Genomic DNA, 55,173 nt, shown 5'->3' with positions numbered 1-55,173 from the left:
GTTGCCAAGACGAACAGGGTTGTGATCGTCCAGGAAGCCGTCCGCCGGGGCGGCGTCGCTTCTGACATCGCCTCCATCATTCAGGCCGAAGCCTTCTACGATCTCGATGCGCCGATTGAAATCGTCGCCGGTCTCAACATTCCCGTTCCGTTCAACCTCGAGCTTGAGAAGGCCAGCGTTCCGCAGGTCGACGACATTGTCGTTGCTTCCCGTCGCACACTGCACGCCACGTCTTTCGCTCTTGCTGCTGAATGACCAAGGTTCTCCGAACGAGACAGGATAGTTCGATGTCTATGAACGTATTGGAAAAACTTGCCGCGACCAATCCAGACTGTGAGATCTGGTGGGACTCGTCTCCAATGATCTATTCGGGGTGGAAGGCTTCGGTCCTGAAGGATGCACCGGCGGAGAAACGCACCGACTGGGAGGCGCAACTCACGCGCCTTTTCGATGCGGAGCACGTGTCGGCAACCGGCGAGATGGGATTTCGCGGTGTCACCACCAACCCGCCGCTTTCATTGCAGGCAATTCAGGCCGACCCGGCTTTCTGGGCTGATGAAATCCGCAGTCTGGCGACTGCCAGCGGATCGGACGACATCGAAAGTATCTACTGGAATATCTATCTCGACGTGGTTCGTCGCGGGGCGGCAATGATCCGCAAGGTCTATGAGGTGTCCGGCGGAAAATACGGTCTCGTGTCGGGCCAGGTTGATCCGCGGTTCGTCACCAACCGGGCGCGCATGCTCGAACAGGGCCTGCAGCTTGCCGAGATCGCCCCGAACGTGATGGTGAAGATCCCGGGCTCCAAGGAAGGTTACGAAGTCATCGAGGAGCTTACGGCGCGCGGCATTTCGACCAACAACACGACCTCCTTCACCGTGCCTCAATATGTCGCCTGCATGGATGCCGTGTCACGCGGTCTGGAACGGGCGAAGGCCAATGGGGTCGATCTGTCGAAATGGCGTTCCGTCATCACGCACATGTCTGCCAGGCTTGGCAATGTCGGCGATCTGAAGGCGCAGGCCGATGCGCGAGGCATTGTGCTGTCTCCAGAAGACATTCTGCATGGCGAACTTGCCGTCCTCAAGCGCGCCTACCGGTATGGCAAGGAGCGCGGACACCCGAGCAAGATGCTGCAATGCTCCATGCGGGTCTCTGATGCGGGTCCAGGCGGAACGGCCTCCAGCTGGCACATATCCAAGCTGGCCGGCGGTGACTTCGTCTACACCTGCCCCCCCGGTTACATCGCCCAGTTGATGCAGGCCGAAGACAGGCTGCCCGAATTCGATCCGCGTGCCATCGACGAAGATGCGCCCGCTGAAACGATCGAGAAGCTGATGCGCATTCCATATTTCCGGCAGGCCTATGAATTCGACGGCATGCAGCCGGAGGAATTCGCGCAGTTCGGGGCGTTCGCCACGACGGCCGCCGAGTTCGCCGCAGCGACCCGAAAGACCGTGGACTTCGTCGCTCAGTCGGTTGAATCCGTCCGGCGCCGAGTCGCTTGAGAAAGAGAGCAATCTGATGGCACGTCCCATTCTTATGCCGCAGGTCGGGCAGGATCTGACCGAAGGCAAGATTACAGCACTGAACATCAAGCTCGGCGACAAGGTCAAGAAGGGCGATATCGTCGCCGAGGTGGAATCCGAGAAGGCCGTTTTCGAAGTGGAAGCCTTCGAGACCGGCACGGTTCTGGAAATCCGCTACAAGGTCGGCGATATGGCAACCGTCCTCGAACCGATCATCATGGTCGGCAGCGAGGGCGAGGTTCTGGAAACCGCCGCCGCCACGAGCACTGCCCGCGTAGACGCCCAGGAGGCCGCCAGCACGGCAGTTGAGAGCGCGTCAATCACGCCTGTCGAACGCGGTCGGGAACTGGAAACCGCTTTTCTGAAGACGGGGACCGGTGGATCGTCTCCGCTTGCGCGGCGGCTCGCCGGCAGCGCCGGGGTCGATATCGCGCAGATCCCGGGCACGGGGCCGCGGGGTGCTGTGGTCAAGCGCGACGTTGAAGCCTTCCAGCGCAGCAAGCCTGGTGTATCGTCCGTTCTGCCCTTCAGCGGCGGTACGGTTCGCGCCACGGGCGGCGCTTTGCCTCTGCGCACCCTTCAATCGGGAACCGGCGATCCGGTTGTGCTCATTCATGGTTTCGGTGGAGACGTCTCCGCCTGGCGGCCGTTTGTTGCCCATATCGGCCTCACCAATCCCATTCTTGCTCTTGATCTTCCCGGTCACGGCGCGGCTGCATCATCGTCTGTCACCGATTTCGACAGCCTGACCGCAGCCGTCCATGCCACGCTCGCTGCCAGCGGGATCGACCGGCTCCACCTCGTCGGCCATTCGCTCGGTGCCGCTGTTGCCGCAGGCATCGCCGGTGGCGGGAGTCTCCAGGTGCGCTCGCTATCGCTTCTGGCACCCGCCGGGCTCGGGCCGAGGATCAACGGCGACTACGTCGCCGGCTTCCTCTCCTCGACGAGCGAGGCGGCGCTGAAGGTCTGGCTCGAACTGCTGGTCCATGATCCGGCTTCACTGCCTGGGGTTCTGGTTCGTGCGACCTTGTCGGCGCGTGAGGATACGGCAATGGTCGATCACCAGGGGCGTCTTGCGGCCGGTGTCTTCGCCGGCAACACGCAGCTCTTCTCGATCCGCGATGCCCTTCACCGCTTTGGCGGACCTGTTCGGGCCATCGTCGGCCGCGAGGATCGGATCATCCCGTCCGAGCAGACCGATGCAGTGCCGTCGCATGTCGGCCTTTATCGTCTGCCGAATGTTGGGCACCTGCCACAGCTGGAAGCTGCCTCGCTTGTCGGCCGGCTCGTGGCGGAAAACGTTCGAAGCGCCGGTTGATCGCGCGCTTCACCTCCCGGCCGCACTGTGTGCTCCCAAGGGTACACAGTGCGGCTGACCGGAGCCCCGGACATACTTTGCCTTCTCTCCAGATTTTCTCGAAAGGACAGGCGGATGCCAGCCTATGATTTGATCGTCATCGGCGCGGGACCGGGCGGCTATGTCGCTGCAATCCGCGCCGCGCAACTCGGCCTCAAAACAGCCGTGGTGGAGCGTCGTCATCTCGGGGGTATTTGCCTGAACTGGGGCTGCATTCCCACTAAGTCATTGCTGCACTCGGCCGAGATCCTGCATGGTTTTCGTACCGCTTCCCGCTTTGGCATCGACGCCGCCGAGCCTTCGATCAGTCTGTCAAAGATGGTCGAGCGCTCGCGCAGCGTTGCCGGCCAGTTGAACGCGGGCGTGCAGTTTCTCTTGCGCAAGAACAAGATCGATACGATCTGGGGCGAAGCTGAAATCGCTGATCGCGGCCTGGTCCGGGTGAGGGAGGCGTCAGGCGACACGCCGAAGGGCGTGTTTCCGCCCGGGGACTATGAAGCCTCACATATTGTCGTCGCCACCGGTGCGCGCGAGCGCGTCTTGCCAGGCCTTAAGCCGGATGGTGGCGCCATCTGGTCGTATCATCATGCCATGACTGCGACGGCAATTCCGTCTTCGCTTGTCATCATCGGGGGTGGTGCCATCGGTGTCGAGTTCGCAGCCTTCTATGCAGAACTCGGGACGAAGGTGACGTTGGTTGAGCGCATGCCGCGCATTCTGCCGCTGGAGGATGCCGAGGTTGCGGATCTCATGGCCAAGGCATTGCACAAGAAGGGTATCGAGATCATCTGTGGCGCGAGTGTTTCCAATGCCGCAGTTGCCGGCGCCTGCTTGAGCGTCAGGATCACGCTTCCAGATGGCGAGACGCGCATCCTCGATACGGAAAAACTTCTGTCGGCAGCGGGTGTCGTGGCCAATATCGAAGGACTGGGGCTGGAGCGTCTTGGTGTCGAATTGTCGAATGGGGCCATTCGGACACTGTCCCAGGGGCGCACGACCGTACCGGGCATCTATGCGATAGGCGATGTCGCGGGGCCGCCAATGTTGGCGCACAAGGCTGAACATGAAGGCATCATTTGCGTAGAAGGGATCGCCGGACGTGCCGGTCATCAAGGTCTCGGACCTGTTCCGTCCTGCGTGTTTGCCAATCCCCAGTTGGCATCCATCGGCATGACGGAACAGTCAGCCATTGCCAGCGGCCGGGAGGTTGAGATCGGCCGTTTCAATTTGCGGGGCAACGGCAAGGCGGTGACGCTGGGTGAAGTCGACGGCATGGTCAAGGTCCTCTTCGATACAGCCACCAGTCAGGTGATCGGCGCGCATATGCTCGGGCCCAATGTCAGCGAACTCATCCCCGTCTTCTCCCTCGCCATGGCGATGGGGGCCACACGCGAACAGCTTGCGGCAACGATTTTCCCGCATCCAACCTTGTCGGAAGCCATGCACGAAGCTGTCCTCGCGTCCGAAACTCGCGCGATCCATGGCTAGGAAAACCGGGAAATGACCAACCGTTCTGGTGAACACAAGGGGACGATCGTCTTCGACCTGGACGGAACGCTGGTCGACAGCGTTCCGGATCTTGCCGGTGCCCTGGACCGGCTGATGCTGGAAATGCGTTTGCCAGCGATTGGCGTCCCCGCAACGCGCAAACTCATCGGTCACGGCATTTCCAATCTGGTTCGGGGGGCCTTGACCCTGCGCGCTGTCGATTGGCAGAACGATCCGGGTCTCCGTGCGATCACGCGCTTCACCGAATTGTATTCCGAGCACCTGTCGCGGGAAACGAGGCCCTATCCGGATGTCGAGCGGACGCTTGCCATGCTCGCCGAAGACGGTTGGCGGCTTGCGGTCTGTACCAACAAGATCGAGCTCTATGCCAAGGCGATCCTGAGCGACCTCGGGCTTGCACACTTTTTTCCCGTCATTGCAGGTCCGGATACGTTTGGCGTGGGCAAACCCGATCCACGGCATCTGCTGGAAACAGCGAGCCATGCCGGCGGTGGCGATCGGATCATCTTCATTGGCGATTCCGAAGTCGATGTCGCAACGGCCAAGGCTGCAGGCGTGCCGGTCATCGCTGTGAGCTACGGTTATGCCAAGACGCCGCTTGCAGCCCTGCTTCCAGAAGCGCTGGTCGATCGGTTCGCAGACATTCCGACGGCGATAGAGGGCATCGCGAGGGAATGCCCCGCCTAGGGCGAGCAGTTGAATTCAAGAGAACGAGACACGACACCAAGCCACGGAGCCGGCCATGTCGTGATATTGAGGAGGAATATCTTGGCACTGAGATTGTCGCTGAACACAAATCCGTTGGTCAATCGGTTCGCCGATGTCGATGACCTGATCGACACGCTGGCTGAGCGAATCCGGATCGGCCATATCCAGCTGACTCCCGAGTTTATCAACCCGTCCTGGCCCGCATCGGTCATCGCCAAGCGCCTTCGGCAATTCCAGAGCGCGATGGAGAGAACAGGCGTGAAGGTCACCTCGATGATGACCAGCACCTATGGCCGTCTCAACCATTTCGGTCATCCGGATGCCGATATCCGCCGCCACTATATCGACTGGTTTCGCACGCTGGCCGATATTTCCGCAGAGCTTGGGGCGAGTGCCATGGGTACCCAGTTCGCCGTCTTCACCCAGAAGGACTATGACGATCCGGTGCGTCGCGAAGCTTTGATCGAGATCGCGATCGAATGCTGGCACGCGGTGGCCGATCACGCGGAAGCCGCAGGCCTTTCCTATCTGTTCTGGGAGCCGATGTCGGTGGGGCGAGAATTTGGCCACACGATCGCCGAATGCCGATCCTTTGACAAACGTCTTGCGGCTGCGAAACTGCCCTTGCCGTTCAAGATGCTCGTCGACATCGACCATGGTGATGTCACGTCCAGCAATCCCGACGATTGCGATCCCTATGCCTGGGCCGCCGCCTTTCCGCACGAGTCGCCCATTATCCACGTCAAGCAATCGTCCACCAACAAGGGAGGCCACTGGCCTTTCACCGCTCAGCACAACCTGGACGGCCGCATCCAGCCGGAGAAGGTGATCCGCACGATCGAGGCTGCAGGCGGCATCGACAACGAAATCTGCATGGAGTTGTCTTTCCGCGAGCGCGAACCGACCGACAGCAATGTCGTCGCGATGATCCGGGAATCCGTCGCTTACTGGGAACCTCACATCGACACAGGTTTCAACCGCTGACCATGTCCGACAACATTACATTGCCCGTTGCCGGGAGGAGAATGAGATGAGCACCTCGACACTTTGGGTCGGAACAAGCTGGAAGATGAACAAGACCTTGGCCGAGGCGCTTGCTTTCGCCGATGGGCTGGCTGCCGCCGATGGGGACAGCCATCCGCGCGTCCAGCGCTTCATCGTGCCGCCGTTCACCACAATGCGCCAGGTCAAGGAGCGCCTTGCCTCTACAAGTGTGAAGGTCGGCGCCCAGAACATGCACTGGGACAATGGCGGGCCTTGGACGGGAGAAATATCGCCGGTCATGCTCAGGGACTGCAACCTCGACCTGGTCGAGATCGGTCACAGTGAACGGCGCGAGTTCTTCAATGAGACCGATGCGACCGTGGGCCTGAAAACGGCGGCGGCCGTCCGTCATGGCCTGATACCGCTGATCTGTATCGGCGAGACGCTGGCGCAGCGCGAGGCCGGAGAAGCCGACGCCGTCCTGCGTCGACAGGTCGAGGGTGCCCTTTCGCTTCTGGATGGGCCGGAGAAGGCGGCGACAATCCTGATCGCCTACGAACCCGTCTGGGCGATCGGCGTCAACGGGATCCCGGCGACGATAGACTATGCCAGTGCAAGACACGAAAAAATCGCGGCTGTCGCCAGCGCCTGTTTGGGTCGCGCTGTTCCCATTCTCTATGGCGGCAGCGTCAACGCACTGAACTGTGCTGAGCTTGCCAGCCAGCCGGCCATCGATGGCCTGTTCATCGGCCGCTCCGCCTGGACCGTGGAAGGCTATCTGGACATTTTTAAACGGGTCACCGCTGTCGTTTAGTCGATCCCTGAAACATCGGAAAAGTCATGATCTCTCGCGAAAAACACGACCGGATGGCAAACGCGATCCGCTTCCTTTCGATGGATGCCGTTGAAAAGGCCAACTCCGGCCACCCGGGCCTGCCCCTGGGGGCAGCCGATGTGGCAACGGTCCTGTTCTCCCGGTACCTGAAGTTCAATCCAAAGGCCCCGCTCTGGGCGGACCGCGACCGTTTCGTACTCTCGGCCGGCCACGGCTCGATGCTCATCTACTCGCTGCTCTACCTCACGGGCTATGAGGACATGACGATCGAGGATATCAGGTCCTTCCGTCAGCTGGGCTCGAAGACGGCGGGCCATCCGGAATATGGACATGCCTCGGGCATCGAGACGACGACCGGACCGCTTGGCCAGGGCATTGCCAATGCAGTCGGCATGGCGATTGCCGAACGCAAGCTCGCGGAAGAGTTCGGTTCCGACCTGCAGGATCATTTTACCTATGTGATATGCGGCGACGGTTGCCTGATGGAGGGCATCAGCCACGAAGCCATCGCGCTGGCCGGGCACCTGAAGCTCAACAAGCTGATCGTCTTCTGGGACGACAACAACATCACCATCGACGGTGCGGTTTCGCTGACGGACTCAACCGACCAGATTGCCCGCTTTCGGGCCGTTCACTGGAACACGATCCGCGTCGATGGCCACAATCCCGATGAGATCGCTGCCGCAATTGAGGCTGCCCAGAAATCCGATCTCCCGACGCTGGTAGCCTGCAAAACGGTGATCGGTTTTGGCGCACCGAACAAGCAGGGTACGCACAAGGTGCACGGCTCGCCGCTCGGCGCAGACGAAATCGCTGCTGCTCGCACGGCGCTGAACTGGGAATCGGAAGCCTTCAGCATTCCCGCCGACATGCTCGACGCCTGGCGTGCCGCTGGATTGCGCTCCGTTGAAGCAAACAAGGCCTGGGATGCGCGTCTTGCCGCAACTGAAACGGCCAGGAAGTCCGAGTTCACGCGCCGTTTTGCTGGCGAACTCCCGGCTGGCTTGGACAGCGCGATGGACACCTACAAGCGGAAACTGGCCGGCAGCCCACCCGCGATCGCCACCCGCAAGGCCTCGGAAGACGCGCTTGAGGTCATCAATGGCCTTCTGCCGGAAACCTTTGGCGGTTCGGCCGACCTGACGCCGTCGAACAACACCAAGACCAGCCAAATGAAATCGATCACACCGGCTGATTTTTCCGGGCGCTACATGCACTGGGGCATCCGAGAGCACGGCATGGCGGCGGCTATGAACGGGATTGCGCTGCATGGCGGCCTCATCCCCTATGCCGGTGGCTTCATGATCTTCTCGGACTATTGCCGTCCGTCGATCCGTCTTGCTGCGCTGATGGGCATCCGCGTCATCCACGTCCTGACCCATGACTCCATCGGCGTTGGAGAAGACGGTCCGACCCATGAGCCGGTTGAACAGATGGCAGCGTTGCGTGCGATCCCGAACCTCCTGATGTTCCGCCCGGCTGACGCCGTTGAGACGGCGGAATGCTGGCAACTGGCACTGAAAGAACAGCATCGCCCGTCCGGCCTCGCGCTCACCCGCCAGACCCTTGCCCCGTCGCGCCTCGACTATGTGGGAGAAAACCTATGCGCCAGAGGGGCCTACGAATTGCGATCGGCCGACAATGCCAAGGTCACGATCTTCGTGTCCGGTTCGGAAGTCGAACTCGCGGTCAAGGCTGCGGAAGTCTTGAATGGCAAGGGTATCGCCGCCCGCATTGTCTCCGTTCCCTGCTTCGAACTGTTTGCCGAACAGCCGGACGACTACCGCAAGTCCGTCATTGGTGAAGCGCCCGTCAAGATCGCGACCGAAGCCGCGATCCGTCAGGGTTGGGACTATTTCATCGGTAATGACGGCACTTTCATAGGCATGCAGTCCTTTGGAGCCTCAGGTCCGGCAAAGGACCTGTATCGGCACTTCGGAATCACCGTTGAGGCGATCGTTGCAGCAGCGGAAAAAAGGCTGGCATGTTGACAAAGCCGCCAATCCTTGCGGTCTGCTCGAGCGGAGCATTCAATTTTTGTACCTCCGCCAAGGGTTGGTCCTGTCGTTGTGACAAGCAGGTCCGAACAGGTTCAAGGCAACGAAATTACACGTCACTGTGCAATCAGGCCCCCGCAACTAGCGCTTGGGCATCGCCAAATGCCGATTGTTGGCCAATATCATCTGGCACGGCTTTGATAAGCTCTCTACCTGGTCTCGATCGCTAACGTCAGACCAATCCAGTCAGCATACTTATCACCTGTTTCACGGATGTGTGTATAGCGTTTGAGGTTGATCCATGAACGGTGCCCGCTGACCGCAGCCACATGGGGGATATTCCAGCCCATCTCAAACAGCCGTGAAATGCCCTCGTGCCGTAGGTCGTGAAAGTGGAGATCGTCGATATCAAGCAGTTTGCAGGCACGCGTGAAGTTCGCCGAGATGGCGTCGGTGGAGTAGGGGAAGATCTGCCGTTTGCTCTTTGGCATGGTGTCGACGATCTGGATTGCCTGCTCCGGAAGGTCCGCCCAGGCGTCATTGCCGATTTTCTTTCCAGGATGTTTCATGTCCCGCACGAGGACATGTCTGTGCTCCCGCTGAAAATCTCTCCATTCGATCCGCGTGATGTCCTCCTGGCGACGTGTGGAGAAAAGAGCGAAGACGATGTTTTTTGTGGATCGGCATTGCCAGGGGAGCTTTCATCCGCCGTTCCATAAAATGGCCGATCAGTCGATCGACTTCATCCAATGTGGGTCTTCGATCGCGTTGCGCGGAGCGGGAGATAGTGCCCATGCGTCGAGCGACTTTGATCGCGTCCTTCATCTCCTGTTCTTCGCGCCGGTAGTCCCACATCAGTCGCGTAATGGCGAAGATCGCCGCGAGATGACTGGCGTAGTTGCCGACGGTCTGTGGTTTGGCCGTCAGCGACAGCCGAATTTCAACGATGTCTTTCGATTTGATCGAAGAACAAGGCATGTTGGCGATGTCGTGGTTCTTGATCGCCTTTAAGACTTGCGCTTTTGTGCGACCAATCTCCGTGACGGGTTCCTCGGTATAGCGGTCGATGACCTTGGCAAGGTCGTCGAATCAGCGTTTTTAATTTGGCGATTGCCCCTGGTTTCGAGAGCGCCCGCTCGCGCGGTTTGAGCCATGCCGCCGCCGCAGGGCGTCTGTCAAATCCAGCTACAAACGAGCGGAGTTGGGACAAAACGAGCTTAAACAAGACGGAAGAGACAGTGCTGCAAGAGCCTGAAAAAAAGGAAACACAGAGATATTTCAAGGCTCCCGTCTTCGCCGTCGCGCCGATGATCGAGAGGGGCGGCGGTTCGGATCGTTTCAAGGCGAAGACAAGTCTGCTTTTCTCGGTGCGGGACGCAACTGGCCTGCGCTTTCTGTCGGTGGTCACTACGTCTTGCGGGCGTTGAAGGAGGGGATGAAGCCGGTCCATCAAAAGTTCGTCTGCCCCCATCGGGGGAGTGCTCGTGTTACGGAAGAAGGCAGTTCAAACCGACCCCGACAGTCCGGGGTGCGGTGCAGTCATTCTGAAGTACCGGGCACGCTTATGGACCTGTTGAAAATCAAAACTTTGATCGATTTTGTCGGACGATCAAATGTTACCGAGTTGGCGGTGACCGAGAAAGACGTAACGGTTCGAATTTTCCGGAGCGACAGGCCCGGTTCGGAGCCGGCGTCGGATTCTGGGCACTCGCAGGCCCTGGGGCCAAGCGATGCTGGGGTCGCCACGCCGGCTGCTGTCTTTCCAGTCACGGCCCCTGTCTCTGGCGTGTTGCACCGCTCGCCAGCACCTGGGCAGGCGCCGTTCGTCAGGCTTGGCGACCCGGTGGAGGAAGGCCAAACGCTGTTCGTCATTGAAGCAATGAAGGTGTTCAATGCAATCGCGGCACCGTGCTCCGGGCGCATCGCCCGCCTGACCGATATCGATGGCGGCGAGGTCGAGACCGGCGACGTGCTGGCGGAGATCGCGTGATGGGGTCACCGCTCGACGAGGCCTCTGTATCCAGCATGCGCTTCGATACGGTCCTGATTGCCAACCGAGGCGAGATCGCCACGCGCATCCAGCGCGCGGGCCGCGATCTCGGTCTCAAGACGGTCTGCATATGTTCCGAGGTTGATCGTGAGGCCCCCTACGGCAAGACCGCCGACAGTTTTGTTTGCATCGGTCCTTCGAGCGCGGCGAAAAGCTATTTGAACCAGGATGCAATTCTTCTGGCCGCGCGCCTCACAGGTGCCGGGGCCATCCATCCGGGCTACGGCTTCCTGTCGGAGAATGCAGCCTTCGCCGAGGCGGTGGAAAGGGCGGGGCTGGTTTTTATCGGACCTTCCTCCAGTGCGATTGCAATTATGGGTGACAAGATCTCGGCTAAGCGGGCGATGATCGCGGCCGGAGTGCCTTGCGTCCCCGGTCCCGACACGGCGCTTCCCGAAGATCCTTCAGCGGTGGAACAGATTGCGCTTGAAATCGGCTATCCGGTAATCATCAAGGCGGCCGGTGGCGGCGGCGGGCGCGGCATGCGTGTCGTTCCGCAACCTGGACTGCTGCACGATGCCGTTGCGCTGACGCGAGAGGAGGCGCGGCAAGCGTTTGGCTCGCCAGCCCTCTACATAGAGAAGTTCCTCCAGCATCCACGCCATATCGAAATTCAGGTTCTGTGCGACAGCCACGGCAATGCGGTCTGGCTCGGCCATCGCGATTGCTCGATGCAGCGGCGCCATCAGAAGGTTGTCGAAGAAGCGCCGGCACCCGGCATTGCGCCCGAGATCATCGGACCGGTCGGTACGGCCTGCGTGAAAGCCTGCCAGCAGATCGGCTACCGGGGTGTCGGGACCTTCGAATTTCTCTACGAGGATGATGCGTTCTATTTCATTGAGATGAACACGCGGCTACAGGTCGAGCATCCCGTCACCGAGTTGACGAGCGGATTGGATATCGTCCAGGAGCAGATCAAGGCCGCGCAGGGTATTCCTCTCATCATGACCCAGGCGGATGTGCAATGCGAAGGCCACTCCTTTGAATGCCGCATCAATGCCGAGGATCCCGAGAGCTTCATGTCGTCGGCGGGTACGATCACTGACCTCAGCCTGCCGGAAGGCGAAGGCATCCGTGTCGATACCCATATCCACGCGGGTTACAAGGTGTCGCCCTACTACGACTCGCTGATCGCCAAGGTGATCGTCCATGCGCCATCGCGTGAGCAGGCAATGGAGAAAATGCGCAAAGCGTTGGCCGATACGCGCATCGACGGCATTTCCACAAACATTCCCTTCCTGCGGGTCCTTTTTGAGGACGGCGTCTTTGCGAACGGCGAGACGGACATCCACTATCTGGAGCAATGGTTGAAGAAGCGGAGCAGGCCATGAGCGCGATCGATTTCAGCGATCCGGAAACCATCGCCTTCCTGACCGACGCATTGACGGCGGCCGGTGTCGATGGACTGGAAATCTCCGACGCTTCTGGACAGCTGCGGATCGTCATCTCGCCTGAGCCCGCAACCCGGACCGCAGCAATGACATCCGCTCAGACCTTTGCCGTCAAGGCGCCGATGGCGGGCATTTTCCGTCTGCAGCGCCCCGGCTACGCGGACGAATTGGCAGACCTGCCGCGTGCCGTCGCGGCCACAGAGGTGCTGGGCTTTGTTGGTGTTGGCCCAATTCTCGTCCCTGTCACTGCCGGCCGGACCGGTCTTTTGGCAAGACGGCTTGCCGAGCCCGATGAACTGGTCGGTTTTGGGGGCGCCCTTTTCGAGATCGAGGCACAACGATGATAGCCACGCCGAACAAACACGCGACGCCTTACGAGATCGTTCCGGCGAGCAAGAACCGTGCCCGCATCTCGACGATCGGAACAAGATCCTTCCTGCTGGAGGCGCCTGGCGACTTCGATCTGGCGGCGCAACGGCGTATCTGGGCTTTGACGCAAACGCTGAAGGGCTGGACGGATCTGGCGGAGATCATTCCCGGCATGACCAACCTCCTGGCAATCCTCAAGGAAACGCCGGAGGATCCGGACGAGGTTGTCGGAAGACTGCTGGCCGCATGGGACAATTCCCGGAGCATCGATCTTGCGGGCAAGACCATCGAGATACCCGTCCACTATGGCGGAGAGTTCGCCACGGACCTGGCCGCGCTGTGCGACCTTTCAGGCCTGAGCGCGCGGGACGTCGTGCGGCTGCATTACGAAGCGACCTACCGGGTCTTCGCGCTCGGCAGTGCGCCGGGCTTCGGTTATCTGCACGGTCTCGATCCACGCCTCTATATGCCGCGCAAGACCGTGCCGTCGCTAAAGATGGCCAAGGGCTGCGTTACTATCGGCGGTATGCAGACGGGTGTCGCCATGCTGACCGGCCCCAACGGCTGGAATTCCATAGGCTTTGCTGAGCTGCAGATGTTCGATCCGCTGTCGCCGACGCCGGCCATAATGGCACCTGGCGACACGGTACGGTTCCTGCCTGCGAGGATCGAGCTATGATCGAGATCATCGAAACCGGCCCCTTCAACACAGTGCAAGACCTCGGACGCCCGGGTTATCGCGATATCGGCGTGTCCTCCAGCGGCGCCATGGACCCGCTTGCGGTCAGGATCGGCAACAGTCTCGTCGGCAATGACGAAGGCGCGGCCATGCTGGAAATCCAGACCTTCCCCTTCCGCCTGCGTTTCGATCAGCGCTGCACTTTTGTCGTTGCCGGCACGGATGGCAATCCGCTTCTGGACGGCGTCGAACTGCTGGCGTGGTGCGCCTATGGCGTCGAAGCCGGACAGGTTCTCGAACTGAGCCAGCCGCCGAAACTGGCGCGTACCTATGTCTGCGTCGCCGGTGGCCTGGACGTGCCGTCGGTCATGGGCTCGCGCAGCACTTCGCTGCGGGGTGGCTTTGGCGGCTATACCGGACGGCCGCTGGAGAAGGGCGATCGGATCGCCATCGGGGAGGGTGCCGATATCCTCCCGATGCCGGCTTCGGGTCTCGCGGTGATTGAACCGGCCATAGCGCTAAGCGATGTCTTTCCGCAATCCGCCGATGGTGCCTTGCTGATCCGCGCCTTGCCGGCCGGAGAGCACGGTCTTTTTGCCGAGGACGGCGCAGCGTTCTGGAGCCAGACTTGGCGGATTTCGTCGCGCAGCGACCGCACTGGCTACCGCCTCTCCGGTGAACCCATCATGCCGACGGAAATTGTCGAGATGCGCTCCCACGGCGTCGTGCCAGGGGTGATCCAGGTTCCACCCAGCGGCGAACCGATCGTGCAGATGAGCGACGCCAACACGGCCGGGGGCTATCCGAAGATTGCCGGTGTTATCGAATGCGACCTGTGGCGGCTGGGTCAGGCAAGGATCGGAACCCGGTTGCGGTTCGTGCGCTCGACCCACGCGGAAGCGCGCGCTGTGGAACAGGCCGTGGCCCGGTACCTCGAAGATGTCAGGGTTACATCGCAGATGGTCAAACGCACGCTGCGGGCTCTTGCCTAGCGAGCGGGCCATCGCGGACCAAAAGGGAGATACGATGAAGATCGATTTGAATTCCGACATGGGCGAAGGGTTTGGCCCTTACCGGCTGTGCGATGACGAGGCGATGATGAAAATCGTGTCGTCGGCCAATATCGCCTGCGGCTTCCATGGTGGCGATCCCGATACGATGGCGCGCATGGTGCGACTGGCGAAGGAGAATGGCGTCGGTATCGGCGCGCATCCGGGCCTGCCGGACCGCATGGGCTTCGGCCGTCGCGAAATGCCGTTCCAAGCGGATGAGTTGCGCCAGCAGATGCTCTACCAACTCGGCGCCCTGATTGCGATTGCCAGAAGCGAGGATATGACGGTCGGTCATTTCAGCTTCCACGCGGCCATGGGCAACATGGTCAACCGTGACCCCGCCCTTGCCGACCTGATGATGAATGCCATCGCCGCCGTCGATTCCCGCATCGTCGTTCTCGTGACTGCCGGAAGCGAGATCGAAAAGGCGGCAAAGCGCGCCAAGCTGAAAACGCTGGCGCTGTTTCTGGCCGACCGCGCCTATGATGTAAGCGGAACGCTCGTTGCCCGTGGTTTGCCGGGCGCACTGGTCAAGGCTGAAACCTCGGTGCGCAAGCGCGTGCGTCGCTTCCTTGTCGATGGAACTGTCGAGGCGATCGACGGAAGCGTCATCGCCATGCCGGCACGCTCTATTCTTGTCCACAGCGACACGCCCGGCGCGCTGGAGCTTGCGCGCATCGTTCGCAGCGAGATCGAAGCGGTTGGTGCCACCCTCGCACCGGCGCGCGAACTCGCCAGCTGAACCGAACTCCGGTCGTCCGCACGGCGACCCCTTTGCAATCTTCCATCGAAAGATCATCCTATGTCCATCACAGCCGACCGTCTGAAGAATGTCTCCATCTCCGCCTCTGCCGTCATGACTCAGCGCGCCAGGGAACTGGCTGCCAAGGGGATCAAAGTTGTCAGCCTGTCTTCCGGCGAGCCGGATTTTCCGACGCCGGCCCATGCGATCGAGGCGGCGCATGCGGCGTCGCTGAAGGGCGATACCAAATATCCGCCGATGGATGGCACGGCTGCGCTCAAGGCGGCGATCAGCAGGAAGTTCAAGCGCGACAACAATCTCGACTATGATGCCAGCCAGATCGTCGTATCGGGCGGTGGCAAACAGGTGATCTTCAATGCGATGCTGGCGACCTGCAATCCCGGTGACGAGGTCGTTATCCCCTCGCCATCCTGGGTCAGCTATGCCGATATCGTCAAATTCGCTGGCGGCGTGCCCGTTGCGGTTCCTTGCTACGGGCACGCCGGCTTTAAGTTGCGGCCGGAGGATCTGGAGGCCGCGATCACGCCGCGCACCAAATGGCTGTTTCTGAACTTCCCCAACAATCCGACGGGGGCTGCCTGCTCGCGCGCCGAGATGGCCGCGATTGCCGAGGTGATGCTGCGCCATCCCCATGTGTTTATCCTGACGGACGATATCTACGAACATCTGGTCTATGATGATTTCGAATTCTGCACGATTGCGGAGGTCGAACCTGGGCTCCACGATCGCGTGCTAACCATGAACGGTGTCTCAAAGGCCTATGCCATGACCGGCTGGCGGCTTGGCTTCTGCGCCAGCGGCTCCAAGGAACTGATGGCCGCCATCAGCAACGTCAACGGCCAGAACGGCGGTGGGATATCCACGCTCACCCAGGCTGCGGCTATCGCAGCTCTCGATGGGCCGCAGGACCTGCTCAAGGAGCGCGCGGCGATCTACCGGGAAAGACGTGATTTTGTTGTCGAAGCGCTGTCGAAAGTGGAAGGCCTGCGCTGCCACAAGCCGGAGGGTGCATTCTACCTTTATCCAAACATGGCGGGCCTGATCGGCAAGACCAGCAAGGGCGGGCGCAAGATCGAGACCGATGTGGATTTCGTCATGGCGCTTGTCGAAGAGCACCATGTCGCCACCGTCCAGGGTGCCGCCTATGGCATGAGCCCCTATTTCCGCATTTCCTATGCCACCAGCATGGAGATGCTGAACGAGGGCTGCGCCCGCATCGCCCAATTCTGCAACGACACGCACTGAACCTTGAGCCGTATCGTCCTCTAGTTTTTCAGTCCTTCGGTCAGCTCGACAAGAATGTCCCTGACCGCAAGGGCCGGTTCCGATAGCGAGTTCTGATCGGAGACGCACAGCGACAGCGTCTCCTCGATCCGCGGGGAGATGATCCGGCAGATCAGCGGTTCACTGGTTTCCGTCACGATGCGATCGGCAATGGCCTTCGGCATGATGGTGGCGCCAAGACCGGCGGCAACCGCCCGGGCAAGCGTCCGGACGATCTCGACCTCCGCCACCACCTTCATATTATTGCGCGTCCGGGTGAAAGCGGTATCAACCGCACGACGGACGAAATTGTAAGCCGGCGGCAGCAGAAGTGGCATGCCGTCCAGTGCCGCCAGGGGTACCTGCTTGCCGTCTGCTTCGATCCCGAAGTCGCGATGGGCAACCAGATAGAATTCTTCGCTCAGGATCGGATCGAACCGGACGCCCTTGATCGGTCCATTGCCGTGGATAAGGGCCATTTCCAACCGGCCGTTCATAATCATCTGGCTATAGGTCTGGCCGACGCTTTCGGTGAGATGCAGCAGGATGCCGGGATGGCGTCGGCGTGTTTCGGCCAGGAGCTCGACGGACAGGGTCGCAGCGCTACTGAACGGGACAAGCCCGACGGAAACGCGCCCGGCCAACGAATTGCCGGCGGCGGCGGCATCCGCCTGTGCCTGCTCCATCTGGCGAAGAATGATCTGGGAATGGCGGTAAACGGCATGGCCTGCATCCGTCATGCTGACGCCTTGCTGGCTGCGGATCAGCAGTTTCTGGCCAAAATGCTCCTCCAGCGCTGCCAATTGCTGGCTAAGCGCCGGCTGGGCGATATGCAGTAGATCGGCAGCGCGCGTTATGCTGCCGCTATCCACGATCACGATGAAAGATTTGAGACGTCTGATGTCCATGAGGATCGGGTACTTTTCAATCTGCGCAAGCGCATGTTTACAGACCGGCGCGCCTTTTGCAAAGCGACCCGACGGTAACTGAATCCACTGGAAGGCCGGGGATTTCTGCCCTCCATACAAGTTGCTTATTGCTCCAGAGATAATCGGTCTTAGGCAAGGAATTGAAGCTTCGCTAGTGTCTCAGACAACAACAAGGGGTTCACAATGCCTTTCTCCGATTACAAAACCGCATTGGTGACCGGCGCATCCTCCGGTATCGGTGCTGCCGTCGTGGAACGGTTTCGTCGCGAGAATATCGAAGTTCACGCGATCGCCCGCAGTGGCGATGCTCTTCAACAACTGGCGGCCCGCACCGGCTGCATCCCCCATGTCATCGACGTCACGGATAGGGCCGCTATTGCCGAAATGGCAAGCCGTGTTCAGTTCGACATTCTCGTCAACAATGCTGGCGTCGACCGGCCAAAGAAATTTCTGGAGGCGGATGAAGCCGATATCGACCTGCTCGTCGACGTCAATCTGCGCGCCGTGCTGCATATCTGCCGCCTGATCGTGCCCGGCATGGTGGCGCGCGACCGCGGTCACGTCATCAACATATCCTCCATCGCCGGAAACTACAATTTTGGCGGTAACTCCACCTATCACGTCGTCAAGGCCGGCGTCGCCATGTTGTCGAACCAGTTGCGGCTCGATGCTTTCGGCAAGCGTGTCCGCGTGACAGAAATCTGCCCCGGACGGGTTGCCACCGACATCTTCAACCATGTTCACGGCAACGATCCAAGCATCCGTGAACGCTTCATCGACGGTTTCGAACTGCCTCAGGCGTCCGATATTGCCGACGCGATCGCCTTCGCAATTGCCGCGCCTGTATCGATGAATATCGGGCACATGGAGATCACCCCGACGCTTCAGGTCATGGGCGGCCTGCAGACCGCGCGGCCGCAGCCGGCCCCGGAGGAAGCGGCTGATGGTGGGGAGCGCAAGCGGTGAAAGGGTTCGATCTCTCGGCCATCCTGACCAATCCAGACTACACCGCGATGCTGCTGCACGGCATCGAAATGACCTTCGTGATCTTTTTCGGCTCGTGGATGCTGGCGATGACGCTGGCATTCACCCTGCTTTGCATCCGGTTTTCTCCATTCCGTTTTGGCGACCGGTTTGTCGCCGCCTATGTCTCCTATCACCGCAACGTGCCAACACTCGTGCAGCTGATGCTTTGGTACTTCGGCATTTTCACGCTTTTGCCGGATTGGCTGACCTCGTGGCTGGTGGCGCATAATGCCGAAACCATTTTCGCCGTCCTTGGCCTCGGCCTGTGTCAGGCGGCATATTTCAGTGAAGACCTACGCTCCGGCCTGCGCTCGGTAGGCCCCGGGCAGATGGAGGCGGCCACAGCGCTCGGCCACGGCTATCTCTCCGCGATGCGCTTTGTGATCCTGCCGCAAGGTGCGCGCAATGCTTTGCCGCCGCTGATCAATCACAGTGTTTCCCTGTTCAAGAACAGCAGTCTGGCCATCGTCATCGGCGCTCCCGAACTGACGCATGCCGTCAAGGAAGTGGAGAACTTGAGCTTCCGCACCTTCGAGATCTACCTGATCGGCACGATGCTCTATCTGTTCTTCTCGCTGTTGATCATGGCTGCAGGCGTCTATCTGTCAATGCGCGCCGACCCCGTCCGGAGTGCGCGCACATGATCAACGACATCATCGCGATCATCAATGACTACTGGCTCCTGCTTCTGATCGGCCAGTATCCGAACGGTCCGCTCGGCGGCCTGGCGAATACGCTTATCCTCTCGGCGCTCAGCATAGCTCTGGCCTTCCCAGTCAGCATCTTGTTTGCGTTGGCCCGCCTGTCAAAGTGGCGGCTGTTGCGGTGGCCGGTGACGGCTTTGGTCTATTTCACCCGCGGTGTGCCTCTGCTGATGCTCATTCTGTGGAGCTACTTCCTGGTGCCGCTTTTGACCGGGGCGGACGTTCCAAGCTTCGTGACAATGTTGACGACGCTCGTGGTCTATCAGGGCGCCTTTCTCAGCGAAGTGGTGCGCGGCGGTATCGTGGCGCTGGGTCACGGCCAGATGGAAGCGGCCAAGGCGTTGGGACATAGCTATCTCGGCGCGATGCGGTTCGTCATCCTGCCGCAAGCGCTCTACAACATGATCCCGAGCATCATCTCCACCTTCGTCTCGACGATCAAGGATACGACGCTCGGTTATGTCATCAACGTGCCGGACCTCACGTTTGCGGCAAGCCAGGTCAACAACCAGCTGCTGACCCAACCGTTCCAGGTCTTCCTCATCCTGGCAGTCGTCTACTACGCCATCTGCTGGAGCCTGACGCATGTCGCCAACGTCATCGAGCGACGGATCACGCGCCGGCGCGCCGGCGTCAGCAACCGTGCGGCACCCGTGTCGCTGGCAACGTCCAAAATTGTATCGGAGCAGCCATGACCGTGTCAGCACCATCAAATCAAGATCTTCAGGCCATACGCCTTTCGAATGTCTACAAGAGCTATGGCGACTATCCGGTCCTGAAGAATATCGATGCGGTGGTGGCCCGCGGCGAGGTGGTGGTGATCTGCGGCCCGTCGGGTTCCGGCAAGTCCACCCTGATCCGCACCATCAACCGCCTGGAGGAGATCAGCGCCGGTTCGATCAGCTTCGACGGTCAGAACATTCATGCGCCGATGCGGACTCGGGAGCTCAACCTGCTGCGCAGTCGTATCGGCTTCGTGTTCCAGAATTTCAACCTGTTCCCACATCTGTCGGTGGTCGAAAACGTGTCGATGTCGCCGGTGCGGGTGAAGGGCGTGGCGCCTGATGTCGCCTATGACAAGGCGCTGAAGCTGCTGGACCGCGTCGGGCTTGCCGACAAGGCGCAGGCCTATCCGGCCCAGCTTTCCGGTGGACAGCAGCAGCGCGTGGCGATTGCACGGGCGCTTGCCATGGAGCCGCCGGTCATGCTGTTCGACGAGCCAACCAGCGCACTCGACCCCGAGATGGTCGGTGAGGTTCTGGCTGTGATGAAGAGCCTGGCAGCCGACGGCATGACTATGCTTTGCGTCACCCATGAAATGGGCTTCGCGCGCGAGGTCGCCGACCGCATCTGGTTCATCGATGCCGGTGAAATCCTCGAAACGGCGCCGCCCGAGGAGTTCTTTAAAAATCCCCGCCATCCCCGTGCCCAGCGGTTTCTCGCCGATCTGCGACACTGAGATTTATGATCAATAACAAAGGAGAACAGCAATGAACTGGAAATGCATAACTCTCACGGCCGCTCTCGCGAGTGCTGCGGCAATCTCGCCGGCCAAGGCCGATCAGCTCGACACGATCATGTCGTCGAAAACACTGCGTTGCGCCACGTTCGCCGACGTACCACCATTCGCTTCGCCCGATCCGAAAACCCGCGAAATGGCCGGTTTCGACGTCGATCTGTGCGGTGCCATCGCCAAGGAACTTGGCGTCAAGGCCGAGGTCAAGCCCGTTTCGGTCGAAGCCCGCGTGCCGGAAGTCAAGCTTGGCCGCGTTGATATCACCGTCGCCAATCTCGCTTACACGTTGGGTCGCGCTGAGCAGATCCAGTTCAGCGATCCCTATTACCTCGCCAAGGAAATGCTGATCGTTCCGGCCGACGATGCCGGCCAGAAGAAGTCCGATTTCGAAGGCCAGCGCATAGCCTCGACCAAGGGTTCGACCTCGGAAATGTCGATCAAGCTCAACAAATCAGAGCCGCTGACCTTCCAGGATACGGCGTCTGCCTATCTGGCCGTCCAGCAGGGCAAGGCCCGCGGCATGGTGGCCAACACCATGACGACGACCAAGTTCGTCAACGAATCCAAGACTAAGGGCAAGGAAATGCGGATGATCATGGATCCGATGCTGTTCCAGCCAATCGGCATCGGCATGGCCAAGGACAATCCGGCGCTGACCGCCAAGATCAACGAAGTGCTGCGAACACTCGATACCTCGGGCGAGATCAACAAGATCTGGGACAAGTGGCTTGGCCCGGATACTGAATACAAGATGACCCGCGCCGACAAGGTCGTGCCGCTCTCCGAGTTGAAGTTCGACCCGATCCCCTGATGCCGCAGGGCTCTTGCCCGGCTGCAGTCTCCATCAAGTAAGAAAATGCGTGACAGAAGGCGGCGGGACGTTCCCGCCGCCGGTCCAACCGTGGGAGGAATTCCAGTGATCCACATCAAAGACATCGCCGAACGGCCTGCAAAAGCCGATATCGAGGCCCTTGCCAAATTCTCGCCGGCGACGATCCATGAAGCTCAAGGGCGTCGCGGCGCCTTGTCCTCGCGCCTGAAGCCGGTCGACTACCGCATGAAACTGTGTGGCCCGGCCTTCACGGTCAAATGTGCCCCACGCGACAACGTCATGCTGCAGCTTGCCATCAACTATGCCAAGCCCGGCGATATCATCGTCGTGTCGGCTGGCGAATATGAGGAAGCCGGCTCCTTTGGAGACGTTCTCGCCAATGCCTGCCTTGCGAAAGGCATCGGCGGGCTGGTGACCGATACCGGTGTTCGCGACACGCTTCAGTTGCGCGACTTGGGTTTCCCGGTCTTTTCGCTCAGCGTCTGCATCAAGGGCACCGTCAAGGAAACCATTGCTGCGGTCAACGATTCCATCATCGTAGGCGGAGAGATCATTCATCCCGGCGACATCATCGTCGGCGATGCCGACGGCTTGGTGGTGGTGCGCCGCGGGGAAGCCCAGGAGGCTGCAAGGCTTTCGCAGGCACGAGAGGATGCCGAGGCCGGCTTTATCGAAGCCTACAAGCAGGGGAAGTCGGTGATCGAAGTCAGCAATCTGGAGGCGGTTCTGAAAGCCAAGGGTCTGGTCGTCGACATTTGAGCGCGGTCCACCCGCTTCCGACTTAAGTCAGCATTTTCTCATATCGTAAGGAGGTTTGAATGACCTTCCCACTTTTCGATCTTTCCGGGCATCGTGCCCTGGTGACGGGTTCGGCGCAGGGAATCGGATTTGCCCTTGCGCAAGGGCTTGCCGAACATGGTGCATCGGTTGTGTTGAACGGCCGAGATGGCGCCAAGCTGGAGGCTGCGGCCGACCGTTTGCGGCTGGCGGGACATGAGGTCGCTGTCAGCGATTTCGACGTGACCGATGCCAACGCGGTAAAGAGCGGCGTGGACACAATCGAGCAAACTGTCGGGCCGATCGACATCCTGATCAACAATGCTGGCATGCAGTTCCGCACGCCCCTGGAGGATTTTCCGATCGATCGCTGGGAACAGTTGTTGAAGACCAATGTCTCCAGCGTATTCTATGTCGGCCAGGCTGTGGCACGGCATATGATCGACCGCGGCCGGGGCAAGATCGTCAACATCGCCTCGGTGCAGAGTGAACTCGCACGTCCCGGCATCGCGCCCTACACCGCGACCAAGGGTGCTGTGAAAAACCTCACCCGCGGCATGTGCGCCGATTGGGCCAAATACGGCCTGCAGGTCAATGCGCTGGCGCCCGGCTATTTCAAGACACCGCTCAACCAGGCGCTGGTCGATAGTGCGGAGTTCTCGTCATGGCTTGAGAAACGCACGCCCGCTGCCCGCTGGGGCAATGTCGACGAACTGGTTGGCGCGGCCGTCTTCCTGTCGAGCAAGGCTTCCTCTTTTGTCAACGGACACACGCTTTATGTCGATGGCGGCATCACCACCAGCCTGTGAGGCATCAGGTCGGCTTCGACATTATCGCCACCATGGCCTTTTCAACATCACCCGATCGCTCGATGCCTTCGCAGCAATGGCGATTATCTGCACGGCTGCCCATGGGTGGCCCAAGTCCAGGATTACCGGAGGAAACCATGAGCAAGCCTGAAATCCTGATGATGGGACCCTACCCGGACTGGGACCTCGTCGATCTCGAAGGGCGCTATGTGGTGCGTAAGATCTATGAGGCAAAGGATCGGGACGCCTTCCTCGACGCCCATGCGGCTGATATCCGCGGCATTGCCACCCGCGGCGAACTCGGCGCCTCGGCCGAGCTGATCGGCAAGCTGCCGAAGCTGGAGATCGTATCTGTCTATGGTGTCGGTTATGACGCCGTTGATCTCGCGGCCTGCCGCGCACGTGGCATCCGCGTCACCAATACGCCCGACGTGCTGACCAACGACGTCGCCGATCTCGGCGTGGCCATGATGCTGTGCCAATCGCGCGGCATGATCGGCGCCGAGCACTGGGTGCGGGATGGAAGCTGGGAAGCCAAGGGGCTCTATCCCCTGAAGCGCCGGATCTGGGGCCGCAAGGCCGGCGTGCTCGGACTTGGACGTATCGGCTTCGAAGTGGCCAAACGGCTCAAGGGCTTCGATATGGATATCGCCTATAGCGACGTGTCTGCCAAACCCTATGCGGAGGGAATGACCTTCATCGCCGATCCTGTCGCGCTGGCAGACCATGCCGATTTCCTGTTCGTCACGCTGGCGGCATCTGCTGCCACCCGCCATATCGTCTCAAAGGACGTGATTGCAGCCCTCGGCCCGGACGGCATGCTGATCAACATTTCACGCGCTTCCAATATCGATGAAGAGGCACTGCTCGATGCGCTGGAGACCGGCGCTCTGGGGTCGGCGGCGCTCGATGTGTTCGAAGGCGAGCCGAAGCTCAATCCGCGGTTTCTTGCGCTCGACAATGTGCTGCTGCAGCCCCATCACGCGTCCGGCACGATCGAAACCCGCAAGGCGATGGGCAAGCTGGTTCGCGACAATCTTGCCGCGCATTTTGCCGGTGCTTCCCTTCTCACCGCAGTCGTTTGAGGTCATGCCCATGAAAGCCGTCGTCATCCATGCCGCTAGGGATCTGAGGATCGAAGAGAGAGACGTCGAAGCGCTCGAGCCAGGCCAGGTCGAGGTGGCGATCGAAGCTGGCGGCATTTGCGGCTCCGATCTGCATTACTACAATCACGGTGGCTTCGGCACCGTGCGGCTGCGCGAACCGATGATCCTCGGTCATGAGGTGGCCGGGACCGTGAGGACTCTGGGCGCCGGTGTCTCGACACTTGCGGTCGGCGACCGCGTTGCCGTGTCCCCGAGTCGTCCCTGCATTACCTGCGAGTATTGTCTGGTCGGCCAGCAGAACCATTGCCTGAACATGCGCTTCTACGGCAGCGCGATGCCGATGCCGCATATCCAGGGCGCTTTCCGCCAGCGGTTGCTGGCCGAGCAATGGCAATGCCATAAGGTGGCGGACGGCATCTCGATCAACGAGGCCGCCATGGCTGAGCCCTTTGCCGTAACGCTGCATGCCGTGGCCCGCGCCGGCTCGCTCACCGGTAAACGAGTCCTGGTCACCGGTTGCGGCCCGATCGGCGCGCTGGCCATCATCGCCGCCCGCGCCCATGGCGCCCGCGAGATCGTGGTCACCGATATGATGGATGCTGTTCTCAACAAGGCCTTGGAGGTCGGCGCCGATCGCGTCATCAATGTAGCGGAAAACCCAGGGCATCTCCAGGCCTATGCGGCCAACAAGGGTTATTTCGACGTGCAGTTCGAGGCATCCGGCAACGAGCGGGCAGTCCGATCGGGTCTGGAGGTCCTCCGACCCCGCTCGATCCTGGTTCAACTCGGTCTTGGTGGCGATGTCGCCATCCCCCAGAATATGGTGGTCGCAAAGGAGATTGAGATGAAGGGTACCTTCCGTTTCCATGAGGAATTCGCGCTGGCTATCGATCTCATCAATCACCGCAGGGTAGACCTGAAGCCGTTGCTGACGGACGTGTTTGCGTTACAAGACGCCGTCAAGGCTTTCGAAACAGCCGCCGACAGGACGCGGTCCATGAAGGTCCAGCTCTCCTTCTGAACAATGGAGCGGCGCTGCGGGAGTTAACGCAGCCTCGATCAGAGCCGTTGGGTTCGTTTCCTTGAATTGATCACAGATGCGGAAACAGCTCCCGCATCTGTACCATGTCAGTTGGAGAGTGCTATCTGCACGATTTGGTTGGCCTATGCAGCTTCCCGAACCTGATTGAGGATTCTTGCCGCATGGCCTGCTGCCGGTTTCATGGACATCGAGTTAAGGTGTTCCTCCTGAAGCCGGAGAGTATGAATGCAAAGACGAATATTCAGCCGCGAGTATAAGCTTGAAGCGGTGAAGCTGGTCAGGGAACGTGGGGTCACTGTTGCCCAAGCTGCCCGTGACCTTGATGTCCACGAGAATGTGTTGCGCAAATGGGTTCGGGAGTACGGTGACGATCCCAGCCAGTCCTTTCCTGGAAAAGGCCAGATGAAGCCGGAGCAGCTTGAGATCGAGCGGCTCCGTCGTGAAGTCGCCAAGCTGAAGGCGGAGCGCGATATCCTAAATTGAAGCCGGAAGAGCAATCGATCCAGTGAATCGATTGCCCGGCGGAACGCCGCAGCCCACTTTGCCAGGGACGCGATATGAAGTTCGCGTTCGTTGCAAAGCACCGTTCGATCTGGCCGGTGGCATGGCTCTGCGAAGCGCTGGGGGTTTCTCGTTCAGGTTTCCATGCCTGGCTCAATCGTTCTCCGAGCGAACGCGCCCGCTATGATGAGGTTCTGCTGGACAAGATCACGCAGAGCTTCAAATCCAGCGACCGCACTTATGGTGCTCGCCGCGTATGGCACGACGTGTTGGAAGAAGGGTTATCCTGTGGCCTCCATCGTATTGAGCGGCTGATGCGTTTGAATGCGCTCAGGGCCAGGCCAAGACGACGTGGCTTGCCAAAGGATGCCGGTGACCGCGCCGTTATCATGCCGAACGTGCTGGACCGTCAGTTCAGGGCAGAGCGGCCGAACCAGAAATGGGTGGCCGACTTCACTTATATCTGGACCGCAGAAGGCTGGCTGTATGTCGCGGCCGTCATTGACCTGTTCTCACGCCGTGTCGTCGGCTGGTCGATGAATGCCAACATGACGGCCCAGCTCGTCACAGATGCGCTGATCATGGCGATCTGGCGTCGGGGAAAACCAGATGCGCTCCTGCATCATTCCGATCAGGGAAGCCAATACACGAGCGAGCAGTTCCAGCGCCTCATGGGCGACCACGGAATCACTTGCTCGATGAGCCGCTCCGGAAATGTCTGGGACAACGCCGCGATGGAGAGCTTCTTCTCATCCCTGAAAACGGAGAGAACAGCACGGAAGGTCTATCGCACGAGGAACGACGCCAGAGCGGATGTGTTCGATTACATCGAGCGCTTCTACAATCCGAAGCGCAGCCACTCGACACTGGGCTATCTCAGCCCCAATGAATTTGAAACCAAGGTGGGATTAGCTTAACTCGTGTCCGATAAACCGGCAGCAGACCAATCTTCATTCAGCCAGCGACCGACGAGAACTCCGCTGGAACCTCACCATCCGGCGGTGATGCGTCCCATGCAGAGGGTAGCCTTGCGACACTGGGAACCTATCGAAACACGGCGTGGCCTGTCCTGTGATCCGGACGATAGCCACGGTCGCTATATCGAGGCTGTCTTCGACGGAATGGTCGTCGGTTGCCTCTACCTCCCCATCTCATCAAGGCGCTCGAGCCTTTGACAAACTTTGCCAAGGTCGGTTATCTTGCCTTCGAATGGAGCTTATCGATGGCCACGATGAACGTATCTCTTCCAGACCCGATGAAGGAGTGGGTGGAGGCCCAAGCCAAGACCGGGCGATATTCGAATGCTAGCGACTACGTGCGCGACCTGATCCGACGCGACCAGACACGAAACGACAAGATTGCTGCCATGCGAAGCTTCGTCGAGGCCGGGCTCCAAAGTGGTGTTGGCGTCCGATCGAGGGATGACCTCTTTGCTGAGGCTATGACTCGTGCCAGCAAGACCTGAGTTTTAGGCTTTCTGTCGAAGCGGAAGAGGACATTATTGCGATCACCGAGCAAGGTGTCCGCATGTTCGGTGCAGGCCAGGCCAAGCGCTACCACGATGAACTCTTCGCACTGATTGATCTGGTAGCTGTCAATCCGCGCATCACGCGCGAACGCAATGAAATTGAGCCATCCGTTAGAATTCATCCCTTCAAAGCGCATCTAATCGTTTATCGGATTGAAGGCGATGAGACGATTTTTGTCATACGAATTCGCCACGGACATGAAGATTGGGAGGATAATTCAATTTAGCGTCCTCGGAGGGAGCTGTGTGAAATTTGGCGCAATCCAGGTTCGAATCGGTTCAAGAGCGTATGGAGCGCGTCCCTTCTTGTGACCTGTCCTCTCAGTCGTTATACTGTTTTTGAAAAACAGTATAACCTTGGAGCTGAGCCAATGAAGTCCATTGACCTCATGTATCAGACGATGTTTGCCGAGCTGGGCCAGCGTTCGCTCGACGCCGCGTGGACGGCCGATTTCCCTCCCGAGGGACGGTTCACCCCTGCGAACATCAAGGGGCGCAAGTACTGGTACTTCGACATCCCTGATGGACATGGCGGCACGAAACGTCGTTACGTCGGTCCCGCTGATGATCCGGATATCGCGCAGCGCGTAACCGATCATAAGCGGGATAAAGACGACCTACGCGCTCGCAGGCGCTTGGTGAATACCCTGACCCGCGAAGGCGGAATGACCGCCCCTGACGCCATGTCGGGCGACATCGTCGAGGCTCTTGCCGATGGTGGTCTCTGTCGGCTCCCGGGTGTCCTTATCGGCACGGTTGCCTTTCAGTGCTATTCAGGACTGCTGGGCGTCCGCCTTCCCATGGCTGCGATCCTGACCGGCGATGCAGACATCGCCCAGGGCTATGCCATCAGTTGGGAGGTTGAAGACAGTCTGCCTCCGATCGTTGCGCTGCTGCAGGGCGTCGACGCCACTTTCCGCCCGGTTCCCCATCGATCAGGATCTGCGGCCTCGTCGGCGTTTCAGAGTGCCGACGGCTACCGGGTTGAATTCCTGACGTCGAACCGTGGTTCGGACGACTACATCGACCAGCCGGCGAAGATGCCCGCCATCGGCGGCGCCAGCGCGGACCCACTCCGCTTTCTTGACTTCCTCATCAGGGAACCCGTCAGGACAATACTGCTCCACCGGAGCGGTGTCCCGGTCGTCGTCCCTGATCCGTCCCGGTATGCGATCCACAAGCTTATCGTCGCCAGCCGCCGGCACACTGACGGGCAGGGGCCAGCGAAGCGGGAGAAGGATGTCCGGCAAGCGGCACTCCTCTTCGAAGCTCTGCGGCAGACGAGGCGATCCGCCGATTTGGCGCTCGTCTACAATGAAGCGTGGGACCGCGGGCCTGCGTGGCAGGAAGGCATTCGAACCGGGGCGGGGATGCTGCCGGCACAAGATGCCGAGCGGTTCGAAACGGTCCTGATCGAGGGCGCAAAGAAGAACCGGGAGGACATCGAGCTTCCATTTGGGGAAAGGTAGGGCCAGGACGCTCGTCCTGTTATTGCGCCGGTGAAGCTCGCGCCAGCGCAACTGTCATGATTTTCAAGACTGACTAGGCGTGGCATAGCCGCTCTAGCCCGACGAGGTTCTCTTGGTGATGGCGCTCGATAGGTTGACGATCACGCTATCGCCGAGGTTTTCGACGAGAAGTCGAGGCCCGGCAAGATCTGCGACGATCTGAGGAGCGGTTTCGAACGTTGCGGATATGGACTGCTGACGAAAGACGTGGGCGTGCCGGGCCTGTTGGAAGTCTACCCCAACTAGAGCTTTTGGCGTCGCGGCGGGGCCGGCCATGATCGGATTCTTGTGGCAATAGATCGAACACCGGCGAGCGATCCGCCGCAGTTGGCAGGAAGATGCCAGGCGGCTTACCGCGATCGCTTTGCAGGGAGCGTGATCACATCATAGGAAATTCCCATCAGGACTACTTGACAGAAGGCTGGCCAACCACAAAGGTAAAGCGGTTTAGTAAATCGCTTCACAAAAACATCGAACCGAGGTTGTGAGACGCCATGTCGAATAAGCGGGCCACCAGTCTCAAGGATGTCGCGGACGCAGCCGGCGTCTCGGTCACCACCGTTTCGCGCATGCTCAACGGCTCGCTCCAGCTTCCGCCCGAGACGAAGCTGAGGATCGACAAGGCCATCCATGAACTCAAGTACGAGCCGAACCCGCATGCCCGGCGCCTGAGCCGCGGCCGCTCGGATACCATCGGCCTCGTCGTTCCCGATATCGCCAACCCCTTCTTCGCCACGCTCGTGGCGACCATCGAGGAAGAGGCCGACAAGCGCGGCCTGGCGCTTTCGCTGCATGCGACGCTCAACCGTCCCGGCCGCGAGATCGCCTATCTCCGCTCGCTCGGACGCAACCATGTCGATGGCCTCGTCTTCGTGACGAACCACCCCGACGACGGGGAACTCGCGGCGCTCATCAACCAGACCGGCAAAGTCGTCGTCGTCGACGAGGACGTGCCGGACGCCATGGTGCCGAAACTTTTCTGCGATAACGAGCAGGGCGGATATCTAGCCGGCCGGCATCTGGCCGAGTACGGCCACCGCCGCGTGCTCCATATCGGCGGACCGCAGGAAATGATCAGCACGAGGCGGCGCTACAAGGGCCTCGAACGGGCCATGATCGAGCATGGTACGGGCATCGACGGTCTCATTCGCTACGAGGGCGATTATTCCGTCGAGTTCGGCCGTGCTGCTGGCCGGCGCTTCCTCGACGAGGAAAAGCCGGCCACCGCGATCTTCGCCAGCTCCGACGAAATCGCCATCGGCCTGATCGAGGTCCTGCGCGGGCAGGGCGTCTCCATCCCCGGTGAGGTCTCCATTGTCGGTTTCGACGATGTGGGACCGCTCCATCTCTTCGCTCCGCCTCTCACCGCCATCCGCCAGCCTGTCCGGGCGATCGGCGAGCGGGCGCTATCCCTTTTACTCGAGACAGACTGGCAGCAGCGCGGGGATTTCACCTCCGAACAGCTGCTGCCCATCGAAATCGTCGTGCGGGACTCCGTTGCGCCGCCGTCGAAACCATAAATGCAACGTAGAAGCCCATCAACCAGAGGATGAACTCATGAACAGCTTGAAACGCAGGACATTTACCGCCGCCCTCGCCGCCACCGTCTTCACCGAACTGTCGTTCGGCACGGCCTTTGCCCAGGACGCGCAGAAGACCTTCGCCCTCATCCAGATCAACCAGCAGGCTCTGTTCTTCAACCAGATGAACGAAGGCGCCCAGAAAGCCGCCGATGCAGCCGGCGCAAAGCTGGTGATCTTCAACGCCAACAACGATCCGGCCGCCCAGAACAGCGCGATTGAGACCTATATCCAGCAGAAGGTGGACGGCATCGCCGTCGTCGCCATCGACGTCAACGGCATCATGCCGGCCGTACAGCAGGCCGCCGCCGCCGGCATCCCGGTCGTCGCCATCGACGCCATCCTGCCCGAGGGACCGCAGAAGGCGCAGATCGGCGTCGACAACGCCAAGGCCGGCGCCGACATGGGCGCCTTCTTCCTCGACTACGTCAAGGCCAACATGGACGGCAAAGTGAAGTACGGCGTGGTCGGCGCGCTGAACTCCTTCATCCAGAACGTTCGTCAGGAAGGCTTCGAAAAGACCGTGACCGGCGCTGAAGGCGTCTCCACGGCCGGCGTCGTCGATGGCCAGAACATTCAGGACAACGCGCTCGCAGCCGCTGAAAACCTGATCACCGGCAACCCGGACATGAACGCCGTCTACGCCACCGGCGAGCCGGCCCTGATGGGCGCCATCGCCGCCGTCGAAAGCCAGGGCAAGCAGAAGGACGTCAAGGTCTTCGGTTGGGACCTCACGGCCCAGGCGATTGCCGGCATCGACGCCGGTTACGTCACCGCCGTCATCCAGCAGGACCCGTCGGCCATGGGCGCTGCGGCCGTCGACGCGCTGAAGACGCTTGCCGGCGGCGGCACGGTCGAGAAGACGATTTCGGTTCCGATCACGATCGTCACCAAGGACAACGTCGAACCCTACCGGGCGATCTTCAAATGACAGGTGAAGGACAGCACCCAACCGCTGTCGCAGGGACCGGGGGAGCAGAGCTCCCCCGGGAACCCGGCGCAGACGGAGCGCGCAAGCCCCGCATTTCGCTTCGCGGCATCCGCAAGACCTTTGGTTCCCATCAGGCGCTGCGCGGCGTCGATCTCGACATCTATCCCGGCGAATGCCTCGGCCTCGTCGGCGACAACGCGGCCGGCAAGTCGACGCTGACCAAGATCATCTCCGGCACCTATATTCCCGATGACGGCTCGATCACCCTCGAGGGCCAGGACGTCCGCTTCACCGGCCCTGCCGATGCGCGCGACCGCAACATCGAGATGGTGTTTCAGGACCTGAGCCTGTGCGACCATATCGACGTGGTCGGCAATCTCTTCCTCGGCCGCGAGCTGACCAGGGGTCCCTTTCTCGACCGTCCCCGGATGATGGAAGAGGCCCGCGCCATGCTGGACGCGCTGGAAATCCGAATCCCGCGTCTTGGCGCCCGCGTCGAGAAGCTTTCCGGCGGCCAGCGTCAGGCCATCGCCATTGCCCGCGCCGCATCCTTCAATCCCAAGGTCCTGATCATGGACGAGCCGACCTCGGCGCTCGCCGTGGCGGAAGTCGAGGCCGTTCTGGCGCTGATCAACCGGGTCAAGGCCAAGGGCGTCTCGGTCATCCTCATCACTCACCGCCTGCAGGATCTCTTCCGCGTCTGCGACCGCATCGCCGTCATGTATGAAGGCACCAAGGTGGCGGAACGCGACATCGGCAAGACCGATCTGCAGGATCTCGTGCAACTGATCGTCGGGGGGAGACATTGAGCGCCTATACCGAACGCGCGGCCGGCTCGCCCGTCGCCGATTTTCTCTCCGAACATGCGCAGGTGGTTTCCATCGCCGTGTTCTTCGCCGTCTGTTTCCTGTTCTTCTCGGCAACCACGGACACCTTTCTGACCGCCGGCAACATCCTCAACGTTCTGAGGCAGGCAGCGCCGATCCTCGTCGTCGCCATCGCCATGACCTTCGTCATCATCACCGGCGGCATCGACCTTTCGGTCGGCTCGCAGGTGGCGCTGATCAATGCGGTCGCGGCGCTGGTTCTCGCCATGGGCTTTCCCTGGCCAGTCGTCGTTGTCGGCATGATCGTGTTCGGCGCAGCGCTCGGCATGGCGCAGGGCAGGTTCGTCGCCTATCAGGGCATCCCATCCTTCATCGTCACGCTTGCCGGCCTGTCGATCCTGCGCGGCTTCGCGCTCTATCTGACGCAGGGCTATTCCATTCCGATCAACAACGTGCCGGGCTTCTTCGCCCTCGGTCGCGGCGAAGTGCTGGGCTTTCCGGTTCCGGCGCTGATCGCGGTCGGCGTGGCGCTCATCGGCTATGTGGTGATCGCATCGACCAAATACGGCCGTCAGGTCGTGGCGGTCGGCTCCAATCTCGAAGCGGCGCGGCGCGTCGGCATGCCGGCGAAGTGGATCCTGTCATCGGTCTACATGGTCTCGGGCGTCGCCTGTGCGCTGGCCGGCCTGCTGATCGCGGCCCGTCTCGGTTCCGGCTCGTCCAATGCCGCCGTCGGCTTCGAACTGCAGGTGGTGGCGGCCGTCGTTCTCGGCGGCACCTCGCTGATGGGCGGACGCGGCAGCATTCTCGGCACCATCCTCGGAACGCTGACCATCGCCGTGATCGGCAACGGCCTGATCCTCATGCATATCTCGCCCTTCTTCACGCAGATCGTGACGGGCGCGATCATTCTGGTGGCAACCTGGCTCAACACCTGCATCTTCACCACCAATTTCCGCTTCGGCGGAAAGAAGAAGAAGTGAGGCGGCCGTGGCGAGCGAGCTTTCCGAAGCCCATGTGCGTTCCGGCAAGGTGATGACGGTGGCGGGGCCGATCCCGGCCTCCGCGCTGGGCATCACCCTGATGCACGAGCATATCCTCAACGACTGCCGCTGCTGGTGGCATGCGCCGAAGACGCCGGAGCGGCAATATCTCGCCGAGGGCTTCGTCTGCACGGAAATCCTCGGCGAACTTCGCCAGGACCCCTTCGTCAACAAGCACAACATCACGCTTGACGACGAGCCGCTGGCGATTGCGGAACTCAAGGACTTCGCCCGCGAGGGCGGCCAGACGGTGGTCGAGCCGACCTGCCAGGGCATAGGCCGCGACCCGGCTGCCCTCCGGCGGATCTCGAAAGCTTCCGGGCTCAACATCGTCATGGGGGCCGGCTATTACCTCGGCTCCTCCCACCCGGCCAAGGTGGCGGGGATGACGATCGACCAGATCGCCGACGAAATCGTCCACGAGGCGAATGTCGGCGTCGACGGCACCGATGTGAAAATCGGCCTCATCGGCGAAATCGGGGTTTCCTCCGATTTCACGGTCGAGGAGGAAAAGTCGCTCAGGGCCGCGGCAAGGGCTCAACGCCGCACCGGCCTGCCGCTGATGGTACACCTGCCGGGCTGGTTCCGGCTCGGCCACAAGGTGCTCGACATAGCAGAAGCCGAAGGGGCGGATCTCCGCCACACCGTGCTCTGCCACATGAACGCCTCGCATGAGGATCTCGCCTACCAGAGCGAGCTTGCCGCACGCGGGGCCTTCATCGAATACGACATGATCGGCATGGATTTCTTCTATGCCGACCAGCAGGTGCAGTGCCCGAGCGACGAGGAGGCCGCCCGCGCCATCGTCAAGCTTGTCGAACGGGGCCATATCGACCGCATCCTGCTGTCTCACGACGTCTTCCTGAAGATGATGCTGACGCGCTATGGGGGGAACGGCTATGCCTACATCCTCAGGCATTTCCTGCCGCGGCTGAAGCGGCACGGACTTGACGACGCGCAACTCGACATCCTCATGCGGGACAATCCGAGATCGGTGTTTGCGGCGAAAGCCTGACACCGCCAAACGAATTCAGAAACGGAAAGAACATGACCAAGAAAGTCCTTCTCGTCGGTGAGAGCTGGATCAGCTCCGCCACCCATTACAAAGGCTTCGACCAGTTCGCCAGCGTGACCTTCCACCTCGGCGCGGAACCGCTGGTCAAGGCGCTGGAAGGCAGCGAGTTCGAACTGACCTACATGACCGCCCATGACGCGGTTGAGAAGTTCCCCTTCGAGATGGAAGGCCTCGACGCCTACGACACCATCATCCTCTCGGATATCGGCGCCAACTCGCTGCTCCTGCCGCCGGCCGTGTGGCTGCATTCGAAGACGGTTCCGAACCGCCTCAAGCTTATCAAGGCATGGGTGGAAAAGGGCGGCAGCCTGCTGATGGTCGGCGGCTACTTCTCCTTCCAGGGCATCGACGGCAAGGCCCGCTGGCGCCGCACGCCGGTCGAGGACGTGCTGCCCGTCACCTGCCTGCCCTATGACGACCGCGTCGAGATTCCGGAAGGTACCGCACCCGTCATCACCAAGGCCGATCATCCGACGGTTGCCGGGATGTCAGGCGAGTGGCCGCTGCTGCTCGGCGTCAACGAGGTCGAGGTGCGCGAGCGCGCCGACGTCGAAGTCGTCGCCCGCCTGCCGGAAGACCAGGGCGGCCACCCGCTGCTCGTCACCGGCACCTTCGGCAAGGGCCGCACCGCCGCCTGGACGTCCGATATCGGCCCGCACTGGCTCTCGCCCGCATTCTGCGAGTGGGAAGGCTATGGCCGCCTTTGGAAGAACATCCTCGGCTGGCTGAGCGCCAAGGACTGAGCATAGCCGGACAGTCGCGGCTGCAAGCCCCTCCCAAACCCTCCCCACAAGGGGGAGGGTTTAACCCGGCCGATGCTCTTGCGCCTTATAGCCGAGCTTGGAGCGTCCTGCGTCCATTCAAACACGGAAGGGCGCTCCAAAGTTTTCAGGCTTGGTGTCGTGCCTGCAAAAAGGCGTTTTCGGGCTGCTGCGCCAGCGGCTGGGTTTCGCCCCCTTGTGGGGGAGATGGCCGGCAGGCCAGAGGGGATTTTGCAGGCTTCAGCCCGCCAGGATCTTCGCGAGTTCTTCGGAGGTCGGGAAGGCGAGGCGGGTGCCGCGACGGCTGACGGTGAGTGCGGCGGCGGCCGCGGCATGGCCGATGGCGCGGGCATCGGGTTCGACCCCGCGCAGCGCCGCCGAGGCGAGCGCGACGGCCATGAAGGTATCGCCCGCTCCGGTGGTGTCGATCGCCTTTGCTGCGACGGCGGGAATGGCGGCGATGGCCTTGTCGTGGCTCGCAAGCAGCGCGCCGTCGGCACCGAGGGTGAGAACCACATGCCGCACACCCGCCTCGATCAGGCGGATTGCGGCGGAAGCATCCGACGAACCGGCAAGGCTTTCGGCCTCGCCACGGTTCAGGAAGGCGATGTCGACGAAGGGCCAGAAGCCCGCGAAATAGGGCCTGAGAGGCGAGGGGTTGAAGGCGGTGACAAGGTCGCGTCCCTTGGCTTCCCGGAGAATGTCGCGGGTGGCGTCCTCGCCGAGATTGCCCTGCAGCACGACGAGATCGCCTTTTGCCGCGGCGTCGAGCGCCGGCAGGGCATCGGCAAGCGTCAGCGAGCTGGCGGATTCGGTGGTGGTGACGATGGCGTTCTCGCCATCAGGCGTGGTGAAGATGATGGAGAAATCGCTGGAGCGGCCAGCAAGCGCGACGAGATGCGCATCGACGGGCTCTTCGGCAAGCTGATCGCGGATGGTCCGGGCGCGGAAATCCTCGCCCACGGCCGAAACAAGCGTGGTGGAAAGGCCGGTACGGCTCATCACCACCGCCTGGTTGGCACCCTTGCCGCCAAGGTCGCGCGTTTCCTCGCGGCCGAGGATGGAGGCCCCGGCCTCCGGCATGGACGATACGGAGATGGTTTCGTCTACGGCGACGTTACCGATGACATAGGCTCGCATGGCGGGACTTCTCGATCGAGAGAGATTTAAAAAGGGACGGAAATGCAACAGATATCCGACAACATTTCGAGCGCCATAAGGGAAATCTTCGGCACAGGCAAGGCGCTGATCGGCATGATTCATTGCCCGCCCTTTCCCGGCGCTCCGCGCTATCGGGGTGCGGCGATGGACACGATCTACGACGCCTGCATGCGCGATGCCGAGGCTCTCGTCGAAGGTGGCATGCACGGCCTGATGGTCGAAAACCACGGCGACATTCCCTTCTCCAAGCCGGAGGATATCGGACATGAGACCGCAGCCTTCATGTCGGTGGTGACGGACCGCATCGCGCGCGCCACCGGCGTTCCGCTCGGCGTCAACGTGCTCGCCAATGCGCCGATCCCGGCATTCGCCATCGCCATGGCGGGGGCTGCGAAATTCATCCGCGTCAACCAGTGGGCCAACGCCTATGTCGCCAATGAAGGCTTCATGGAAGGCCGCGCGGCGGAAGCCATGCGCTACCGTTCGGCGCTGCGCGCCGAGCACATCAAGGTCTTCGCCGACAGCCATGTGAAGCATGGCGCGCATGCGATCACCGCCGACCGCACCATCGGCGAGCTGACCCGCGATCTCGCCTTCTTCGACGCCGACGCCGTGATAGCCACCGGCCAGCGCACCGGCAGTTCGGCAACCATCGAGGAGATAGAGGAAATCGGCCAGGCAACCCACCTGCCGCTGCTCGTCGGCTCCGGCGTCACCAACGACAACGTCGTGGAAATCCTGCAACGCACCAGCGGCGTCATCGTCGCCTCGTCGCTGAAGGTCGACGGCGTGTGGTGGAACCCGGTGGAACCGGCCCGCGTCAAGGCCTTCGTCGAGGCCGCCCGCCCGGCTCTGGAGGACTGACATGACCGAGACGCTTTCCGAGCAGATCCTGCGCGAGAACCAGCCGGTCTTCGAGGCCATGGTGCATCACCGCTTCGTCGAGGACATCAAGGCCGACCGGCTGCCCAAAGCCGTGTTCGAACGCTACCTCGTATTCGAGGGCGATTTCGTTGATGCCGCCATCTCGATCTTCGCCTTCGCCGCCGCCAAGGCCGACACGATCGCCCGCAAGCGCTGGCTGATCGGCGTACTCGACGCGCTGGCCAAGCAGCAGATCGCCTATTTCGAGAAGACCTTCGCCGAGCGCGGCATCGATCCTTCCACCTTCGATTCCGCCATTCCCGAAGTCGCCGCCTTCCGCAACGGCATGGTGGCGATTGCCCGCGATGGCGGCTATCTCGACACCGTCGCGGCAATGTTTGCGTCGGAATGGATGTACTGGACATGGTCGAAGGAGGCCGCCGCCACCAAGATCAGCGATCCGTTGCTCAAGGAATGGGTCGATCTCCATGCGCACGAGGATTTCGCCGCCCAAGCGCTGTGGCTGAAGGCAGAACTCGACGAGGCCGGCAAGGATATGCCGGCGGAAGAGCGCGCGCGGCTCAGCGCCATCTTCGGCAAGGCGCAGGTGCTCGAAATCACCTTCCACGACGCTCCCTACCTCCGAAGGCAGTAACCCCATGACCATGTTCGCCATTGACGGAAACCGCCTGAACCGCCGCCTTGCGGAATTCGCCGAGATCGGCGCCCTGCCCAAGGGCGGCGTCAACCGGCAGGCGCTGACCGAAGGCGACCGGCAGGCCCGGCGGATGCTGGCGGGCCTCGCGCTCGCACGCAGCTTCCGGGTCTTTCAGGATCCGATGGCGAACCTTTTCATCCGCCGTCCCGGACGCGACGAGACCTTGGCCCCGCTGATGATCGGCAGCCATCTCGACAGCCAGCCGGCAGGCGGACGTTATGACGGCGCGCTCGGCACCCTCTCGGCCTTCGAAGTGCTGGAAAGCCTCGAGGACGCCGGCATCGAGACAGACCGGCCGATGGAAGTGGTTGTGTGGACAAACGAGGAAGGCTGCCGCTTTGCTCCGGGCTGCATGGGTTCCATGGCCTTTGCCGCCGGCGCGATACCGGACGACTGGGCGGCCAGGCAAGCGACCGACGGCGCATCCTTCACTGAGGAGTTGGCCGCGACCATCGAAAGCCTTCCCGAGGCGGAAATGCGGCCTCTCGGCTTTCCGGTGTTTTCCTATATCGAGATCCATATCGAGCAGGGACCGTCGCTGGAGGCAGAAAACATCCCGATCGGCATCGTCACCGGCATTCAGGGCACGCGCTGGCTCGAAGTCACGGTGACAGGCCAGACGGCCCATGCCGGAACGACGGGTCTTTCCTACCGCCACGATCCGATGCGGGCGCTTTCGACCGCCCTTTCCGGCCTTTACGACACGATCATGCCGCAAGACCAGAGTGCCCGCTTTACCGTCGGCAGCCTCAGGCTTTCGCCGGGTTCGGTGAACGCCATTCCGGAAGATGTCAGGTGCACGGTCGATATCCGCCATCCCGACCCTGAGAGCCTCGATGCGCTGGAAGCGAAGATCGCTGCGGCCTTTTCGAAGGAGGCAGGCAAGCAGGGCTGCACCGCCGCGATCAGGCGCCTGTTCGACATGGCTCCTTGTGTGTTCGACGAGGGTCTGCAGGACTCGCTCGAGGCCGCCGCCTCCAGCCTGCAATTGTCGAGCAAGCGCATGCTGTCGGGCGCGTTCCACGATGCGCTGTTCGCCAACCGCGTCGCGCCCGCCGCCATGATCTTCGTGCCCTGCCGCGATGGCCTGAGCCACAACGAGGCGGAATTCGTGGAACCGGCGCATGCCACCGCCGGCTGTGAGACGCTCGCACATGCTGTTCTCGAGATTACGAAATCATCAAAGCGATGACGTCCATTTGCATTACGTCTGATTTGGAAATCGTCTCCGCGTGCCGATGATCAACGCACACGGACCGTCACCGCGGTTGAACCAGCTTAGGTCCTTGTCGCATTAAGCGAGCTGCGGAGTTTCAAATGCCGGTGGCGCCCCATTGCCATTGCCCCTGGCTAGATGTCTTCCCTTACGCCGCCTTCTTGGAGTCTTCGTCTCGGACGTTGTGATAGGGTTTGCTGCTGGTGATCATGCCGTCTTTAGGATTTGCTGTGCAGATCCGTTTAAATGGCTGCGCGGCTTTAGGATGGATGCGGATTTGCGCGATCAGGTGTCGATCCTGATCCGCATCATGCGTTTCGGGAAAACCCCGTGGCCATAGAGGATCGGTGTCCCGGCGCTGTCGGTGTCGACATAGGTCATGATCATGACCGGCAGCGAGATCGAGACCGCCAGCGCCGCCGCTTCGCGGGGCCGCGGCATGCGGCAGTCGATCCAGGTCGAGGCGCGGAAGAAGGCGTCGACGCCGAAGGTGGCAAGGGCCCTGGTGAAGCTCGCGGTTTCCTCGAAGGCCGCGGCCATTCCGTCGAACCGCTGCTTTTCAAACATGTGATAGCCATAGGTGGTGATGCCGGGACCGACCGTGCGCAGGGTTTCCGTCACGATCAGCGGCGTGCCGACCTCAAGCTGCAGGGCGCGGGCGATCGCCTGGCTGGCGGGCTGCTCGTAGCTGTCCAAAAGCCGTCCCCCGGAGCCGCCGTCGAAGCGTTTTTCCACCTCGCTCCATTTGGCGTTGCGGTCGAGCCGGTATTCGAACGGTTCGTCAGCGACGAAGACGCCCTTGCCCTGGTGTGCCTTGACGATGCCCTTCTGTGCCAGGCTGGCGAGCGCCTGGCGCACCGTATGACGATTGACGCCGTATTTTGCCGTCAGTTCATGCTCGCTCGGCAGCCTTTCGCCCGCGCCGAACACGCCGGTCTGGATGTCGACCTCCAGGTCTGCCTCGATCTGTCGCCAGACCGGCAGTTCCCGGTCGCGCCACATGGGGTTGTTCGAAATGTCCATTCGCTGACCCTTGCCTGACCGAAAATTGGGGCGTCGAGCGCGCCGTATTCCCTCTTTGTCCGGTGTATCCAGCCGGCTCAAGCCGCGTCACAAAAAAATCATGAGCCGGCAACATCGCTGTAACAGAACATGTCCATACAGTCTAGACAAGTTAAGGGGTGGAGCGAATGTTCGAATTCCTCATCAGCAGATTGTTGCGCATGTGCTTGACCGTCGCGGTCATCGGCACGGCGGTTTTCTTCGCCACCCGGCTTTCCGGCAATGCGATCGATTTCCTCGCCGGCGAGGGGCTCGGCGCGAAGGATCGCCAGCTTCTGATCGAATATTACGGCCTCGACGGCTCCTATGGTGAGCAGTTCGTGCGCTATCTCGCTTCGCTGATGGACGGCAATTTCGGCCTGTCGCTGATCGAGCGGCGTCCGGTGGCGCTGATCTTCGCCGAGCGGGTCTGGCCATCCCTTCAGCTTCTCATCGGCGCAGTGCTGGTCACCATGGTCATATCCGTACCGGCCGGCATTGCCGCCGCGATCTATCGCAATTCGTGGATCGGCAATGTCATCATGGGGGGAGCCTTCTTCGGCTATGCCATTCCCAATTTCGTCCTCGCCATCCTGCTGTTGCTGATCTTCTCGTTCTGGCTCGGCTGGTTGCCGTCGACCGGCAATTCCACCTGGCTGCATTTCGTCATGCCGGTCACGGCGCTTTCGACCTTCTATATCGCCGGGATGACGCGCTTCACGCGCAATGCCATGCTGGACGTGCTCAGCCAGGAATACCTGCGCACGGCGCGGGCGAAGGGGCTGCCGGAACGGGTCGTCATCTTCAAGCATGCGCTGCGCAACGCGAACATCACCATCCTCTCGGTGCTGGGCCTGCAGATCGCCGGCCTTGCTGCCGCCGGCAGCGTCGTCATCGAAACGGTCTTCTCGTGGCGCGGCATCGGCGAGCTTCTGGTCTCCGCGGCCATTCGCCGGGACTACCCGGTCCTGCAGTTCGGCGTGCTGGCCGTCGCGCTCGCCGTCATCGTCATCAACGTCTTGGTCGATCTTGCCTACGGCCTTGCCGATCCGAGGGTCCGCCTCGGAAGGAACGCGTGAGAAAGGGTGGCGAATATGTCGGATACCACGATTGATACCTTGCCCGAGGCGTCCCGCAACCCGCTCTTTGCTCGCCTGCGGTGGCCGGCCACAATGCGGCGCGTCTGGGCCGGACTGGACTGGCCGATGCGGCTGGTTCTGGTTCTGGGCGCCTTGCTGGTGTTTGCGGCTCTCGCTGCGCCGCTCATTTCGCCGTTCGAACCCAATGCACAGAGCCTGTTATCGCGGTTGAAGCCGCCCGTCGGTTTTACCGGCGCGAAAGCCGGCCACATCTTCGGGACCGACGAACTCGGCCGCGACGTGCTGTCGCGCTGCCTCTACGGTTTGCAGATGACGCTGTCGATCGCCCTTTCCGGCGCGATCATCGGAATGCTGATCGGCGGGACGCTCGGCCTTCTGGCCGGCGCTGCGGGCGGGCGGGCGGATGCCCTGGTGATGGCGTTTGTCGACATACAGATCGCCGTCCCCTTCACGCTCATTGCCCTCTTGGCCGTTGCCGTCTTCGGCAGCGACATCCAGGTGCTCATCATCGTGCTCGGGATCGCCTATTGGGAGCAGTATGCACGCATTATCCGCGGCGAGGTGCTGAAGCTTCGCGAAATGCCTTTCATCGAGGCATCGCGGGCGGCCGGCGCTTCGCCGCTCAGGATCGCCTTCCGGCACATCGTGCCCAACGTGATTTCGCCGCTCGTGGTGATGTTCACACTCAATTTCTCGAACATCGTGCTGCTGGAATCGAGCCTTTCCTTCCTCGGCCTGGGTCTGCGACCGCCGACCGCGACGCTCGGCTCCATGGTCGGCATCGGTCGGGACTACATGCATACCGCGCCGTGGATCGTCGCGGCGCCGGCCCTGCTGATCCTGTCCATCACCTTCGTCGTGCAGATGATCGGAGACCGGCTGCGCGACCACATGGACGTGCGCCTGCGGGACCGCTGAGCGCCAAGACCCCAAGCGGCGGTCCGCCGCCGACCTCATTGCCGGCGGCCTAGCAAACCGTCCGGATCTTTTAAGCCCTGCAACGGAGACCACCATGAAGACCACGATGATCATCGCTTCGACGCTTCTCGCGCTCATGAGCGGCAGTGCCCTTTCCGCCGAGCTGAACGTCGGATCGGCCAACATGCCGCCCTATCTCGATCCGGGCCGCGACCACTCCAACGTCGGTTCGCAATTCTACTACAACAGCTTCGACGTCCTCATCGACAAGGATGCCGAAACCGCCGAAACGACGTTCCGTCCGGGCCTCGCGACCGAATGGAAGCTCGTCGAGCCGACCGTGATGGAACTGAAGCTGCGTCAGGGCGTGGTCTTCCAGAACGGCGACCCGATGACAGCCGACGACGTCATCTTCTCGCTGAACCGCATGCTTAAGCCGACCTTCAAGCCCTATATCGTGCGCGCCAAGGACCGTCTGGGCAATTTCGACCGCGCCGAGAAGGTCGACGACCACACGATCCGCATCGTCGCCAAGCGCCCCGAGCCGCTCTGGGAAACGCTGATCAACATGCAGCAGCTGATGGTCATTCCAGAGAAATACACCAAGGCGCTCACCGGCGATCCGAACGTCGCCGAGGATGCCGACTTCGAAGCCTTCTCGCTCGCTCCGGTCGGCACCGGTCCCTACAAGATCGCGCAGTTCGTGCCCGGCGAAAAGCTCGTCTGGGAGCGCCATGACGCGTTCTGGGGCGACAAAGCGCCCTTCGAGAAGGTGACCGTCTCCTACGTTCCGGAAATGGCGAGCCGCATTACGGCGCTGAAGAACAAGGAAGTCGACATCATCACCAACGTGCCGCCGGATCAGCTTTCGACGATCGAGGCCGACAGCAATCTGAAGGTTGCCAGCGACGTCACACCGCTGTTCCACATCCTCATCTTCAACACCCAGAATGACGTGATGAAGGATCCGAAGTTCCGCCAGGCGATCAGCTACGCGGTCGATCGCGAAACGCTGAACGAGGCGCTGTGGCTCGGCAAGGCCGTGGTCCCCTCGACCCACACCTACAAGCAGTTCGGCGAACTCTACATGCCGGAGCTGAAGACCTTTGAATACGATCTGGAAAAGGCCAAGAAGCTGCTGGCTGAATCCTCCTACAAGGGCGAGGAGATCCGCATGGATACTTCGGCCGTCTATTACACCAACGGCATGCTCGCCATGCAGGCGATCGCCGAGATGTGGAATGCGATCGGCATCAAAACCAGCATCAATGTCGACGACAAGTGGACGGGCGGCGATCCGACCATGATGGTGCGCAACTGGTCGAACCCGATGTATTTCGCCGACCCCTTCGGCTCATTCGGCGTGATGTGGGCACCGGAAGGCCCGTCGGAAGGCGAAGGCCGCTTCAAGACCGACGAAGCCTATGCCACGACCTGGGAGAAGTTTCGCTTCTCCGAGAAGGTCGAGGACCGCAAGGCCGCTTATGCCGAGCTGATGGATCGCATCAAGCAGGACCCGCCGATGCTCGTCCTCTATCAGCCCTACGAATCCTGGGCGATGCAGAAGGGCATTCAGTGGGGTCCGAAGCCGGGCCACATTCCTTACGTGCTCGACTTCCGTGCCGGTTCGATCTCGGTCGCTTCCAACTAAGACCCTATACTGCCGGGCGGCGCCTTCGTCGCCCGGTTTCACTCCCATTCACAAGCGGAACTCCCATGGCCACGACACGCCTTTGTATCGTCACAGATATCCATCACGGCAAGGATAACTTCACCAAGAAGGGTTCCTCGGCGCTCACCCTGCTCGAGGAATTCTCACGTTTCGTCGAGGCGACCAGGCCCGACGCCGTCATCGACATGGGGGACCGGATTTCCGATTGCGACAAGGAGACGGACAAACAGCTGGAGCAGGATGTCGCAGAGATCTTCGCCGGCATGAGCGTTCCGCGCTTCCATATCTGCGGCAATCACGACCGTGACTATCTGAGCGTCGACGAGAACGCCGCCATCCTCGGCCAGGATCTCTCCAACACGACGGTCGACATGGGCGACTGGACGCTGGTGATCTGGCGGGCCGACGCGAAGATCCACCGGCCGGGTGGCTTTATCCTGCCGGAGGCCGACCTGCTCTGGCTTGCCGGCGTTGTCCGCAACGCGACGCGGCCGCTGGCGATCTTCAGCCACGTTCCGGTCTCTGGCCATTCCCAGGCCGGCAACTACTACTTCCAGCGCAATCCGGATGCCTCGACCTATCCGGGGGCTTCCGAGCGGGTGCGCGCGATTCTCGCCGGAGCCCGCGTGCCGGTTGCCTGCTTTGCCGGCCATGTGCACTGGAACACGCTCACCATGGTCAACGGCCAGCCGCATTTCACCCTGCAATCGCTGACCGAAACCTTTACCACCCATCCCGAGCCCGCCGGTTCCTATGCCCTGCTCGAGCTTTCTCAGCGGATCGACTGGACGGTGTTCGGCAAGGATTCGATGCGCGTCTCAATCGACGCCGAAGAGACGGCGCGGCGCTGGATCGAGCCTCTACCGCCCTTCCACGAGCACCCGGAAATCCGGCTTCGCCATCTCAACCAAGCGGCCGAATAGGTATGACGATGACCGGCAACGCCAGAACCCCGCTGCTCTCGGTCGAGAACCTGTCGGCCTCGTTTGGTCCGGCAGAAAAGCGCGCCGTTGCGGTTCACGATCTCTCCTTCGATCTCTTCGCCGGCGAAACACTGGCGATCGTCGGGGAATCCGGTTCCGGCAAGTCGGTCACCGCCCTTTCCATCCTCAGGCTCATCGAGCGGGAGGGCGGACGGCTCGACAAGGGCCGCATCGCCTTCCGGCTCGATGACTCAAGCGTCGTCGATCTCGCCGCGAGCAGCCAAGCGCAGCTGCAGCGCATCCGCGGCAATTCCATCTCGATGATCTTCCAGGAGCCGATGACCTCGCTCAATCCGGTGCTGACGATCGGCGACCAGATCTGCGAGACCTTGATCCACCACAAGCGCCTGTCTCCAAGCCAGGCGCTGCGCGAGGCACGCGATCTTCTCGACCGCGTCCGCCTCTCCGATCCCGGCCGCCGGCTTTTGCAATATCCTCACGAGCTGTCGGGCGGCATGCGCCAGCGGGTGATGATCGCCATGGCGCTTGCCTGTTCGCCGCGGCTGCTGATCGCCGACGAGCCGACGACGGCGCTCGACGTCACCATCCAGGCCGGCATCCTCGATCTCATCCGCGAGCTGCAGCAGACCAGTGGCACCGCGGTCGTCTTCATCACCCACGACATGGGGGTGGTTGCCGAAATCGCCGACCGGGTCGTCGTCATGCGCCACGGCCGGATGATCGAGACAGCCGACACGGGCGCGCTGTTTCGCCAGCCGCGCGCCGACTATACCCGCCAGTTGCTCGATGCCGTGCCGAAGCTCGGCTCCGGCGCACCCGTCTATGCCGCGCCACGGACGGCGACAGGCGAAGAGGGCCGCCGGAACGAAGAAGGCCGGGCCGCCGAAACGGTGCTCGAGGTCAACAACCTCGTCACCCGGTTTCCGGTCCACAAGGGAATGCTGAAACGGCTCGTTGCACGGGTCCATGCCGTCGAGGATGTCAGCTTTACCCTGCGCGCCGGCGAGACGCTCGGGCTGGTCGGCGAATCGGGCTCCGGCAAGTCGACCATCGGCCGTTCGGTTCTCAAGCTCGTAGAGCCGCAGAGCGGTCGGATCCTCTTTGCCGGCAAGGACCTCATGCCGCTCACGCGGCACCACATGCGGCCGATGCGGCGCGACCTGCAGATGATCTTCCAGGACCCCTATGCCAGTCTCAATCCGCGCATGTCCGTGGCGGAGCTGGTAACGGAGCCGCTCATCATCCATACCGCCCTCAATACGCGTGAACGGCGCGACATGGCGGTGGAACTGCTGGCCCGGGTACGGTTGCCGGCCGACAGCATCGACCGCTATCCCCACCAGTTCTCCGGCGGTCAGCGTCAGCGGATCTGCATCGCACGCGCTCTCTCGTCGAAGCCTCGGATCATCGTCGCGGACGAGGCGGTGTCGGCGCTCGACGTCTCGGTCCAGGCGGAGGTCATCGACCTGATGCAGGAACTGCAGCGCGAGGACGGGATCGCCTATCTCTTCATCTCGCATGATATTGCCGTCATCGAGAAGATGAGCCACCGGGTGGCCGTGCTCGACCAGGGTAGGATCGTCGAGATTGGCAGAACGGACGACGTCCTGCAGCGACCACGGCATGATTACACGCGCCAACTGCTCCAGGCGGTTCCAGTCGCCGATCCGAGCCGCCGCCGCGAGCGCGCCTCAGCCGCCCAGATCGAGCGCAAGACCCCGATCCGCCCCGTGGGTTATCGGCCGGTGGCGAGCGCGTATCTGAGTGTCGGCGCAGATCACCTGGTTCTCGCGCAATAGTGCAGCCCGTACGCTTGGGAAGACTGCGGCGGCAGGGGGCAGCACCCTGCCCATCGGGGTGACCGATCTGAACCGTAGAGGCCAGAACTGCAGCGGCGGTCAGTTGCGGATCCGCAGGTCTGTGACGGCGTTTCCTCGAACATGGCGTGATAGCGGGTCGAAAACCGGCCCCAGTGGAAGAAGGCCCAGTCGAGCGCGATGCCCGAGAGGCGGCAGGATGCATTGCGTGCGGCGATCAGGTCGCGGCCTTAACGTATGGATCTGTCCAACTTTTTATCCGCACCCCCAACGGGTCAAATCCTGCTGGAATTCGACAGCTTGCGATGACCGTCAAGCTGAGGATGGCGATGTTGGTGCGACGATTGCCAATATCGTCTGGATGTTGAACGCGAGGCGCTGCTCCAATGCCGCGAGCGTCATCATGCGTCGGCCGTATACGATGGAGCTCGTCGCATGGTTTGTGAAGTAGTAGTAGCAGATAGAGGTGATCGTCAGGCCGAGTTGGATCGGATCGATCCCCCCGCGAAATGTGCCGTCGACCTCTCCGCGCCGCAGGAAATCATCGACAAGCGGCCGTGAGTTGGCGGCGCCTTCCCGCAGAATGCGGGATTTTCGGAAGTGCACGGCCTTCAGCTGGTTTTCGGAGTTCAGAATTGTGATGAATTCCGGGTGTCCCAGATAATAGGTCCAGATGAATGTCACCAACGCGATCAGCGCCTCACGAGGAGGAAGCTGGTCAAGGTTCAGCGCCGCTTCGGCATCCCAAACATCCCGATAGACCTTCTCCAGAACGGCCTGATATAGCAGTTCCTTGCTGCCGAAATACTGGTAGATCATCCGCTTGTTGATCTCGGCCCGTTCGGCGATGGCTTCGACGCGTGTTCCTGCCAGCCCGTTGGCCGCAAATTCCACGACGGCGGCATCCAGTATCCGGGTTTGTGAAAGATCGGGCCTGCGAGGGTGCCGCCTGCGAGGCTGCTTGTGTGCTTCCGCACTCTTCTCTTCCGTCAAGACGCTTCTCGCTTCGATCACTGCACATACATTTGGCCACGAGCATCGAGCAGGTCGGACCTGCCTCCAGTTTGCTTCGCCATTATCTGATAGGGTGTTTTTTTGGCCTAGGTCAATGGTTCAGGGTCCTCCGTAAGTAACCAAGTCGTTATTTATTGCCACTATCTATATAAAAAACCGCGATAAAAAGTATCGACAATTTTACGTTTGTCATCTGGGGTCAAGAAAGCCCCATAGAGGAGGCTGTGTTGACGACGTGTGTCGGTCGTGGTGTCGGCGATGCCTCGCTGGCTCAAATTCACCTGACGCCCCTCGACGGACACAGAATTGGGCAATCACCGCCGGATGGGGTGCTTGCGGATAGAACAAAAGCGGATATGGCAGATCATTCAATCGATATCAGGGATCTGGAGAAGCGGTTCGATCGTACCCAGGTGCTACGGCGCATCAATCTTCACATCCGTGAAGGGGAATTCCTGACACTGCTTGGGCCTTCCGGCTGTGGAAAGTCGACGCTGCTGCGCCTGCTGGCCGGCTTCGAACCCCCTGCACGAGCGGCCGCATCCTGATCGGCGATCGCGACGTTTCACCACTGCCGCCGAAGGCCCGCAATATCGCGATGGTCTTCCAGTCCTATGCGCTCTACCCGCACATGACTGTTCGAGCCAATCTGGCGGTGCCACTGGAAATGTCACGCCTGTCGTTCCTGCAGCGCCTGCCGGGTGCCGCCTTGCTTTCACCGAGGGTACGCGGCATCCGCCATGACATCGCCGCCGAGATCGCAGCGGTTGCGAAGCCGCTCGGTCTCGAGGCACTTCTTGATCGCAAGCCGGCCCAGTTGTCCGGCGGCCAGCGACAGCGCGTTGCGGTCGGTCGGGCCATGGTCCGACATCCAGCCGTCTTTTTGATGGACGAGCCGCTTTCCAATCTCGATGCTAAATTGCGCCAGCAACTGCGCGAGGAGATCGTCGATCTGCATCGCCGTACCGGCATTACTTTCATCTAAGTCACCCACGATCAGACCGAGGCGATGGCGATGTCTGACCGGATCGCCGTCATGGAAGGCGGGGAAATCAGGCAGCGCGCTGCGCCTCAGGAGATCTACAACCGGCCAGACTATCTGTCCGTGGCAAGGTTCGTCGGCGCGACGGCGATCAACGAGATGCTGGTGATGATCAGGGGAGGCGCGGTGTCGGTCAACGGCCGCCCACTGAAACTGACCTTAGCGGGCCTTGTCGATGGAGAGTATCTACTCGCTATCAGGCCGGAACGGCTTCATCCGGCCGAAGACGGGCTCGGCGACATTTCGCTTCCGGTGGAGCAGGTCGAATTCATCGGTAACGAGGTCGATATTCGCTGCAACGGTTCGGAGATCGGGGCAGGGGCAATCCGGGTCCAGCTTCGGCCGGAGAGCTTCGCTCAATTGAGTCATGGTCGACATGTAGGTTGTCCGTCTGCGAATGATCCGAGACAGATTGGCGTTGCGAAGATTGGAGTTTCTGGTCCGTCGTTGGGTTTGATTTAAGCCGCTCGCTGACGATGTTGCAAGCGGCGCTGTTTGATGGTGTCGCGTTTGATCCTTTCTCTTTCCAACAGAATGGTGTGGCCGCGGCCGAAGTAGACGTCGGCCGGTGTCAGGTTGCCGAGACTTTCGTGATATCAGTGATGGTTGTAGTGATCGATGAAGGCTGTGATCTGTGCCTCAAGGTCTTGCGAGAAGTAGTAATTTTCCGGTAGAATGTGATACTTGAGCTTCTGAAGCCACCGCTCGATCTTCCCTTGGGTCTGGGGATGGCCGGGTGCACCATGCACCTGTTCGATGGATCGCTGCTCAAGCCAATCGCCAAGATCGGCGGCGATGTAACACGGGCCGTTGTCCGAGAGCAGACGCGGCTTGTGCTCGACCTTCGCTGAATTGCATCCTGAGGCCGTCAGTACCAGGTTCAGCGTGTCGGTGACATCTTCGACTGAACCGCACCGAGTTTGCGGAGGCTGTTTGGTTTAAGTTATGCAGCCATGGCTGGTTCGTCCAGCATGGCGTAATACTTCTCCTCGGCTTCGGCTGGCGGAATGTTGCCGATAGGCTCCAGAAGCCGTCGATGGTTGAGCCAGTCGACCCATTCCAGGGTGGCGAATTCAACCGCTTCGAAGCTGCGCCACGGTCCGCGCCGATGGATGACCTCGGCTTTGTAAAGGCCGTTGATCGTTTCGGCGAGGGCGTTGTCGTAACTGTCGCCAACGCTTCCGACGGAAGGCTCGATGCCTGCCTCGGCCAGTTGCTCCGAATACTTGATCGACACGTATTGAACGCCCTTGTGCGAGTGGTGAACCAGACCGCCGCCATGAACGGGACGCCGCTCATGAAGCGCCTGTTCCAAAGCATCGAGGACGAAGCCTGCATGCGCCGTCCGGCTCACCCGCCAGCCGACAATCCGGCGCGCGAAGGCGTCGATGACGAAGGCTACGTAGACGAAGCCTTGCCAGGTGGCCACATAGGTGAAATCCGAAACCCAGAGCCTGTTCGGCGCAGGAGCCTTGAACTGGCGGTTCACCCGATCGAGCGGGCTCGCAGCCGTCTTGTCGGGAACCGTCGTGCGGATCGGCTTGCCCCGGATGATACCCCGAAGTCCCATCGATCGCATGAGCCGGGCGACGGTGCAGCGGGCTATATCGAAACCCTCCCGCTTTAATTGCCGCGAGACCTTGCGCACGCCGTAGACGCGGAAGTTCGCTTCGAACACACGGCGTATCTCGATCTTCAATGCAATGTCGCTGCGGGCGCGGACCGACAACCGGTCCACGTCCAGGCGTTTGGCAACGTTCTCGTAGTCGGTTGATGGGGCAATCGGCAGCAGTCTGCAGATCGGCTCGTCCCCGAATACCGAGCGGTGTTCGTCGATGCGGGAGATCATCGCTTCAATGGGCGGTCGAGCTCCGCCATCGCGAAATAAGCGGACGCTTTGCGCAGCATTTCATTGACCTGCCGAAGCTCGCGGTTCTCCCGCTCCAGAGCCTTCATCTTCTCGGCGACTTCGCTTGGGAGCCCAAGCCGGGAACCATCGTCCACTTCCGCCTTCTTCACCCATTCATTGAGCGTCTGCGCCGTGCAGCCGATCTTGGCGGCGATCGAGGAAACCGCTGCCCATCGCGAGGAATATTCGCCTTGGTGATCCAAAACCATCCGCACCGCACGGGCGCGGACTTCAGGTGAAAATTTGTTCGTCGTCTTGATCATATCGGCCCCATTTTCTCAGACGTTGGAGCCTCCGGCAAACCCGGCGCGGTTCAATGACCTTGGCCAGGGTCGTCGGATCAGCGTTTTAATTTGGCGATTGCCCCTCGTTTCGAGAGCGCCTGTTCGCGCGGTTTGAGCCATGCCGCCGCAGCAGGGCGTCTGTCAAAAGCTTCAGTCTCGTGATAACACGCCATCCTGCATGACCGCACTCGTGCCATGTAGCCGATACTGCCATCCATGCGTTTGCGAGGGGTGATAGAGCCCATGGCGCTTCTCTCATTTGGTACATTGTGCCAAGTCCAGCTATGGGCAAGCGGAATTGGGACAAAACGAGCTTAAACAAGACGGAAGAGACAGTGCTGCAAGAGCCTGCAAAGATGGAAACACAGAGATATTTCAAGGCTCCCGTCTTCGCCGTTGCGCCGATGATCGACTGGACGGATCGGCATTGTCGGTACTTCCACCGGCGGCTGAGCGCGCGGGCGTTGCTCTATACCGAGATGGTGGTGGCCGATGCTGTCATCCACGGGCATCGCGACCGGCTCTTGGGCTTTTCGCCGGAGGAGCATCCGGTGGCGCTGCAGCTCGGTGGATCGGATCCGGCGAAGCTGGCCGAGGCGGTGCGGATCGCGGCGGATTACGGCTATGACGAGATCAACCTCAATGTCGGCTGCCCGTCCGACCGGGTGCAGTCGGGGACCTTCGGCGCCTGCCTGATGCGCGAGCCGGAGACGGTGGCGGCCTGTGTCGCGGCGATGAAAAAAGTGGCGAGCGTGCCGGTGACGGTCAAGTGCCGGATCGGCGTCGACGACCAGGCGCCGGAGGCGGTGCTGCCGGATTTCCTCGCCCGCATGGTGGCCGCCGGCGCCGATGCGATCTGGATCCATGCACGCAAGGCCTGGCTGCAGGGGCTGTCGCCGAAGGAAAACCGCGACATCCCGCCGCTCGACTACGACCTCGTCCACCGGATGAAGCGGGAGAACCCGGAGGTCTTCCTCGGCATCAATGGCGGCATCGACACGCTCGACAAGGCGCTCGGCCATCTGGCGGTGATGGACGGGGTCATGCTCGGCCGGGCCGCCTATCACAATGCCACGCTTCTGACCGAGGTGGACGAAAAGATCTATGGCGAGCCGGCCCGCGCGCCGGATTGGGACGGGGTGCGCGACACGATGATCGCCTATGCCGAGCGCGTGATTTCGCAGGGCGGGCGGCTCAACCATGTCACCCGCCACATGATCGGCCTGTTCCAGGGCTTTGCCGGGGCACGGCGCTACCGGCAGATCCTCTCCGACGCTACCAAGCCCTCGGCCGGGCCGGCGCTCATCGCCGAGGCCTTTGCCGCCGTCGACCTTGCCGGCGGGCCGAAGGTTTCGCCCGACACCCGGCAGGCGGCGGCGGTCTGAGGCACTTCCAGGGGCGACAGCCCGCAGGGAGAGGGCGTTGAGCCCTAAGGCCCTGGCCCTCGGAAAACAGCTTGGGGACCTGCGTCCGACGCCGAAAACCAAAACCCCCGGCCATCCGTGACGAAGCCATTCTCTCACGCCTTCGCCCCGCGGGGACGAAATTTTTCGCGGTGCCTTGCCGCCTGCACGGCTTTTCCCGGCGGCGCGCGTCCCCATGCGGCAGGCCTCGCCCCCCGAGTCAGCCGGGCAGCCGGCGGCGCAACGAAAAACGGCGCCCCGAGGGACGCCGTTCGATAAGATCATCGCCTTTGGGCGAACAGGCTCAGAAGGCCTGGATGTTGACGGCCTTCGGGCCCTTGCCCATGCGGTCCGGCTCGGTGTCGAACGAAACCTGCTGGCCGTCCTTCAGGGTCTGGATGCCCGAAGCCTGGAGAGCGGAGATGTGAACGAATACGTCCTTTGCGCCGCCTTCCGGGGTGATGAAGCCGAAGCCCTTGTCCTGGTTGAAGAATTTTACGGTGCCTTTGGTGGCCATGGGAGAGTTCCTTGTCCCTTGTGTCGTTGGTTTCCCGGCGCCCGGCGGGCCGGAAGCAGGGGCGATATTGCCCTTCGGTGTGACGGGCTAGTCGGAAGTCGCGATAACGGGGAAAGAACGTCTACCAGCGGGAGGAAGCCCCCAGGACCGCTCCGGCGGTCATACAGTCGGTCCAGTCTCCGGGATCATTAGTGCCCGAACGACGCCATTGCTAAGGCCTTTTTCGGGAAAAGGCAAGAGCCTAACATGGCCGACATCGGCACCCCAACTCGGCAACCGGCTGAATCCATTAAGATTTGAGGGGGGGCGCCCGGGCGGCGGACCGGGTGCGCTGCGGTAGGGCGACACGCCGCCGGCCGGCACCGTTCGCCGGTCGCTCTTCTCTCCCCGCCGTCATTCTTTGGACAAGCCGGCTTGCGACTTGAAGCGGGACCCGCGAGGCTTTAGGAACCTTGCGGGGGCAATGAAGACATGCCGAGGACAGGTGCCGCCGTGATCGATCCCTACCAACTGCTCGGACTGGAGCGCGACGCCGACGAGGCGGCGATCAAGGCCGCCTATCGCAAGGTGGCCAAGACCGCCCACCCGGACGCCGGCGGCGATCTCGACCGGTTCGCGGCGCTCACCGCGTCCTATGAGCTGCTGAAGGACCCGGTGCGCCGCAGGGTCTATGACGACACCGGCTACGACCCGCAGCTCGCCGATGCCACGGACCTGAAAGGCCTGATGATGCTCGAGACGCTGGTCAACGAGATGATCCTCGACGAGCGCGAGCCCGGCAGCTTCGATCCCGTCGCCGGGCTCCGCCGCAAGCTGACCGACGACCTGTTGAAGGCCCGCTTCCACATTCTCGAGCTGGAGCGCCACCGCACACGGGTGCGCCAGCATGCCGACCGCATCGGCCGCCGGCCGGAGGCCGACGTGCTGGGCTCCATGCTGCGCGCCCGCACCCAGTCGATCACCGACGCCATCCGCGCCGCCGAAACCCAGATCGCCGCGATCGAGCGGGCCTATGCCATGCTCGAGGGCTATTCCTACGAGCTGGAGGCGGTCGCGCCGCCCAAGGCCGAGGCCGAGGCGGCGGAATAGGGGCCGGCCGGGACGGCGCATCGTTCCGACCATGCGCTCTCACAGTGTCCAGGGCAGTCCCTTGAGCATTTCGCGCGGCACGCTGGCGACCACGGCGCGATAGGCCGCGAGCGCGTCGCCGTCGAGAAGCGCCGGCAGCTTGTCGCGCCGGCGCCGGATCCACCGGCGCACCACCGGCCGGTTGTCCGGATCATCGCACAGCACGGTGGCGGCGATCTCGAGGGCGGCATCCTGCAGCTCGCGGGTCTCCGGATCGGGCGAGGGCAGGGGCTCGGCGTCCAGCAGCAGAATGATGAGCGCCGCCCGCACCCGCGTATAGAGCGCTTCGAAGCCGGCCCGCTCGGTTTCCGTCAACTGGTGGATGCACCAGGGACGGATGGGGGCCGTTTCAGGGTCGACATAGCGGCAGGCGCCGCTGCGCCAGCAGGCGCGGACCGGGCAGGCGCGCACCGGCACGCCGAGCAGCTCCGCCGTGCGCGCCATCAGAGGCTCCCGGATGTCATCGTCGATCTCGGGGACTTCGGGGTCCGGCAGTTCGACGGCTTCGTTCATGGCTTCTCTCCCTTGCCGGGCCTTGCCGGCTCCCGTCGCGCGGCGGCCCCTCGTTGCGCGCCCTCGTCCAAGGGCACGGGTTTTCGCCGGCCGGGCCTCTTGCCCTCCGGTTTCTCCGGTGTTCTTCATTCTCCCGGCAAGCCGGGACGGACGGGGCGCTGTCAGCTGCCTCGTAAAATTGGTTTATGTGGCACCTTTCAGCGCCCCGTTCGGCGGTTTTTGCCCGCGACTTCGGCCTCTCTGCGGCGCCGGCCCTTGCCGGGGATTTTTCACGCGGGGCCCGGCTTTTGACCGGCGGACGCCCGCACACCCTCGACAACCCGGTCTTACCACCATGCCACGCCACACAGGCGCTCCCGGCGCGCTGTCAGGGCCGGCAAGGTTTCGGGCTGTCCAAAGCCCGAAAAAACCTTGCCCCCACGTCGCCAGGGGGAGACCATTTTCCGCGGACCCCGAAGGACCGGGCCTGCGATCGCCCGAACCCCTCAGCGCCGATCCCACCTCGCCGGGCACGCACACCCGGTGTATCCGATGGCGGGACGGGGAGAGTGTAAACGCGGGCGGAGAGGGCGGGGAAAAGGCGGGGGGATGGGTGTTGATTTTGTTGGGGGAATTGGGGTGGGCTTGCCCGTCTCGGGTGGCGGCTAGTGCACAAATAACAATTGGACTGCGGATTTGAAACTGAAACAGAGAATGCTTAATTTCAATGGACGAAGGCGTGGGGATGAAATCTCATTCTGCCTTGCGTCAGCAGTAGTCCACGATTTCTGCACTAATATTCTCGCCCAACACTTCTCAGTGCCTGCGACAATTCATACGGAGGGGTGAGCTAATTTGACCCGTTTCGAACTAGATTAAGCTGCGATATCGGCTGAAAAAATATCATTATGGTAATTTTTGTATATCTCGGCCGCCAACTTGCAAAACGCGA

General features: G+C 61.5%; 57 protein-coding genes, 3 pseudogenes and 1 other annotated feature (2 of these 61 running past the window's edge). Of the genes and pseudogenes, 49 read left to right on the top strand and 11 right to left on the bottom strand.

The annotated features are described in order from the left end of the window. The 8 genes from AC07Y0_RS08130 to tkt form a co-directional block, all read left to right on the top strand. Positions 1-255, top strand: partial view of an alpha-ketoacid dehydrogenase subunit beta gene (locus AC07Y0_RS08130; RefSeq protein ID WP_498676199.1) — the final stretch only. 750 nt of this gene lie to the left of the window's left edge; 255 of the gene's 1,005 nt are visible here — the last part of the coding sequence; its start codon lies off the left edge, out of view; its stop codon occupies positions 253-255. Between the two features lie 32 nt (positions 256-287). Further along, positions 288-1,508 carry a transaldolase family protein gene (locus tag AC07Y0_RS08125; RefSeq protein WP_498676197.1) on the top strand — a complete coding sequence of 407 codons (1,221 nt, stop codon included), beginning with the start codon at positions 288-290 and terminating at the stop codon, positions 1,506-1,508. A gap of 16 nt (positions 1,509-1,524) precedes the next feature. Then, complete coding sequence (locus AC07Y0_RS08120) at positions 1,525-2,847, top strand: acetoin dehydrogenase dihydrolipoyllysine-residue acetyltransferase subunit (RefSeq protein ID WP_498676194.1); 1,323 nt, start codon at positions 1,525-1,527, stop codon at positions 2,845-2,847. Between the two features lie 114 nt (positions 2,848-2,961). Continuing rightward, the gene (lpdA, locus tag AC07Y0_RS08115; RefSeq protein WP_498676192.1) at positions 2,962-4,374 is read left to right on the top strand and encodes a dihydrolipoyl dehydrogenase; all 1,413 of its coding nucleotides are present in this window, start codon (positions 2,962-2,964) and stop codon (positions 4,372-4,374) included. A 12-nt stretch (positions 4,375-4,386) separates the two neighbouring features. Next, positions 4,387-5,082, top strand: coding sequence for an HAD-IA family hydrolase (locus tag AC07Y0_RS08110; protein ID WP_498676191.1), 696 nt, complete (start codon positions 4,387-4,389; stop codon positions 5,080-5,082). An 81-nt stretch (positions 5,083-5,163) separates the two neighbouring features. After that, positions 5,164-6,087: a sugar phosphate isomerase/epimerase family protein gene (locus tag AC07Y0_RS08105; RefSeq protein WP_498676189.1), complete on the top strand. Its 924-nt coding sequence runs from the start codon at positions 5,164-5,166 to the stop codon at positions 6,085-6,087. 46 nt (positions 6,088-6,133) lie between these two features. Beyond that, the gene (locus AC07Y0_RS08100) at positions 6,134-6,901 is read left to right on the top strand and encodes a triose-phosphate isomerase (RefSeq protein ID WP_498676188.1); all 768 of its coding nucleotides are present in this window, start codon (positions 6,134-6,136) and stop codon (positions 6,899-6,901) included. A 26-nt stretch (positions 6,902-6,927) separates the two neighbouring features. Then, the gene (gene tkt / locus AC07Y0_RS08095) at positions 6,928-8,913 is read left to right on the top strand and encodes a transketolase (RefSeq protein ID WP_498676186.1); all 1,986 of its coding nucleotides are present in this window, start codon (positions 6,928-6,930) and stop codon (positions 8,911-8,913) included. 215 nt (positions 8,914-9,128) lie between these two features. Here the strand turns inward: tkt and AC07Y0_RS08090 are convergent, their stop codons facing one another. Continuing rightward, positions 9,129-9,539: a tyrosine-type recombinase/integrase gene (locus AC07Y0_RS08090; protein WP_498680199.1), complete on the bottom strand. Its 411-nt coding sequence runs from the start codon at positions 9,537-9,539 to the stop codon at positions 9,129-9,131. A 46-nt stretch (positions 9,540-9,585) separates the two neighbouring features. Here AC07Y0_RS08090 and AC07Y0_RS08085 point away from each other — a divergent pair, with 46 nt between their 5' ends. The 8 genes from AC07Y0_RS08085 (at position 9,586) to AC07Y0_RS08050 (ending at position 16,468) form a co-directional block, all read left to right on the top strand. Continuing rightward, positions 9,586-9,930, top strand: a complete 345-nt coding sequence (locus AC07Y0_RS08085; protein ID WP_498676184.1) for a hypothetical protein — start codon at positions 9,586-9,588, stop codon at positions 9,928-9,930. 553 nt (positions 9,931-10,483) lie between these two features. Further along, complete coding sequence (locus tag AC07Y0_RS08080) at positions 10,484-10,909, top strand: acetyl-CoA carboxylase biotin carboxyl carrier protein (protein WP_498676183.1); 426 nt, start codon at positions 10,484-10,486, stop codon at positions 10,907-10,909. After that, the gene (locus AC07Y0_RS08075) at positions 10,909-12,300 is read left to right on the top strand and encodes an acetyl-CoA carboxylase biotin carboxylase subunit (RefSeq protein WP_498676181.1); all 1,392 of its coding nucleotides are present in this window, start codon (positions 10,909-10,911) and stop codon (positions 12,298-12,300) included. The genes AC07Y0_RS08080 and AC07Y0_RS08075 overlap by 1 nt, the downstream gene beginning before the upstream one ends. Next, the gene (locus AC07Y0_RS08070) at positions 12,297-12,704 is read left to right on the top strand and encodes an acetyl-CoA carboxylase (RefSeq protein ID WP_498676179.1); all 408 of its coding nucleotides are present in this window, start codon (positions 12,297-12,299) and stop codon (positions 12,702-12,704) included. The genes AC07Y0_RS08075 and AC07Y0_RS08070 overlap by 4 nt, the downstream gene beginning before the upstream one ends. Then, positions 12,701-13,408 carry a 5-oxoprolinase subunit PxpB gene (gene pxpB, locus AC07Y0_RS08065; protein ID WP_498676177.1) on the top strand — a complete coding sequence of 236 codons (708 nt, stop codon included), beginning with the start codon at positions 12,701-12,703 and terminating at the stop codon, positions 13,406-13,408. The genes AC07Y0_RS08070 and pxpB overlap by 4 nt, the downstream gene beginning before the upstream one ends. Next, positions 13,405-14,400 (top strand): 5-oxoprolinase subunit C family protein, encoded by a 996-nt coding sequence (locus tag AC07Y0_RS08060; protein ID WP_498676174.1) that lies wholly within the window; start codon positions 13,405-13,407, stop codon positions 14,398-14,400. The genes pxpB and AC07Y0_RS08060 overlap by 4 nt, the downstream gene beginning before the upstream one ends. 34 nt (positions 14,401-14,434) lie before the next feature. Next, positions 14,435-15,202 (top strand): LamB/YcsF family protein, encoded by a 768-nt coding sequence (locus tag AC07Y0_RS08055; RefSeq protein WP_498676171.1) that lies wholly within the window; start codon positions 14,435-14,437, stop codon positions 15,200-15,202. Positions 15,203-15,262: 60 nt separating this feature from the next. Further along, positions 15,263-16,468 carry a pyridoxal phosphate-dependent aminotransferase gene (locus AC07Y0_RS08050; RefSeq protein WP_498676169.1) on the top strand — a complete coding sequence of 402 codons (1,206 nt, stop codon included), beginning with the start codon at positions 15,263-15,265 and terminating at the stop codon, positions 16,466-16,468. Between the two features lie 20 nt (positions 16,469-16,488). Here the strand turns inward: AC07Y0_RS08050 and nac are convergent, their stop codons facing one another. Then, positions 16,489-17,394 (bottom strand): nitrogen assimilation transcriptional regulator NAC, encoded by a 906-nt coding sequence (gene nac / locus AC07Y0_RS08045; protein ID WP_498680198.1) that lies wholly within the window; start codon positions 17,392-17,394, stop codon positions 16,489-16,491. 204 nt (positions 17,395-17,598) lie between these two features. On the opposite strand from nac, the gene AC07Y0_RS08040 reads away from it, so the two are divergent. From AC07Y0_RS08040 to AC07Y0_RS07975, 14 genes and pseudogenes are all read left to right on the top strand, one after another. Continuing rightward, a complete protein-coding gene (locus tag AC07Y0_RS08040) occupies positions 17,599-18,381 on the top strand; it encodes an SDR family oxidoreductase (RefSeq protein ID WP_498676166.1) in 783 nt (260 codons plus the stop codon). Further along, entirely contained in the window at positions 18,378-19,085 is a 708-nt protein-coding gene (locus AC07Y0_RS08035; protein WP_498676165.1) for an amino acid ABC transporter permease, read from the top strand. The genes AC07Y0_RS08040 and AC07Y0_RS08035 overlap by 4 nt, the downstream gene beginning before the upstream one ends. Beyond that, the gene (locus AC07Y0_RS08030; RefSeq protein WP_498676164.1) at positions 19,082-19,840 is read left to right on the top strand and encodes an amino acid ABC transporter permease; all 759 of its coding nucleotides are present in this window, start codon (positions 19,082-19,084) and stop codon (positions 19,838-19,840) included. Before AC07Y0_RS08035 ends, AC07Y0_RS08030 begins: the two co-directional genes overlap by 4 nt. After that, complete coding sequence (locus tag AC07Y0_RS08025) at positions 19,837-20,604, top strand: amino acid ABC transporter ATP-binding protein (RefSeq protein WP_498676162.1); 768 nt, start codon at positions 19,837-19,839, stop codon at positions 20,602-20,604. Before AC07Y0_RS08030 ends, AC07Y0_RS08025 begins: the two co-directional genes overlap by 4 nt. A 31-nt stretch (positions 20,605-20,635) precedes the next feature. Then, positions 20,636-21,472, top strand: a complete 837-nt coding sequence (locus tag AC07Y0_RS08020) for an ABC transporter substrate-binding protein (RefSeq protein WP_498676160.1) — start codon at positions 20,636-20,638, stop codon at positions 21,470-21,472. 105 nt (positions 21,473-21,577) lie between these two features. After that, entirely contained in the window at positions 21,578-22,252 is a 675-nt protein-coding gene (locus AC07Y0_RS08015; RefSeq protein WP_498676157.1) for a 4-carboxy-4-hydroxy-2-oxoadipate aldolase/oxaloacetate decarboxylase, read from the top strand. Between the two features lie 59 nt (positions 22,253-22,311). Beyond that, on the top strand, positions 22,312-23,079 hold the full coding sequence (locus tag AC07Y0_RS08010) for an SDR family oxidoreductase (protein WP_498676155.1): 768 nt from the start codon (positions 22,312-22,314) through the stop codon (positions 23,077-23,079). A gap of 137 nt (positions 23,080-23,216) precedes the next feature. Further along, entirely contained in the window at positions 23,217-24,164 is a 948-nt protein-coding gene (locus AC07Y0_RS08005; protein ID WP_498676154.1) for a 2-hydroxyacid dehydrogenase, read from the top strand. A 10-nt stretch (positions 24,165-24,174) separates the two neighbouring features. Continuing rightward, positions 24,175-25,206 (top strand): L-idonate 5-dehydrogenase, encoded by a 1,032-nt coding sequence (locus AC07Y0_RS08000; RefSeq protein WP_498676151.1) that lies wholly within the window; start codon positions 24,175-24,177, stop codon positions 25,204-25,206. Between the two features lie 246 nt (positions 25,207-25,452). Further along, positions 25,453-26,645: pseudogene (locus tag AC07Y0_RS07995) on the top strand (IS3 family transposase). Positions 26,646-26,759: 114 nt separating this feature from the next. After that, positions 26,760-26,876 (top strand): annotated as a pseudogene (locus tag AC07Y0_RS07990) (exodeoxyribonuclease III); the annotation flags it as partial. Between the two features lie 74 nt (positions 26,877-26,950). Next, positions 26,951-27,193, top strand: a complete 243-nt coding sequence (locus AC07Y0_RS07985) for a type II toxin-antitoxin system ParD family antitoxin (protein WP_498676149.1) — start codon at positions 26,951-26,953, stop codon at positions 27,191-27,193. Further along, positions 27,190-27,483: a type II toxin-antitoxin system RelE/ParE family toxin gene (locus AC07Y0_RS07980; protein ID WP_498680197.1), complete on the top strand. Its 294-nt coding sequence runs from the start codon at positions 27,190-27,192 to the stop codon at positions 27,481-27,483. Before AC07Y0_RS07985 ends, AC07Y0_RS07980 begins: the two co-directional genes overlap by 4 nt. Positions 27,484-27,627: 144 nt before the next feature. Next, on the top strand, positions 27,628-28,725 hold the full coding sequence (locus tag AC07Y0_RS07975; RefSeq protein ID WP_498676147.1) for a nucleotidyltransferase family protein: 1,098 nt from the start codon (positions 27,628-27,630) through the stop codon (positions 28,723-28,725). A 93-nt stretch (positions 28,726-28,818) separates the two neighbouring features. Here the strand turns inward: AC07Y0_RS07975 and AC07Y0_RS07970 are convergent, their stop codons facing one another. Beyond that, positions 28,819-29,040, bottom strand: a complete 222-nt coding sequence (locus AC07Y0_RS07970; protein WP_498676144.1) for a hypothetical protein — start codon at positions 29,038-29,040, stop codon at positions 28,819-28,821. A gap of 218 nt (positions 29,041-29,258) precedes the next feature. Between AC07Y0_RS07970 and AC07Y0_RS07965 the strand changes: the two genes are divergently transcribed. The 6 genes from AC07Y0_RS07965 to AC07Y0_RS07940 are packed head-to-tail and all read left to right on the top strand — an operon-like array spanning position 29,259 to position 34,963. Next, complete coding sequence (locus AC07Y0_RS07965; protein ID WP_498676142.1) at positions 29,259-30,284, top strand: LacI family DNA-binding transcriptional regulator; 1,026 nt, start codon at positions 29,259-29,261, stop codon at positions 30,282-30,284. Positions 30,285-30,321: 37 nt separating this feature from the next. Beyond that, on the top strand, positions 30,322-31,275 hold the full coding sequence (locus AC07Y0_RS07960) for a substrate-binding domain-containing protein (RefSeq protein ID WP_498676140.1): 954 nt from the start codon (positions 30,322-30,324) through the stop codon (positions 31,273-31,275). Beyond that, positions 31,272-32,084 carry an ATP-binding cassette domain-containing protein gene (locus tag AC07Y0_RS07955; protein WP_250911874.1) on the top strand — a complete coding sequence of 271 codons (813 nt, stop codon included), beginning with the start codon at positions 31,272-31,274 and terminating at the stop codon, positions 32,082-32,084. Before AC07Y0_RS07960 ends, AC07Y0_RS07955 begins: the two co-directional genes overlap by 4 nt. Continuing rightward, a complete protein-coding gene (locus tag AC07Y0_RS07950) occupies positions 32,081-33,085 on the top strand; it encodes an ABC transporter permease (RefSeq protein WP_498676138.1) in 1,005 nt (334 codons plus the stop codon). Before AC07Y0_RS07955 ends, AC07Y0_RS07950 begins: the two co-directional genes overlap by 4 nt. Before the next feature lie 52 nt (positions 33,086-33,137). Then, positions 33,138-34,160: a phosphotriesterase family protein gene (locus AC07Y0_RS07945; protein ID WP_498680196.1), complete on the top strand. Its 1,023-nt coding sequence runs from the start codon at positions 33,138-33,140 to the stop codon at positions 34,158-34,160. A 32-nt stretch (positions 34,161-34,192) separates the two neighbouring features. Continuing rightward, a complete protein-coding gene (locus AC07Y0_RS07940) occupies positions 34,193-34,963 on the top strand; it encodes a glutamine amidotransferase (protein ID WP_498676136.1) in 771 nt (256 codons plus the stop codon). Between the two features lie 258 nt (positions 34,964-35,221). On the opposite strand, the gene AC07Y0_RS07935 is transcribed toward AC07Y0_RS07940, so the two are convergent. Beyond that, positions 35,222-36,121 carry a PfkB family carbohydrate kinase gene (locus tag AC07Y0_RS07935; protein ID WP_498676135.1) on the bottom strand — a complete coding sequence of 300 codons (900 nt, stop codon included), beginning with the start codon at positions 36,119-36,121 and terminating at the stop codon, positions 35,222-35,224. A gap of 42 nt (positions 36,122-36,163) precedes the next feature. Between AC07Y0_RS07935 and AC07Y0_RS07930 the strand changes: the two genes are divergently transcribed. The 3 genes from AC07Y0_RS07930 to AC07Y0_RS07920 are packed head-to-tail and all read left to right on the top strand — an operon-like array spanning position 36,164 to position 38,916. Then, the gene (locus AC07Y0_RS07930) at positions 36,164-37,006 is read left to right on the top strand and encodes a BtpA/SgcQ family protein (RefSeq protein ID WP_498676133.1); all 843 of its coding nucleotides are present in this window, start codon (positions 36,164-36,166) and stop codon (positions 37,004-37,006) included. Between the two features lies 1 nt (position 37,007). Beyond that, on the top strand, positions 37,008-37,661 hold the full coding sequence (locus AC07Y0_RS07925; RefSeq protein ID WP_498676132.1) for a TenA family protein: 654 nt from the start codon (positions 37,008-37,010) through the stop codon (positions 37,659-37,661). 10 nt (positions 37,662-37,671) lie between these two features. Next, positions 37,672-38,916 (top strand): Zn-dependent hydrolase, encoded by a 1,245-nt coding sequence (locus AC07Y0_RS07920; RefSeq protein WP_498680195.1) that lies wholly within the window; start codon positions 37,672-37,674, stop codon positions 38,914-38,916. 309 nt (positions 38,917-39,225) lie between these two features. Here the strand turns inward: AC07Y0_RS07920 and phnF are convergent, their stop codons facing one another. Then, positions 39,226-39,963, bottom strand: a complete 738-nt coding sequence (phnF, locus tag AC07Y0_RS07915) for a phosphonate metabolism transcriptional regulator PhnF (protein WP_498676130.1) — start codon at positions 39,961-39,963, stop codon at positions 39,226-39,228. A gap of 167 nt (positions 39,964-40,130) precedes the next feature. On the opposite strand from phnF, the gene AC07Y0_RS07910 reads away from it, so the two are divergent. The 5 genes from AC07Y0_RS07910 to AC07Y0_RS07890 all read left to right on the top strand — a co-directional run bounded on the left by AC07Y0_RS07910 (position 40,131) and on the right by AC07Y0_RS07890 (position 46,414). After that, a complete protein-coding gene (locus AC07Y0_RS07910) occupies positions 40,131-41,060 on the top strand; it encodes an ABC transporter permease (RefSeq protein WP_498676128.1) in 930 nt (309 codons plus the stop codon). A gap of 15 nt (positions 41,061-41,075) precedes the next feature. Beyond that, positions 41,076-41,999 (top strand): ABC transporter permease, encoded by a 924-nt coding sequence (locus tag AC07Y0_RS07905; RefSeq protein WP_498676126.1) that lies wholly within the window; start codon positions 41,076-41,078, stop codon positions 41,997-41,999. Between the two features lie 94 nt (positions 42,000-42,093). Next, positions 42,094-43,650 (top strand): ABC transporter substrate-binding protein, encoded by a 1,557-nt coding sequence (locus AC07Y0_RS07900; protein ID WP_498676124.1) that lies wholly within the window; start codon positions 42,094-42,096, stop codon positions 43,648-43,650. Positions 43,651-43,715: 65 nt separating this feature from the next. Beyond that, positions 43,716-44,594 carry a metallophosphoesterase family protein gene (locus AC07Y0_RS07895; protein ID WP_498676122.1) on the top strand — a complete coding sequence of 293 codons (879 nt, stop codon included), beginning with the start codon at positions 43,716-43,718 and terminating at the stop codon, positions 44,592-44,594. A gap of 2 nt (positions 44,595-44,596) precedes the next feature. Continuing rightward, positions 44,597-46,414, top strand: coding sequence for an ABC transporter ATP-binding protein (locus AC07Y0_RS07890; RefSeq protein ID WP_498676121.1), 1,818 nt, complete (start codon positions 44,597-44,599; stop codon positions 46,412-46,414). A 330-nt stretch (positions 46,415-46,744) separates the two neighbouring features. Here the strand turns inward: AC07Y0_RS07890 and AC07Y0_RS07885 are convergent, their stop codons facing one another. Continuing rightward, the gene (locus tag AC07Y0_RS07885) at positions 46,745-47,425 is read right to left on the bottom strand and encodes a TetR/AcrR family transcriptional regulator (RefSeq protein WP_498676119.1); all 681 of its coding nucleotides are present in this window, start codon (positions 47,423-47,425) and stop codon (positions 46,745-46,747) included. A gap of 248 nt (positions 47,426-47,673) precedes the next feature. Between AC07Y0_RS07885 and AC07Y0_RS07880 the strand changes: the two genes are divergently transcribed. Genes AC07Y0_RS07880 through AC07Y0_RS07870 form a run of 3 tightly spaced genes read left to right on the top strand, consistent with a single transcriptional unit; the run spans position 47,674 to position 48,950 of the window. Next, entirely contained in the window at positions 47,674-47,994 is a 321-nt protein-coding gene (locus tag AC07Y0_RS07880) for an ATP-binding cassette domain-containing protein (RefSeq protein ID WP_498676116.1), read from the top strand. After that, positions 47,898-48,431 (top strand): ABC transporter ATP-binding protein, encoded by a 534-nt coding sequence (locus tag AC07Y0_RS07875; RefSeq protein WP_498680194.1) that lies wholly within the window; start codon positions 47,898-47,900, stop codon positions 48,429-48,431. The genes AC07Y0_RS07880 and AC07Y0_RS07875 overlap by 97 nt, the downstream gene beginning before the upstream one ends. Before the next feature lie 30 nt (positions 48,432-48,461). Then, positions 48,462-48,950 (top strand): TOBE domain-containing protein, encoded by a 489-nt coding sequence (locus AC07Y0_RS07870; RefSeq protein ID WP_498676115.1) that lies wholly within the window; start codon positions 48,462-48,464, stop codon positions 48,948-48,950. Here AC07Y0_RS07870 and AC07Y0_RS07865 read toward each other — a convergent pair. Beyond that, positions 48,947-49,390, bottom strand: a pseudogene (locus AC07Y0_RS07865) (integrase core domain-containing protein); the annotation flags it as partial. The gene AC07Y0_RS07870 and the pseudogene AC07Y0_RS07865 overlap by 4 nt on opposite strands. Before the next feature lie 41 nt (positions 49,391-49,431). Continuing rightward, positions 49,432-50,660 (bottom strand): IS3 family transposase gene (locus AC07Y0_RS07860; protein WP_498676113.1). Its coding sequence is split into 2 segments (ribosomal slippage): positions 49,432-50,366 and positions 50,366-50,660, totalling 1,230 coding nucleotides; the frame shifts between segments, so codons are not numbered across the junction. Beyond that, positions 50,263-50,379 (bottom strand) — a sequence feature (AL1L pseudoknot). It overlaps the preceding gene by 117 nt. Before the next feature lie 377 nt (positions 50,661-51,037). Here AC07Y0_RS07860 and dusA point away from each other — a divergent pair. Then, positions 51,038-52,066: a tRNA dihydrouridine(20/20a) synthase DusA gene (gene dusA, locus AC07Y0_RS07855; protein ID WP_498676110.1), complete on the top strand. Its 1,029-nt coding sequence runs from the start codon at positions 51,038-51,040 to the stop codon at positions 52,064-52,066. A gap of 322 nt (positions 52,067-52,388) precedes the next feature. Here dusA and AC07Y0_RS07850 read toward each other — a convergent pair whose 3' ends face one another. Beyond that, entirely contained in the window at positions 52,389-52,601 is a 213-nt protein-coding gene (locus AC07Y0_RS07850) for a cold-shock protein (RefSeq protein WP_028735154.1), read from the bottom strand. 471 nt (positions 52,602-53,072) lie between these two features. Between AC07Y0_RS07850 and AC07Y0_RS07845 the strand changes: the two genes are divergently transcribed. Further along, on the top strand, positions 53,073-53,690 hold the full coding sequence (locus AC07Y0_RS07845) for a J domain-containing protein (protein ID WP_498676105.1): 618 nt from the start codon (positions 53,073-53,075) through the stop codon (positions 53,688-53,690). Positions 53,691-53,729: 39 nt separating this feature from the next. Here the strand turns inward: AC07Y0_RS07845 and AC07Y0_RS07840 are convergent, their stop codons facing one another. Together AC07Y0_RS07840 and AC07Y0_RS07835 are read right to left on the bottom strand one after the other, a co-directional pair. After that, a complete protein-coding gene (locus tag AC07Y0_RS07840) occupies positions 53,730-54,242 on the bottom strand; it encodes a hypothetical protein (RefSeq protein WP_498676104.1) in 513 nt (170 codons plus the stop codon). Between the two features lie 854 nt (positions 54,243-55,096). Next, positions 55,097-55,173 carry the final stretch of a hypothetical protein gene (locus tag AC07Y0_RS07835; protein WP_498676102.1) on the bottom strand. It continues 1,063 nt past the right edge of the window, so 77 of the gene's 1,140 nt are visible here — the last part of the coding sequence; the start codon falls outside the window, past its right edge; its stop codon occupies positions 55,097-55,099.

It is taken from the genome of Allorhizobium sp. GW101-3B10 (assembly GCF_059424725.1).
This window is presented reverse-complemented; position numbering and strand designations above follow the sequence as displayed.

Excerpts from the sequence above, each read along its gene's own strand:
- AC07Y0_RS07905 (WP_498676126.1), top strand. The coding sequence starts at position 41,076 with ATGTCGGATACCACGATTGATACCTTGCCCGAGGCGTCCCGCAACCCG.
- AC07Y0_RS07895 (WP_498676122.1), top strand. The coding sequence starts at position 43,716 with ATGGCCACGACACGCCTTTGTATCGTCACAGATATCCATCACGGCAAG.
- AC07Y0_RS07845 (WP_498676105.1), top strand. The coding sequence starts at position 53,073 with ATGCCGAGGACAGGTGCCGCCGTGATCGATCCCTACCAACTGCTCGGA.
- AC07Y0_RS07920 (WP_498680195.1), top strand. The coding sequence starts at position 37,672 with ATGTTCGCCATTGACGGAAACCGCCTGAACCGCCGCCTTGCGGAATTC.
- AC07Y0_RS08080 (WP_498676183.1), top strand. The coding sequence starts at position 10,484 with ATGGACCTGTTGAAAATCAAAACTTTGATCGATTTTGTCGGACGATCA.
- AC07Y0_RS08100 (WP_498676188.1), top strand. The coding sequence starts at position 6,134 with ATGAGCACCTCGACACTTTGGGTCGGAACAAGCTGGAAGATGAACAAG.
- AC07Y0_RS08040 (WP_498676166.1), top strand. The coding sequence starts at position 17,599 with ATGCCTTTCTCCGATTACAAAACCGCATTGGTGACCGGCGCATCCTCC.
- AC07Y0_RS08030 (WP_498676164.1), top strand. The coding sequence starts at position 19,082 with ATGATCAACGACATCATCGCGATCATCAATGACTACTGGCTCCTGCTT.
- AC07Y0_RS07940 (WP_498676136.1), top strand. The coding sequence starts at position 34,193 with ATGACCAAGAAAGTCCTTCTCGTCGGTGAGAGCTGGATCAGCTCCGCC.
- AC07Y0_RS07910 (WP_498676128.1), top strand. The coding sequence starts at position 40,131 with ATGTTCGAATTCCTCATCAGCAGATTGTTGCGCATGTGCTTGACCGTC.
- AC07Y0_RS08120 (WP_498676194.1), top strand. The coding sequence starts at position 1,525 with ATGGCACGTCCCATTCTTATGCCGCAGGTCGGGCAGGATCTGACCGAA.
- AC07Y0_RS07850 (WP_028735154.1), bottom strand. The coding sequence starts at position 52,601 with ATGGCCACCAAAGGCACCGTAAAATTCTTCAACCAGGACAAGGGCTTC.
- AC07Y0_RS07925 (WP_498676132.1), top strand. The coding sequence starts at position 37,008 with ATGACCGAGACGCTTTCCGAGCAGATCCTGCGCGAGAACCAGCCGGTC.
- AC07Y0_RS08060 (WP_498676174.1), top strand. The coding sequence starts at position 13,405 with ATGATCGAGATCATCGAAACCGGCCCCTTCAACACAGTGCAAGACCTC.
- AC07Y0_RS07870 (WP_498676115.1), top strand. The coding sequence starts at position 48,462 with ATGTCTGACCGGATCGCCGTCATGGAAGGCGGGGAAATCAGGCAGCGC.
- AC07Y0_RS07840 (WP_498676104.1), bottom strand. The coding sequence starts at position 54,242 with ATGAACGAAGCCGTCGAACTGCCGGACCCCGAAGTCCCCGAGATCGAC.
- AC07Y0_RS08025 (WP_498676162.1), top strand. The coding sequence starts at position 19,837 with ATGACCGTGTCAGCACCATCAAATCAAGATCTTCAGGCCATACGCCTT.
- AC07Y0_RS07975 (WP_498676147.1), top strand. The coding sequence starts at position 27,628 with ATGAAGTCCATTGACCTCATGTATCAGACGATGTTTGCCGAGCTGGGC.
- AC07Y0_RS08005 (WP_498676154.1), top strand. The coding sequence starts at position 23,217 with ATGAGCAAGCCTGAAATCCTGATGATGGGACCCTACCCGGACTGGGAC.
- AC07Y0_RS07900 (WP_498676124.1), top strand. The coding sequence starts at position 42,094 with ATGAAGACCACGATGATCATCGCTTCGACGCTTCTCGCGCTCATGAGC.
- AC07Y0_RS07985 (WP_498676149.1), top strand. The coding sequence starts at position 26,951 with ATGGCCACGATGAACGTATCTCTTCCAGACCCGATGAAGGAGTGGGTG.
- AC07Y0_RS07945 (WP_498680196.1), top strand. The coding sequence starts at position 33,138 with ATGACGGTGGCGGGGCCGATCCCGGCCTCCGCGCTGGGCATCACCCTG.
- AC07Y0_RS08000 (WP_498676151.1), top strand. The coding sequence starts at position 24,175 with ATGAAAGCCGTCGTCATCCATGCCGCTAGGGATCTGAGGATCGAAGAG.
- AC07Y0_RS08110 (WP_498676191.1), top strand. The coding sequence starts at position 4,387 with ATGACCAACCGTTCTGGTGAACACAAGGGGACGATCGTCTTCGACCTG.
- phnF (WP_498676130.1), bottom strand. The coding sequence starts at position 39,963 with ATGGACATTTCGAACAACCCCATGTGGCGCGACCGGGAACTGCCGGTC.
- AC07Y0_RS08125 (WP_498676197.1), top strand. The coding sequence starts at position 288 with ATGTCTATGAACGTATTGGAAAAACTTGCCGCGACCAATCCAGACTGT.
- AC07Y0_RS07965 (WP_498676142.1), top strand. The coding sequence starts at position 29,259 with ATGTCGAATAAGCGGGCCACCAGTCTCAAGGATGTCGCGGACGCAGCC.
- AC07Y0_RS07930 (WP_498676133.1), top strand. The coding sequence starts at position 36,164 with ATGCAACAGATATCCGACAACATTTCGAGCGCCATAAGGGAAATCTTC.
- pxpB (WP_498676177.1), top strand. The coding sequence starts at position 12,701 with ATGATAGCCACGCCGAACAAACACGCGACGCCTTACGAGATCGTTCCG.
- AC07Y0_RS07960 (WP_498676140.1), top strand. The coding sequence starts at position 30,322 with ATGAACAGCTTGAAACGCAGGACATTTACCGCCGCCCTCGCCGCCACC.
- AC07Y0_RS08020 (WP_498676160.1), top strand. The coding sequence starts at position 20,636 with ATGAACTGGAAATGCATAACTCTCACGGCCGCTCTCGCGAGTGCTGCG.
- AC07Y0_RS08075 (WP_498676181.1), top strand. The coding sequence starts at position 10,909 with ATGGGGTCACCGCTCGACGAGGCCTCTGTATCCAGCATGCGCTTCGAT.
- AC07Y0_RS08085 (WP_498676184.1), top strand. The coding sequence starts at position 9,586 with ATGTTTTTTGTGGATCGGCATTGCCAGGGGAGCTTTCATCCGCCGTTC.
- AC07Y0_RS07970 (WP_498676144.1), bottom strand. The coding sequence starts at position 29,040 with ATGGCCGGCCCCGCCGCGACGCCAAAAGCTCTAGTTGGGGTAGACTTC.
- AC07Y0_RS08010 (WP_498676155.1), top strand. The coding sequence starts at position 22,312 with ATGACCTTCCCACTTTTCGATCTTTCCGGGCATCGTGCCCTGGTGACG.
- AC07Y0_RS08070 (WP_498676179.1), top strand. The coding sequence starts at position 12,297 with ATGAGCGCGATCGATTTCAGCGATCCGGAAACCATCGCCTTCCTGACC.
- AC07Y0_RS07890 (WP_498676121.1), top strand. The coding sequence starts at position 44,597 with ATGACGATGACCGGCAACGCCAGAACCCCGCTGCTCTCGGTCGAGAAC.
- lpdA (WP_498676192.1), top strand. The coding sequence starts at position 2,962 with ATGCCAGCCTATGATTTGATCGTCATCGGCGCGGGACCGGGCGGCTAT.
- AC07Y0_RS07935 (WP_498676135.1), bottom strand. The coding sequence starts at position 36,121 with ATGCGAGCCTATGTCATCGGTAACGTCGCCGTAGACGAAACCATCTCC.
- AC07Y0_RS08050 (WP_498676169.1), top strand. The coding sequence starts at position 15,263 with ATGTCCATCACAGCCGACCGTCTGAAGAATGTCTCCATCTCCGCCTCT.
- nac (WP_498680198.1), bottom strand. The coding sequence starts at position 17,394 with ATGGACATCAGACGTCTCAAATCTTTCATCGTGATCGTGGATAGCGGC.
- tkt (WP_498676186.1), top strand. The coding sequence starts at position 6,928 with ATGATCTCTCGCGAAAAACACGACCGGATGGCAAACGCGATCCGCTTC.
- AC07Y0_RS07955 (WP_250911874.1), top strand. The coding sequence starts at position 31,272 with ATGACAGGTGAAGGACAGCACCCAACCGCTGTCGCAGGGACCGGGGGA.
- dusA (WP_498676110.1), top strand. The coding sequence starts at position 51,038 with ATGGAAACACAGAGATATTTCAAGGCTCCCGTCTTCGCCGTTGCGCCG.
- AC07Y0_RS08055 (WP_498676171.1), top strand. The coding sequence starts at position 14,435 with ATGAAGATCGATTTGAATTCCGACATGGGCGAAGGGTTTGGCCCTTAC.